The 57,671-nt window shown below is 59.5% G+C and carries 50 protein-coding genes (2 of these 50 cut by a window edge); 34 read left to right on the top strand and 16 right to left on the bottom strand.

Going from position 1 to position 57,671, the window contains the following annotated elements:
* A protein-coding gene (locus BFQ01_RS21670) for a SulP family inorganic anion transporter (protein WP_065926824.1) crosses the window boundary here: on the top strand, nt 1-637 show its final stretch. Its footprint begins 932 nt before the window's first position; the window shows 637 of its 1,569 coding nt (coding positions 933-1,569); its start codon lies off the left edge, out of view; it ends in the stop codon at nt 635-637.
* Here BFQ01_RS21670 and aroE read toward each other — a convergent pair whose 3' ends face one another.
* Together aroE and hemF are read right to left on the bottom strand one after the other, a co-directional pair.
* Nucleotides 638-1,459 carry a shikimate dehydrogenase gene (aroE, locus tag BFQ01_RS21665; RefSeq protein WP_065926823.1) on the bottom strand — a complete coding sequence of 274 codons (822 nt, stop codon included), beginning with the start codon at nt 1,457-1,459 and terminating at the stop codon, nt 638-640.
* Entirely contained in the window at nt 1,459-2,391 is a 933-nt protein-coding gene (gene hemF / locus BFQ01_RS21660) for an oxygen-dependent coproporphyrinogen oxidase (RefSeq protein WP_065926822.1), read from the bottom strand. The genes aroE and hemF overlap by 1 nt, the downstream gene beginning before the upstream one ends.
* A 188-nt stretch (nt 2,392-2,579) precedes the next feature.
* Here hemF and BFQ01_RS21655 point away from each other — a divergent pair, with 188 nt between their 5' ends.
* Nucleotides 2,580-3,557 (top strand): quinone oxidoreductase family protein, encoded by a 978-nt coding sequence (locus BFQ01_RS21655; RefSeq protein ID WP_065926821.1) that lies wholly within the window; start codon nt 2,580-2,582, stop codon nt 3,555-3,557.
* A gap of 58 nt (nt 3,558-3,615) precedes the next feature.
* Here BFQ01_RS21655 and BFQ01_RS21650 read toward each other — a convergent pair whose 3' ends face one another.
* Both BFQ01_RS21650 and dprA read right to left on the bottom strand, forming a co-directional pair.
* Nucleotides 3,616-4,173 (bottom strand): L-threonylcarbamoyladenylate synthase, encoded by a 558-nt coding sequence (locus tag BFQ01_RS21650; RefSeq protein ID WP_027608149.1) that lies wholly within the window; start codon nt 4,171-4,173, stop codon nt 3,616-3,618.
* Nucleotides 4,174-4,248: 75 nt separating this feature from the next.
* Complete coding sequence (dprA, locus tag BFQ01_RS21645) at nt 4,249-5,352, bottom strand: DNA-processing protein DprA (protein WP_065926820.1); 1,104 nt, start codon at nt 5,350-5,352, stop codon at nt 4,249-4,251.
* A gap of 254 nt (nt 5,353-5,606) precedes the next feature.
* On the opposite strand from dprA, the gene def reads away from it, so the two are divergent.
* From def to BFQ01_RS21620, 5 genes are all read left to right on the top strand, one after another.
* Nucleotides 5,607-6,113 (top strand): peptide deformylase, encoded by a 507-nt coding sequence (def, locus tag BFQ01_RS21640; protein ID WP_005783383.1) that lies wholly within the window; start codon nt 5,607-5,609, stop codon nt 6,111-6,113.
* Nucleotides 6,114-6,182: 69 nt separating this feature from the next.
* Nucleotides 6,183-7,136 carry a methionyl-tRNA formyltransferase gene (gene fmt, locus BFQ01_RS21635; protein WP_065926819.1) on the top strand — a complete coding sequence of 318 codons (954 nt, stop codon included), beginning with the start codon at nt 6,183-6,185 and terminating at the stop codon, nt 7,134-7,136.
* A complete protein-coding gene (rsmB, locus tag BFQ01_RS21630; RefSeq protein WP_065926818.1) occupies nt 7,133-8,443 on the top strand; it encodes a 16S rRNA (cytosine(967)-C(5))-methyltransferase RsmB in 1,311 nt (436 codons plus the stop codon). Before fmt ends, rsmB begins: the two co-directional genes overlap by 4 nt.
* Nucleotides 8,444-8,465: 22 nt before the next feature.
* A complete protein-coding gene (trkA, locus tag BFQ01_RS21625) occupies nt 8,466-9,839 on the top strand; it encodes a Trk system potassium transporter TrkA (RefSeq protein WP_027608153.1) in 1,374 nt (457 codons plus the stop codon).
* 18 nt (nt 9,840-9,857) lie between these two features.
* Complete coding sequence (locus tag BFQ01_RS21620; RefSeq protein ID WP_065926817.1) at nt 9,858-10,169, top strand: tetratricopeptide repeat protein; 312 nt, start codon at nt 9,858-9,860, stop codon at nt 10,167-10,169.
* Nucleotides 10,170-10,286: 117 nt separating this feature from the next.
* Here the strand turns inward: BFQ01_RS21620 and BFQ01_RS21615 are convergent, their stop codons facing one another.
* Complete coding sequence (locus tag BFQ01_RS21615) at nt 10,287-11,174, bottom strand: lysophospholipid acyltransferase (RefSeq protein ID WP_012721461.1); 888 nt, start codon at nt 11,172-11,174, stop codon at nt 10,287-10,289.
* Nucleotides 11,175-11,214: 40 nt separating this feature from the next.
* The gene (locus BFQ01_RS21610; RefSeq protein ID WP_065926816.1) at nt 11,215-11,772 is read right to left on the bottom strand and encodes a DNA-3-methyladenine glycosylase I; all 558 of its coding nucleotides are present in this window, start codon (nt 11,770-11,772) and stop codon (nt 11,215-11,217) included.
* Between the two features lie 81 nt (nt 11,773-11,853).
* On the opposite strand from BFQ01_RS21610, the gene glyQ reads away from it, so the two are divergent.
* From glyQ to BFQ01_RS21590, 4 genes are all read left to right on the top strand, one after another.
* On the top strand, nt 11,854-12,807 hold the full coding sequence (gene glyQ / locus BFQ01_RS21605; protein ID WP_003187265.1) for a glycine--tRNA ligase subunit alpha: 954 nt from the start codon (nt 11,854-11,856) through the stop codon (nt 12,805-12,807).
* Nucleotides 12,804-14,858 (top strand): glycine--tRNA ligase subunit beta, encoded by a 2,055-nt coding sequence (gene glyS / locus BFQ01_RS21600; protein ID WP_065926815.1) that lies wholly within the window; start codon nt 12,804-12,806, stop codon nt 14,856-14,858. Before glyQ ends, glyS begins: the two co-directional genes overlap by 4 nt.
* A 2-nt stretch (nt 14,859-14,860) precedes the next feature.
* Entirely contained in the window at nt 14,861-15,397 is a 537-nt protein-coding gene (gmhB, locus tag BFQ01_RS21595) for a D-glycero-beta-D-manno-heptose 1,7-bisphosphate 7-phosphatase (RefSeq protein WP_012721458.1), read from the top strand.
* An 82-nt stretch (nt 15,398-15,479) separates the two neighbouring features.
* Nucleotides 15,480-16,250 (top strand): lysophospholipid acyltransferase family protein, encoded by a 771-nt coding sequence (locus BFQ01_RS21590; RefSeq protein WP_065926814.1) that lies wholly within the window; start codon nt 15,480-15,482, stop codon nt 16,248-16,250.
* A 179-nt stretch (nt 16,251-16,429) separates the two neighbouring features.
* Here the strand turns inward: BFQ01_RS21590 and BFQ01_RS21585 are convergent, their stop codons facing one another.
* A complete protein-coding gene (locus BFQ01_RS21585) occupies nt 16,430-18,712 on the bottom strand; it encodes a CHASE2 domain-containing protein (protein WP_065926813.1) in 2,283 nt (760 codons plus the stop codon).
* A 448-nt stretch (nt 18,713-19,160) separates the two neighbouring features.
* On the opposite strand from BFQ01_RS21585, the gene BFQ01_RS21580 reads away from it, so the two are divergent.
* On the top strand, nt 19,161-19,886 hold the full coding sequence (locus tag BFQ01_RS21580; protein ID WP_065926812.1) for a response regulator transcription factor: 726 nt from the start codon (nt 19,161-19,163) through the stop codon (nt 19,884-19,886).
* Between the two features lie 106 nt (nt 19,887-19,992).
* On the opposite strand, the gene gyrB is transcribed toward BFQ01_RS21580, so the two are convergent.
* From gyrB to dnaA, 4 genes are read right to left on the bottom strand one after another with little or no spacing between them, the layout of a single operon-like run.
* Nucleotides 19,993-22,410, bottom strand: coding sequence for a DNA topoisomerase (ATP-hydrolyzing) subunit B (gene gyrB, locus BFQ01_RS21575; protein WP_065926811.1), 2,418 nt, complete (start codon nt 22,408-22,410; stop codon nt 19,993-19,995).
* 4 nt (nt 22,411-22,414) lie between these two features.
* Nucleotides 22,415-23,518 (bottom strand): DNA replication/repair protein RecF, encoded by a 1,104-nt coding sequence (gene recF / locus BFQ01_RS21570; protein ID WP_027608164.1) that lies wholly within the window; start codon nt 23,516-23,518, stop codon nt 22,415-22,417.
* Between the two features lie 20 nt (nt 23,519-23,538).
* On the bottom strand, nt 23,539-24,642 hold the full coding sequence (gene dnaN / locus BFQ01_RS21565) for a DNA polymerase III subunit beta (protein WP_065926810.1): 1,104 nt from the start codon (nt 24,640-24,642) through the stop codon (nt 23,539-23,541).
* Between the two features lie 38 nt (nt 24,643-24,680).
* Nucleotides 24,681-26,201, bottom strand: coding sequence for a chromosomal replication initiator protein DnaA (gene dnaA, locus BFQ01_RS21560; protein ID WP_065926809.1), 1,521 nt, complete (start codon nt 26,199-26,201; stop codon nt 24,681-24,683).
* 585 nt (nt 26,202-26,786) lie between these two features.
* Here dnaA and rpmH point away from each other — a divergent pair.
* The 5 genes from rpmH (at nt 26,787) to mnmE (ending at nt 30,736) form a co-directional block, all read left to right on the top strand.
* Complete coding sequence (gene rpmH / locus BFQ01_RS31820; RefSeq protein WP_003213577.1) at nt 26,787-26,921, top strand: 50S ribosomal protein L34; 135 nt, start codon at nt 26,787-26,789, stop codon at nt 26,919-26,921.
* Nucleotides 26,922-26,937: 16 nt separating this feature from the next.
* Nucleotides 26,938-27,342, top strand: coding sequence for a ribonuclease P protein component (gene rnpA / locus BFQ01_RS31815; RefSeq protein WP_053128141.1), 405 nt, complete (start codon nt 26,938-26,940; stop codon nt 27,340-27,342).
* On the top strand, nt 27,335-27,580 hold the full coding sequence (yidD, locus tag BFQ01_RS31810; protein ID WP_010207715.1) for a membrane protein insertion efficiency factor YidD: 246 nt from the start codon (nt 27,335-27,337) through the stop codon (nt 27,578-27,580). The genes rnpA and yidD overlap by 8 nt, the downstream gene beginning before the upstream one ends.
* A 2-nt stretch (nt 27,581-27,582) precedes the next feature.
* Nucleotides 27,583-29,286, top strand: a complete 1,704-nt coding sequence (gene yidC, locus BFQ01_RS21550) for a membrane protein insertase YidC (RefSeq protein WP_065926808.1) — start codon at nt 27,583-27,585, stop codon at nt 29,284-29,286.
* A gap of 79 nt (nt 29,287-29,365) precedes the next feature.
* Complete coding sequence (gene mnmE, locus BFQ01_RS21545) at nt 29,366-30,736, top strand: tRNA uridine-5-carboxymethylaminomethyl(34) synthesis GTPase MnmE (RefSeq protein ID WP_065926807.1); 1,371 nt, start codon at nt 29,366-29,368, stop codon at nt 30,734-30,736.
* Between the two features lie 60 nt (nt 30,737-30,796).
* Here mnmE and BFQ01_RS21540 read toward each other — a convergent pair whose 3' ends face one another.
* The 3 genes from BFQ01_RS21540 to BFQ01_RS21530 all read right to left on the bottom strand — a co-directional run bounded on the left by BFQ01_RS21540 (nt 30,797) and on the right by BFQ01_RS21530 (nt 34,778).
* Nucleotides 30,797-33,235, bottom strand: a complete 2,439-nt coding sequence (locus BFQ01_RS21540) for a TonB-dependent siderophore receptor (protein ID WP_065926806.1) — start codon at nt 33,233-33,235, stop codon at nt 30,797-30,799.
* A 92-nt stretch (nt 33,236-33,327) separates the two neighbouring features.
* Nucleotides 33,328-34,272: a FecR domain-containing protein gene (locus BFQ01_RS21535; protein WP_065926805.1), complete on the bottom strand. Its 945-nt coding sequence runs from the start codon at nt 34,270-34,272 to the stop codon at nt 33,328-33,330.
* Nucleotides 34,272-34,778 (bottom strand): sigma-70 family RNA polymerase sigma factor, encoded by a 507-nt coding sequence (locus BFQ01_RS21530; protein ID WP_065926804.1) that lies wholly within the window; start codon nt 34,776-34,778, stop codon nt 34,272-34,274. Before BFQ01_RS21530 ends, BFQ01_RS21535 begins: the two co-directional genes overlap by 1 nt.
* 564 nt (nt 34,779-35,342) lie before the next feature.
* Here BFQ01_RS21530 and mnmG point away from each other — a divergent pair.
* From mnmG to BFQ01_RS21445, 17 genes are all read left to right on the top strand, one after another.
* Nucleotides 35,343-37,235 carry a tRNA uridine-5-carboxymethylaminomethyl(34) synthesis enzyme MnmG gene (gene mnmG / locus BFQ01_RS21525; protein WP_027608172.1) on the top strand — a complete coding sequence of 631 codons (1,893 nt, stop codon included), beginning with the start codon at nt 35,343-35,345 and terminating at the stop codon, nt 37,233-37,235.
* On the top strand, nt 37,232-37,876 hold the full coding sequence (gene rsmG / locus BFQ01_RS21520; protein ID WP_065926803.1) for a 16S rRNA (guanine(527)-N(7))-methyltransferase RsmG: 645 nt from the start codon (nt 37,232-37,234) through the stop codon (nt 37,874-37,876). Before mnmG ends, rsmG begins: the two co-directional genes overlap by 4 nt.
* 18 nt (nt 37,877-37,894) lie before the next feature.
* Nucleotides 37,895-38,692 carry a ParA family protein gene (locus BFQ01_RS21515; RefSeq protein ID WP_016978715.1) on the top strand — a complete coding sequence of 266 codons (798 nt, stop codon included), beginning with the start codon at nt 37,895-37,897 and terminating at the stop codon, nt 38,690-38,692.
* Between the two features lie 9 nt (nt 38,693-38,701).
* Complete coding sequence (locus tag BFQ01_RS21510; RefSeq protein WP_027608174.1) at nt 38,702-39,574, top strand: ParB/RepB/Spo0J family partition protein; 873 nt, start codon at nt 38,702-38,704, stop codon at nt 39,572-39,574.
* Nucleotides 39,575-39,722: 148 nt separating this feature from the next.
* The gene (locus BFQ01_RS21505) at nt 39,723-40,130 is read left to right on the top strand and encodes a F0F1 ATP synthase subunit I (protein WP_010565865.1); all 408 of its coding nucleotides are present in this window, start codon (nt 39,723-39,725) and stop codon (nt 40,128-40,130) included.
* Between the two features lie 16 nt (nt 40,131-40,146).
* Nucleotides 40,147-41,016 carry a F0F1 ATP synthase subunit A gene (atpB, locus tag BFQ01_RS21500; protein WP_017736231.1) on the top strand — a complete coding sequence of 290 codons (870 nt, stop codon included), beginning with the start codon at nt 40,147-40,149 and terminating at the stop codon, nt 41,014-41,016.
* A gap of 133 nt (nt 41,017-41,149) precedes the next feature.
* Nucleotides 41,150-41,407 carry a F0F1 ATP synthase subunit C gene (gene atpE / locus BFQ01_RS31805; RefSeq protein ID WP_002555987.1) on the top strand — a complete coding sequence of 86 codons (258 nt, stop codon included), beginning with the start codon at nt 41,150-41,152 and terminating at the stop codon, nt 41,405-41,407.
* A gap of 55 nt (nt 41,408-41,462) precedes the next feature.
* A complete protein-coding gene (locus BFQ01_RS21490; protein WP_008439543.1) occupies nt 41,463-41,933 on the top strand; it encodes a F0F1 ATP synthase subunit B in 471 nt (156 codons plus the stop codon).
* A 12-nt stretch (nt 41,934-41,945) separates the two neighbouring features.
* Complete coding sequence (locus BFQ01_RS21485) at nt 41,946-42,482, top strand: F0F1 ATP synthase subunit delta (protein WP_065926802.1); 537 nt, start codon at nt 41,946-41,948, stop codon at nt 42,480-42,482.
* A gap of 21 nt (nt 42,483-42,503) precedes the next feature.
* Nucleotides 42,504-44,048 carry a F0F1 ATP synthase subunit alpha gene (gene atpA, locus BFQ01_RS21480; RefSeq protein ID WP_003177064.1) on the top strand — a complete coding sequence of 515 codons (1,545 nt, stop codon included), beginning with the start codon at nt 42,504-42,506 and terminating at the stop codon, nt 44,046-44,048.
* A 50-nt stretch (nt 44,049-44,098) separates the two neighbouring features.
* Nucleotides 44,099-44,959, top strand: coding sequence for a F0F1 ATP synthase subunit gamma (gene atpG / locus BFQ01_RS21475; protein ID WP_003195829.1), 861 nt, complete (start codon nt 44,099-44,101; stop codon nt 44,957-44,959).
* A 27-nt stretch (nt 44,960-44,986) separates the two neighbouring features.
* Nucleotides 44,987-46,363, top strand: coding sequence for a F0F1 ATP synthase subunit beta (gene atpD / locus BFQ01_RS21470; RefSeq protein ID WP_003177062.1), 1,377 nt, complete (start codon nt 44,987-44,989; stop codon nt 46,361-46,363).
* 44 nt (nt 46,364-46,407) lie between these two features.
* Entirely contained in the window at nt 46,408-46,824 is a 417-nt protein-coding gene (locus BFQ01_RS21465; protein ID WP_003177061.1) for a F0F1 ATP synthase subunit epsilon, read from the top strand.
* A gap of 122 nt (nt 46,825-46,946) precedes the next feature.
* On the top strand, nt 46,947-48,314 hold the full coding sequence (gene glmU, locus BFQ01_RS21460; protein WP_065926801.1) for a bifunctional UDP-N-acetylglucosamine diphosphorylase/glucosamine-1-phosphate N-acetyltransferase GlmU: 1,368 nt from the start codon (nt 46,947-46,949) through the stop codon (nt 48,312-48,314).
* A gap of 227 nt (nt 48,315-48,541) precedes the next feature.
* A complete protein-coding gene (locus BFQ01_RS21455) occupies nt 48,542-49,309 on the top strand; it encodes a DeoR/GlpR family DNA-binding transcription regulator (RefSeq protein ID WP_027608178.1) in 768 nt (255 codons plus the stop codon).
* Nucleotides 49,310-49,319: 10 nt separating this feature from the next.
* A complete protein-coding gene (gene glmS, locus BFQ01_RS21450) occupies nt 49,320-51,152 on the top strand; it encodes a glutamine--fructose-6-phosphate transaminase (isomerizing) (RefSeq protein ID WP_065926800.1) in 1,833 nt (610 codons plus the stop codon).
* Nucleotides 51,153-51,212: 60 nt separating this feature from the next.
* The gene (locus tag BFQ01_RS21445; RefSeq protein ID WP_065926799.1) at nt 51,213-51,590 is read left to right on the top strand and encodes a hypothetical protein; all 378 of its coding nucleotides are present in this window, start codon (nt 51,213-51,215) and stop codon (nt 51,588-51,590) included.
* On the opposite strand, the gene pbpC is transcribed toward BFQ01_RS21445, so the two are convergent.
* A complete protein-coding gene (gene pbpC / locus BFQ01_RS21440; protein WP_065926798.1) occupies nt 51,587-53,884 on the bottom strand; it encodes a penicillin-binding protein 1C in 2,298 nt (765 codons plus the stop codon). The two genes, BFQ01_RS21445 and pbpC, sit on opposite strands and share 4 nt — an antisense overlap.
* Nucleotides 53,865-57,671: the 3' portion of an alpha-2-macroglobulin gene (locus BFQ01_RS21435; RefSeq protein ID WP_065926797.1), read on the bottom strand. It continues 1,998 nt past the right edge of the window; only the last 3,807 of its 5,805 coding nucleotides appear in the window; the start codon falls outside the window, past its right edge — the gene reads right to left on this strand; the stop codon is at nt 53,865-53,867. Before BFQ01_RS21435 ends, pbpC begins: the two co-directional genes overlap by 20 nt.

The following is a 57,671-nucleotide window of genomic DNA, read 5'->3' as shown; positions in this document are numbered from 1 at the left end:
GGCAGGGTCGTTCACCCGCTCCGGCCTCAGCTATGAGTCGGGCGCCTGTTCGCCGTTGGCCGGGGTGTTTTCCGCAGTATGGGTGGCATTGTTTGCGCTGTTTGGCGCCGCATTGATCGCACATATTCCGATCCCGAGCATGGCCGCCAGCATCTTGCTGATTTCCTGGGGCCTGGTGGATCGTCGGGGTATTCGTGCGTTGTTCCGCGTGAGCCGCGCAGAGTTCGTAGTGATGAGCCTGACCTGTGTCGCCACCTTGTTGCTGGAGTTGCAAACGGCGATTTATGCGGGGGTGTTGGCGTCGTTGTTTTTCTACCTTAAGCGCACGTCGCAGCCACGGGTACAGCAATGGCGTGATGGGGAAGAGGATGTGTTGCGCGTCGGTGGGTCGATCTTCTTTGGCGCCAGCCATTACCTGCAAGTACGCCTGCAAAGCTTGCAGGGTGAACGGGTGGTGATCGAGGCGCAGCAGATCAACTTTATCGACTATTCCGGGGTGGAGATGCTGCACCAGGAGGCGCGTCGTTTAAGCGGGCTGGGCCGTAGCCTGACATTGCGCCGCGCCAGGCCGCAGGTGGTGGACGAGTTGAAAAAACTGGAGGGGGCCGATAAATGCCCCATCCAGTTTGAAGATTGATTACTGCGCCAACTGCCGGCGCAGTTCAGCCAACACCGGCGCCGAATCCGGACGAATACCACGCCACAGAAAGAACGCTTCGGCCGCCTGCTCCACCAACATGCCCAGGCCATCCATCGCCACGGCTGCGCCTTGCTCACTGGCCCAACGGCAGAACGCAGTCGGTTCCTTGGCGTACATCATGTCGTAGCAAAACGTCTTGCCCGGTTCGATCAGGCTGCCGGCAATCGGCGGTACATCGCCTGACAGGCTGGCGGACGTGGCATTGATGATCACGTCCACCGGCTCACGCAGCCAGTCGAAACCACTGGCGGACACCGGGCCCAGGTCGTCGAACAGCTCGGCGAGCAATTCGGCTTTTTCCACGGTGCGGTTGGCGATGATCAACGAAGCGGGCCGTTCAGCCAGCAACGGCTCCAACGCGCCCCTTACCGCGCCACCCGCGCCCAGCAACAGGATGCGTCTGCCTTGCAGATTCAAGCCGGCGTTTACCGCCAGGTCACGCACCAGGCCGGCGCCGTCGGTGTTGTCGCCGAGCAACGTACCGTCAGCGAGTTTGCTCAAGGTGTTCACCGCCCCGGCGCGCTGGGCGCGTTCGGTGAGGCTGTTGGCCAGGCGATAGGCGTCTTCCTTGAACGGCACGGTGACGTTGGCACCTCGGCCCTGTTGGAAAAACTCACGGGCACAGCCGGTGAAATCCTCCAGCGGCGCGAGCAAGGTGCTGTAGTCCAGTTGTTCGCCAGTCTGCTCGGCGAACATACGGTGAATCAGCGGCGACTTGCTGTGGCCGATGGGGTTGCCGAACACCACATAACGATCCATCAAACAGCCGCCTTAGGCGCGGCGATGCCCAGCCAATCGCGGTCTTGCAGGAAGTAGTCGGTTAGGCGTGCTTCTTCGCTGCCGGCCTCGGCTTTCCAGTCGTAGCTCCAGCGCACCTGGGGCGGCAGCGACATCAGGATCGACTCGGTACGCCCGCCCGATTGCAGGCCGAACAGGGTGCCACGGTCGTAGACCAGGTTGAATTCAACGTAGCGGCCGCGACGGAATTCCTGAAACTGGCGTTGCTGTTCGGTATACGCGCTGGCTTTGCGACGTTGCACGATCGGCAGGTAGGCGTCGATGTAGGCGTCGCCGATGGCGCGGATGAAGGCGAAGCAGGTGTCGAAGTCCCACTCGTTCAAGTCGTCGAAGAACAGGCCGCCGATACCACGGGGCTCGTTGCGGTGCTTGATGTGGAAGTAGGTATCGCACCAGGCCTTGTAGCGCGAGTAAACGTCCGGGCCAAACGGCGCGCAGGCCTGCTCGGCCACGCGGTGCCAGTGAATGCAGTCTTCTTCGTTGCCGTAGTAGGGCGTGAGGTCGAAGCCGCCACCGAACCACCACACCGGCTCTTCGCCTTCTTTTTCAGCGATGAAAAAACGCACGTTGGCGTGGGACGTCGGCACGTGTGGGTTGTGCGGATGAATCACCAGCGACACGCCCAGGGCTTCAAACCCGCGACCGGCCAGCTCGGGGCGATGCGCACTGGCTGACGGTGGGAGGCCGCTGCCGAACACGTGGGAAAAGTTAACGCCGCCCTTTTCGATGACCGAGCCGTTCTCGATCACACGGGTGCGACCGCCGCCGCCGGCAGGCCGGGTCCAGGCGTCTTCGATAAAGCGAGTGTCCGTCTCGAAGGTTTCCAGGGCGCTGCAAATGCGGTCTTGCAGGTCGAGCAGGTAGGCTTTGACAGCCTCGGTGCGAGTAGTCATGACATCACCTTGAATCGGGCAAAGCTACGCGAAGCCACAGGGCGTCGGCGGCAAATGGGCGCACAGGATACCACTGCGCTTAGATAGCACTGCACATAGCACTGCACTTAGGAGCGCCACAGTTGACGAAGATCAAGCTTAGGAGTCCGATAGGGGGCTACGCGAATTCGACCTCAGGAGAAGTGCAGATGGCCAAACGTATCCAGTTCAGCGCCCATGGCGGCCCCGACGTACTTGAATATGTGGACTACACACCGGCAGAGCCGGGCCCGCAGCAGGTTCGAGTGCGTAACGAGGCGATTGGCCTGAATTTCATCGATACCTATTTCCGCAGTGGCCTTTACGCGCCGCCGGCCCTGCCATCGGGGCTGGGCGCAGAAGGCGCCGGGGTGGTTGATGCGGTGGGCAGCGAAGTCACGCAATTTAAAGTCGGCGACCGCGTGGCCTACGGCAGCGGCCCACTCGGGGCCTACAGCGAATTGCACGTGCTGCCTGCCGCCAACCTGGTACACCTGCCGGACGACATCAGCTTCGAACAAGCCGCCGGCGCCATGCTCAAGGGCCTGACCGTGCAATACCTGCTGCGCCAGACCTATGAGCTCAAAGGTGGCGAGACCATCCTGTTCCACGCCGCCGCCGGTGGCGTGGGCTCCCTGGCCTGCCAATGGGCCAAGGCACTGGGCGTGAAGCTCATCGGTACCGTGAGCTCGCCAGAAAAAGCCGCCCTGGCCAAATCTCTCGGCGCGTGGGAAACCATCGACTACAGCAAGGAAAATGTCGCACAGCGCGTGCTGGAATTGACCGACGGCAAAAAGGTGCCTGTGGTCTACGACGGCGTCGGCAAAGACACCTGGCTGACCTCATTGGACAGCGTGGCGCCACGTGGCCTGGTGGTGAGCTTTGGCAACGCGTCGGGCGCGGTGGATGGGGTGAACCTGGGGATACTCGCGGCCAAAGGCTCGCTGTACGTGACACGGCCGACCCTGGCGACCTACGCCAACAATCCGGCGAACTTGCAGGTGATGGCGGATGATCTGTTTTCGATGATCAAGAGCGGCAAGGTGCGCATTGATATCAACCAGCGGTATTCGCTGGCGGACGCGGCGAAGGCACAGACGGAGTTGTCGGGGCGGCGTACCACTGGGTCGACCATTCTGTTGCCTTGAGGGCCTCTTCGGGGGCGGTGCAACGATTCCACTTGCCCCCGATAGGCGCGACGCGGTCTCAGGAAGGCCGCACCACCTCACCCGTTGCCAAATCGCGAATCAGGCTCGGGTTCTTGCGCCCACCCAGGGCACCACCCAGAACCAGATCCACCTGCCCGCGAAAGTACTGCTCCACACGAATCCGCGTGCGCGCCGCCGGGCGGCCCTGGGGGTTGGCTGAGGTGGAAATCAACGGTCCCACCAGCGCGCACAAGTCCCGTACCAGCGGATGATCGCTCACCCGTAGCGCCACCGTGTCGTGCACACCGGTGACCCATTCCGGCAACAAATCCTGATGCGGCACCAGCCACGTATTCGGTCCGGGCCAGGTGCTGGCCATGCGTTCGATCCAGGTATCCGGGAAGTCTTCGAACAGAAAGTCGAATTGGCGAATATTGTCTGCCACCAGGATCAGGCCCTTGTCCACCGAACGGTTCTTGATCGCCAGCAGCCGATCCACCGCCTCTTCGTTCCATGGATCGCAACCCAGGCCCCAGACCGCTTCGGTTGGATAGGCAATCACCGCGCCTGCGCGAATTTCTCGTGCGGCTTCCAGCACACGCCACCTGTTGACCATTGTTCACTCTCCGGACTAAAGCTCTGGGCAGTTTACCGATCTTCTTTACAAAACCTAGTTCCAAAAAGCTGGCCGCTACAAAAGCTGGCCACGCGCAAGCCAGCGCCCGCTTTCGCAGATCACCAGGCCTTCAAGTTCCAACTCCGTGAGGGTCGCCAACACCTGGGCCAACGGCCGCCCACTGACCAGCGCCAGGGCTTCGCTGGTATGGGGCGCCGCGTGCAACAGCGCCACCAACGGATGTATCACAGGCATCGGCGCCGGGCGCGACAATGCCTGCCAACCACGCAAGCCTTCGAGGATGTGTTCAATGGTTTCCACCAGCATCGCACCATCACGGATCAACTGGTGACACCCCTTGGCCCCGGGATGATGGATGGAGCCCGGGATTGCATACACCTCGCGCCCTTGCTCGGCCGCGAGCTTGGCAGTGATCAGCGAGCCGCTGGCCATGCTGGCCTCCACCACCAGCACGCCCAGGGACAGGCCGCTGATGATGCGGTTGCGCCGGGGGAAGTTACCGGCCTGGGGCGCGGCGTCCAGCGGAAACTCGGAAACCACTGCGCTGCCTTGGGCAATCATCGCCGCCGCAAGCCGTCGATGGCGCTGTGGATAAAGATTTTCCAGGCCCGTGCCGAGTACGCCGATTGTATGCCCCCCCACATCCAAAGCGGCTTGATGGGCCGCACCGTCGATACCCAGCGCAAGGCCACTGGTGATGACAAAACCGGCGCTCGCCAGGCTGCGGGAAAATGCAGCGGCTGTGTCCATGCCGGGGCGGGATGCACGGCGGCTGCCGACCATCGCCAGTTGCGGTTTTTCCAGGATCCCGGGGTCGCCGGCGACAAATAAAAGCGGCGGGGCGTCATCTATCTGGGCGAGCAGTGCCGGGTACTCAGGTTGGTCCCACATCAGCAAATGCTGGTCCGGACGTTCCAACCAGGCCAACGCCTGACTGGCACCGTCGCGGATCTCATGGCTACGGCGGGCATCGGCGCTGATGGGTGACAACCCCAAGGAGCGCCACGCGCTGGCCGGGGCACCGATGGCCTTTGAAGCGCTGCCGAACGCTTCGATCAACAACCGAAAACGCTTCGGGCCTACCTCCGGCAGCCTGTGCAGGCGTAGGCGGGCTTCCAGTTCTGAAGGGGAAATTTCATTGCAGTTTTTCGAAAGCATCTGATCATCCTTGACCGGAACAAGCTGTGGATAACTCTGTTGGTAACTTATTTAGGAGGCTATTTATTACGGTCGAGGGGCAGTCTCGAAACGGGGGGATAAGTAGCGATTTCCTCATGGGGTGAATCTCCTTTATTATGTGCGTTCGCGTGAAATGCCAGGGCCTTCGCGGCTTTCGGGCGTTTCACACCGGCCGTATGGGTCCATTCCCACCGCCGATTTGCCTTTACCTCACATGTGCAGCAATTACGCTTATGGCTATTTTGAACATCCTCGAATTCCCCGACTCGCGCCTGCGCACAATCGCCAAGCCGGTGGCCGTAGTGGACGACAAGGTTCGTCAGCTGGTCGATGACATGTTTGAAACAATGTATGAAGCGCCTGGTATCGGCCTCGCCGCCACCCAGGTCAACGTGCATCTGCGCGTCGTGGTCATGGACCTGTCGGAAGATCGCAGCGAACCACGGGTGTATATCAACCCCGAGTTCGAACCGTTGACCGACGAGATGGGCGAATACCAGGAAGGCTGCCTCTCGGTACCGGAGTTCTACGAGAACGTCGAGCGCCCGCTGCGCGTGAAGATCAAGGCCCTCGACCGCGATGGCAAGCCGTTCGAACTGATTGCCGAAGGCCTGCTGGCCGTGTGCATCCAGCACGAATGCGACCACCTCAACGGCAAGCTGTTTGTCGATTACCTGTCCACGCTCAAACGCGACCGGATCAAGAAGAAGCTGGAAAAAAAGCATCGCCAGCAAGCTTGATGCCCTCCTTCCAAAGGCTTGCTGCGGCAAGCCTTTTTCTTTTGTGACTGCTTTTAACCGAGACCTCCCATGACCGAGCCATTGCGCATTGTTTTTGCCGGCACGCCTGAATTTGCCGCCGAACACCTCAAGGCCCTGCTTGCCAGCCCTTATGACATCGTCGCGGTGTACACCCAGCCGGATCGCCCGGCCGGTCGGGGGCAAAAACTGATGCCAAGCCCGGTCAAGCAGTTGGCGCTTGAGCACAACATCCCCGTGCTGCAACCGCCGACCCTGCGCAACGCCGAGGCCCAGGCTGAACTGGCGGCGCTGCAACCGGACTTGCTGGTGGTGGTGGCCTACGGTTTGATCCTGCCCCAGGTCGTGCTGGATATTCCACGCCTAGGCTGTATCAACAGCCACGCCTCACTGCTGCCACGCTGGCGCGGTGCGGCGCCGATCCAACGTGCCGTGGAGGCAGGCGACAGCGAAAGCGGCGTGACGGTGATGCGCATGGAGGCGGGTTTGGACACCGGCCCGATGCTGCTCAAAGTCACCACCCCGATCACGGCCGCAGACACCGGTGGCAGCCTGCACGACCGCCTCGCCGAAATGGGCCCGCCCGCCGTGATCCAGGCCATTGCCGGTCTCGCCGCTGGCACCCTGCAAGGTGAGGTGCAGGACGACAGCCTGGCCACCTACGCCCACAAGCTGAACAAGGACGAAGCCCGCATCGACTGGAGCCGCCCGGCTGTGGAGCTGGAACGCCTGGTGCGTGCCTTCAACCCGTGGCCGATCTGCCACAGCACCCTCAATGGCGAGGCCTTGAAAGTGTTGGCCGCGACCTTGGCCGACAGCAAAGGCACACCCGGTGAAATCATCGGTGCCAGCAAGGAGGGGCTGCTGGTCGCTTGCGGCGAACAGGCGCTGTGCCTGACCCGTCTGCAATTGCCCGGTGGCAAGGCGCTTAATTTCAGCGATTTGTACAACAGTCGCCGTGAGAAATTTTCCCTGGGCACGATCCTCGGGGTGGCAACCCAATGAACCCACGTCTGGCCGCCGCCAAGGCCCTGGCCGCCGTACTCAACGGCAAGGCTTCGCTGAACAGTTCGCTGCCCACGCAGTTGGACAAGGTCGAAGACCGCGATCGTGGTTTCACCCAGGACCTGGCCTTCGGCACCGCCCGCTGGCAACCACGGTTGTCGGCGCTGGCAGCCAAGCTGCTGCAAAAACCGTTCAAGGCGGCCGATGCTGATGTCGAGGCGCTGCTGCTGGTCGGTCTCTATCAGCTGCTCTACACCCGCGTGCCGGCCCACGCCGCCATCGGTGAAACCGTCGGTTGCGCCGACAAGCTGAAAAAAACCTGGGCCAAGGCCCTGCTCAACGCGGTACTGCGCCGCGCCCAGCGCGAAAGCGAAGCGCTGCTGGCCGAGTTGGAACATGACCCGGTGGTGCGCACCGCTCACCCGCGCTGGCTGCAAAAATCCCTGAAGGCCTTCTGGCCCGAGCAATGGGAAGCCATTTGCGCGGCCAACAACGCGCACCCGCCGATGATCCTGCGGGTCAACCGCCGCCATCACCGCCGTGATGCGTATCTGCACTTGCTGACGAGCGCAGGTATTAACGCTACGCCCTGCGTGTACAGCAGCGACGGCATTGTGCTGGAAGCGGCCACCGACGTGCGCAGCCTGCCGGGCTTCGCCGAAGGCTGGATCAGTGTGCAGGACGAAGCCGCGCAACTGGCCGCCGACCTGCTCGACCTGGCTCCCGGTCAGCGTGTACTGGACGCCTGCTGTGCTCCAGGCGGTAAGACGTGTCACATCCTCGAAGTTGAAAAGGACCTGGCCGGTGTAGTGGCGGTCGATCTGGAAGCCAAGCGTCTGGTGCGTGTACGGGAGAATCTCGCACGCCTGGGCCTCAGCGCCGAGCTGATCGCTGCCGACGGCCGCGACACCGCCACCTGGTGGGACGGCAAATCGTTCCAACGCATCCTGCTTGACGCGCCGTGTTCCGCCACCGGTGTGATCCGCCGTCACCCGGACATCAAGCTCACCCGCCAACCCGACGACATCACCGCCCTGGCGGTGCTGCAAGGCGAACTGCTCGACGCACTGTGGCCGACCCTCGAAGTCGGCGGCATCCTGCTTTACGCCACCTGCTCCACCTTGCCCACCGAAAACACCGAGGTGATCGAAGCCTTTCTCGCCCGCACCAGCGGCGCGCGGGAACTGGACCTCGCCACGGCAGCTGGTATCAAGCAGCCCCATGGCCGCCAGTTACTCGCGCAGGAAGGCGGGCATGATGGTTTCTACTACGCCAAACTGATCAAGATCGCCGCCGCGCGCGGCTGAACGGGTTTAAGGGAGTGACCGGATGAAAATCATCATCCTTGGAGCAGGGCAGGTTGGCGGCACACTGGCCGAACATTTGGCCAGTGAAGCCAATGACATCACCGTGGTCGACACCGATGCCGAGCGCCTGCGCAACCTGGGCGACCGCCTGGATATCCGCACCGTACAAGGCCGGGCGTCGTTTCCCACCGTGCTGCGTCAGGCGGGTGCCGACGACGCCGACATGCTGGTCGCGGTCACCAACAGCGACGAGACCAATATGGTCGCCTGCCAGGTCGCCCACACCCTGTTCCACACCCCGACCAAGATCGCCCGGGTGCGTGAAGCCGCCTACCTGACCCGCGCCGGCCTGTTCGATAACGACGCCATCCCCGTGGACGTTCTGATCAGCCCGGAACAGGTCGTCACCCACTACATCAAGCGCCTGATCGAAATCCCGGGCGCCTTGCAGGTGATCGACTTCGCCGGCGGCAAGGCGCAACTGGTGGCGGTGAAGGCCTACTACGGTGGACCGCTGGTGGGTCAGCAATTGCGTCAACTGCGTGAACACATGCCGAATGTGGAAACCCGCGTAGCCGCGATTTTCCGACGTGACCGGCCGATCCTGCCCCAGGGCGATACGGTGATCGAGGCCGATGACGAAGTATTCTTCATCGCTGCCAAAGCGAATATTCGTGCCGTCATGAGTGAAATGCGTCGGCTCGATGAGAGCTACAAACGCATCGTCATCGCCGGCGGCGGGCAGATTGGCGAGCGCCTGGCCGAAGCGATCGAGAGTCGCTACCAGGTGAAAATCATCGAGATGAGCCCGGCACGCTGCCGGCATTTGTCCGACACCCTGGACAGCACGGTCGTACTGCAAGGCAGTGCCTCGGACCGCGACCTGCTGATGGAAGAAAACATCGCCGACGCGGATATCTTCCTGGCCCTGACCAACGATGACGAGGCCAACATCATGTCGTCCTTGCTGGCCAAGCGGCTGGGGGCCAAGAAGGTCATGACCATCATCAACAACCCGGCCTATGTCGACCTGATCCAGGGCGGCGATATCGACATCGCCATCAGCCCACAGTTGGCCACCATCGGCACTTTGCTCGCCCACGTGCGTCGTGGCGATATTGTCAGCGTGCACTCCCTGCGCCGGGGGGCGGCGGAGGCCATCGAGGCGATTGCCCACGGTGATTCGAAGTCGAGCAAAGTGATCGGCAAGGCCATCCGCGATATAGGCCTGCCGCCGGGCACCACCATTGGCGCAATCATTCGTGATGAGGAAGTGATCATCGCCCACGACGATACGGTGATCGCCACGGGTGACCACGTGATCCTGTTCCTGGTGGATAAAAAACATATCCGCGATGTGGAGAAGCTGTTCCACGTGGGATTGAGCTTTTTCTGATCAACGGGAGTGACCGACATGCTCGAATCCCTGGAAAAAATGCTCGCCAAGGGTGTGGATAATTCCCTGCTGCGCTTTGGGCTGGGCAAGGGTTATCTGGACCTGAAGGACAATGCCAAGGCGGCGGAGCATTTGCACAAATGCGTCGAGTTCGATCCGAAGTATTCGGCGGCGTGGAAGTTGTTGGGCAAGGCGCAGCTGGGGCAGGGTGATAACGCCGCGGCGCGACAGGCGTGGGAGAAGGGCATCGAAGCGGCCCAGGCCCATGGCGACAAGCAGGCCGAGAAAGAAATGACGGTGTTCCTGAAGAAACTCGACCGCCAAAGCTAAGCAGATCGAAAATGTGGGAGGGGGCTTGCTCCCGATAGCAGTGTGTCAGCCAATGCATAGTTGACTGAACCACCGCTATCGGGGCAAGCCCCCTCCCACATTTAGTCAGCAGTGGGGTCAGTACCACCGCTCTTCACCCGGCGGGCGTTTCTTGAAGCGCTTCATGCTCCACATGTACTGGCTCGGGTAGGCGCCGACATAACGCTCCACCACTTTGCTCATCGCCGCGCAGGAGGTGGCGGTGTCGGTGCTGTACATGTCTTCCGGCGCCGCTTCCAGGATCACTTTGTAGCCCGAACCGTCCGGCAGCCGCAGCGCATGCAGGAACACCCCCACGGCCTTGTGGCCGGCGAGCATGTTCGGCACGAACTTGCTGGTGAGCGCCTGGGTGGCGAAGAACGGCACGAAGATCCCTGCGGACTCGGCCGGCTCCGGGTCGGCCGGAATACCTACCTGGCCGCCCTTGCGCACTTCCTTGATCACACTGAGGATGCCTTCCTTGGTGGACGCCGCCACGCGGTTACCCAGTTGTACGCGCTGCTTGCGCAGCAACTCGTCCACCGCCTTGAGCTTGGGCGGGCGGTAAAAAATGATCGGTTTGCACTGGCTGCAATAGAAGTGGTTCAACACCTCCCAGTTGCCCAGGTGGCTGGTGATGCCGACCACACCTTTGCCCGAGGCCAGGGCTTCGTGCAGCACCTCAAGGCCTTCGACTTCACGCACCAGGTCGATGGAGCGCTGGGCCGGCCAGATCCAGGCGCAGGCGCTTTCGGTAAGGGACTTGCCGATGTCCTTCAGGCTCTGGCCAACCAGGCGCTCGCGCGCGGCGGGGTCCATGTCCGGGAAGCATTTAGAGAGGTTGATCCGCACCGTGTCACGGGAGCGGTTAGGGGTTTTCCACATGATCCAGCCGATGGCCGTGCCGACCGCTTGAACCGCGCGCCAGGGCAATAGGGCAAACAACCGAAGAGCGCCTACCAGCAAGGCGCCTTTAAACTTTTCCACAGGTCACTCCTGATCGTGTGTGGTGCGCAAAGCCGCCATTCTAACCGGCGTTGGCCAAGTCCGCGTAACGGTCGCAGTCCTGGGTGTGGTCCATGACCATGCCCGAGGCCTGCATGAACGCGTAACAGATGGTCGGGCCGACAAAGGTGAAGCCGGCTTTCTTGAGTGCTTTGCTCATGGCTTCAGCCTCCGGCGTAATCGCAGGCACTTCGCTGCGGTCCTTGAAATGGTTGACCTTGGGCACGCCGCCGACAAACGACCAGAGCCACCCCACCGGATCTTCAAGCGCCAGCCAGGCTGCGGCGTTGCGCCGGGTGGCGTTGAGCTTGAGGCGGTTACGCACAATGCCAGGGTCAAGCATCAGCGCTTCGATCTCGGCATCGGTCAGCTGTGCCAGACGCCGGGCATCAAAACCAAACAAGACCTTTCGATAATGCTCGCGTTTGCGTAAAACGGTGATCCAGGACAGGCCCGCCTGGAACCCTTCGAGCAAAAGCAACTCGAACAAACCCTGCGCATCGCGCAGCGGCGTTCCCCACTCCTGATCGTGATAAGCCATGTACAGCGGATCTTCAGAACACCAAAAGCAGCGTGGCATAAGGCTCCAGGGGATGGTGGCGCGGCCGAATCGGGTATACTCCCGCTCTTTAAATCGCAGCCCAAGTAACAGGTGAATTTCGTGAGCCAGCCTACGCCAGCCGTGCGTACCTTCCAAGACTTGATCCTCGCCCTCCAGCAATACTGGGCCGAGCAAGGTTGTGTGGTACTTCAGCCCTACGATATGGAAGTAGGCGCCGGCACTTTCCACACCGCTACATTCCTGCGGGCCATCGGCCCGGAAACCTGGAACGCCGCTTATGTGCAGCCCAGTCGTCGCCCGACTGACGGCCGCTACGGCGAAAACCCGAACCGTCTGCAGCACTACTATCAGTTCCAGGTAGTCCTGAAGCCGAACCCGGACAACTTCCAGGAACTGTACCTGGGCTCGCTCAAGCACGTGGGCCTCGACCCGCTGGTGCACGACATCCGTTTCGTCGAAGACAACTGGGAGTCGCCCACCCTCGGCGCCTGGGGCCTGGGCTGGGAAGTCTGGCTCAATGGCATGGAAGTCACCCAGTTCACCTACTTCCAACAGGCCGGTGGCATCGAGTGCTACCCGGTGACCGGCGAGATCACCTACGGCCTCGAGCGCCTGGCCATGTACCTGCAGGGCGTGGATTCGGTCTACGACCTGGTGTGGGCTGACGGCCCGTTCGGCAAAGTGACCTATGGCGATGTGTTCCACCAGAACGAAGTGGAGCAATCGACCTACAACTTCGAACACGCCAACGTCGACAAGCTGTTCGAACTGTTCGACTTCTATGAAAGCGAAGCCAAGCGCCTGATCGAACTCGACCAGCCGCTGCCGTTGCCGAGCTATGAAATGGTGTTGAAGGCCTCCCATACCTTCAACCTGCTGGACGCCCGCCGTGCCATCTCGGTAACCGCGCGCCAGCAATACATCCTGCGTGTACGCACCCTGGCGCGTTCCGTCGCCCAAGCCTACCTGCTGGCTCGCGCCAAGCTGGGCTTCCCGATGGCCACCCCGGACCTGCGTGATGAAGTGTTGGCTAAGCTGGAGGCTGCACAATGAGTGCTCAAGATTTCCTGGTTGAACTGGGCACCGAAGAGCTGCCACCCAAGGCACTCAATACCCTGGCCGATGCGTTCCTGGCCGGTATCGAAAAAGGCCTGCAGAGCGCCGGCCTGAAGTTTGAAGCGAAGAAAGTCTACGCCGCGCCGCGCCGCCTGGCCGTGTTGCTGACCGCGCTGGAAACCCAGCAGCCGGACCGCAGCATCAACCTCGACGGCCCGCCACGCCAGGCGGCTTTCGACGCCGAAGGCAACCCGACCCAAGCCGCACTGGGCTTCGCCAAGAAGTGCGGTGTGGAGCTGAGCGAGATCGACCAGAGCGGTCCGAAACTGCGTTTCAGCCAGGTCATCACAGGCAAGCCCACCGCCAGCCTGTTGCCGACCATCGTCGAAGACTCCCTGAACGACCTGCCGATTCCCAAGCGCATGCGCTGGGGCGCGCGCAAGGAAGAGTTCGTACGCCCGACCCAGTGGCTGGTGATGCTGCTCGGTGACCAGGTCATCGATTGCACCCTCCTCGCCCAGAAAGCTGGCCGTGATTCCCGTGGCCATCGCTTCCACCATCCACAAGCGGTGCGCATCACTTCGCCGGCTAACTATGCCGCCGATCTGCGTGCTGCCTACGTGCTGGCCGATGCCAACGAGCGTCGCGAGCTGATCAGCAAGCGCACCGAAGAACTCGCCCGCCTGCAGGAAGGCACCGCCATCGTGCCGCCAAGCCTGCTCGACGAAGTGACCGCGCTGGTTGAATGGCCGGTGCCGCTGGTGTGCTCGTTCGAAGAACGTTTCCTCGATGTGCCGCAGGAAGCGCTGATCACCACCATGCAGGACAACCAGAAGTATTTCTGCCTGCTGGACGTGGACGGCAAGTTGCTGCCGCGCTTTATCACCGTGGCCAACATCGAAAGCAAGGACCCGCAGCAGATCATCGCCGGTAACGAGAAAGTCGTGCGTCCGCGCCTGACTGACGCCGAGTTCTTCTTCAAGCAAGACAAGAAGCAGAAACTCGAAGACTTCAACCTGCGCCTGCAGAACGTGGTATTCCAGGAAAAACTCGGCAGCGTCTACGACAAGGCCGTGCGCGTTTCCAAGCTGGCGGCCTACATTGCCCCACGCATCGGCGGTGATGCCGCCTGGGCTGCGCGTGCAGGCTTGCTGTCCAAGTGCGACCTGGCCACCGAAATGGTCGGCGAGTTCCCGGAGATGCAGGGCGTTGCCGGTTACTACTACGCCCTCAACGATGGCGAGGCGGACGATGTCGCGCTGGCGCTGAACGAGCAGTACATGCCGCGTGGCGCCGGCGCCGAGCTGCCGACCACCCTGACCGGTGCGGCCGTGGCCATCGCCGACAAGCTGGATACCCTCGTCGGTATCTTCGGTATCGGCATGCTGCCTACCGGTAGCAAAGACCCGTATGCCCTGCGTCGCGCGGCCCTCGGCGTGCTGCGTATCCTGATCGACAAGAAGCTCGACCTCGACCTGACCCAGGCCGTGGTGTTCGCGGTCGGCCAGTTCGGTGGCAAGGTCAAGCAAGCCGGCCTGGCCGAGCAAGTGCTGGAGTTCGTGTTCGACCGCCTGCGTGCGCGTTATGAAGACGAAGGCGTGGACGTTTCCGTCTACCTGTCGGTACGTGCCCTGCAACCGGGTTCGGCACTGGACTTCGATCAGCGCGTACAAGCCGTACAGGCGTTCCGTAAGCTGCCGGAAGCCGACGCCCTGGCCGCTGTGAACAAGCGAGTGTCGAACCTGCTGGGCAAGGCCGAAGGCCTGGGCAACGCCGATGTCGACCCAGGCCTGTTTGCCGACGCCAAGGAGTTCTCGCTGAACTCAGCCATTGCCAAGGCAGAGAACGCGGTGAAGCCGCTGATCGCCGAACGCAATTACGCCGAAGCCCTGGCACGCCTGGCGACCTTGCGTGAGCCGGTGGATGCGTTCTTCGAAGCGGTGATGATCAATGCCGAAGATGCCGGCGTGCGGAAAAACCGCTACGCCATGCTGGCGCGTCTGCGTGGCCTGTTCGTCAACATCGCTGACATTTCGACGCTGAGCTGACCATGTTGAAACTGCTGATTCTCGATCGGGACGGGGTGATCAACTACGACTCCGACGCTTACATCAAGTCGGTGGCGGAATGGATTCCACTGCCCGGTTCGATCGAGGCCATCGCGCAGTTGAGCAAAGCCGGCTGGACGGTGGCCATCGCCACCAACCAGTCCGGCATCGCCCGCGGCTATTACGACATCGCCACCCTGGACGCCATGCACGCGCGCTTGCGCACACTGGTGGCGGAGCAGGGCGGGGAAGTGGGGCTGGTGGTGTACTGCCCTCACGGGCCGGATGAGGGATGCGATTGCCGCAAACCCAAGCCTGGCATGTTGAAAACCATTGCAGAACATTACAAGGTGCCCTTGGCTGGGATATGGTTCGTCGGGGACAGCCTCGGTGACCTGGAGGCGGCCAAAGCCGTCGACTCTCAGCCAGTTTTGGTAAAGACCGGGAAAGGCGAAAAGACCCAGGCGAAAAACCTGCCGGTAGGCACCTTGATTTTTGACGATCTGGCGGCGGTTGCCGCAGAACTTATCAACAACTAGCCGCCCTCGACTTCCTGGCCAAGGACTGTTCGGGAGTGCGCTTTTAACAGGCGGGCCATGTCCCGCAACGGTAAATGCCGCCATGTCGATTTTGCAGGCCATCAGAACCTTTTTCTTTTACCTGCTGCTGGGCACCAGTTCGTTTCTCTGGTGCACCCTGAGCTTTTTTATTGCGCCGTTCCTGCCGTTCAAGGCGCGCTATCGCTTTATCAACGTCTATTGGTGCCGCTGCGCGTTGTGGCTGACCAAGGTGTTCCTGAACATTCGCTTCGAGATCAAGGGCGCTGAAAACGTACCGGACCAGCCGTGTGTGATTCTGTCGAACCACCAGAGCACCTGGGAGACCTTCTTCCTCTCGGCTTACTTCTCGCCATTGAGCCAGGTGCTCAAGCGCGAGCTGTTGTACGTGCCGTTCTTCGGCTGGGCCATGGCCATGTTGCGCCCGATCGCCATCGACCGTGACAACCCCAAGGCGGCGCTCAAGCACGTCGCCAAGAAGGGCGATGAACTGCTCAAGGATGGCGTGTGGGTGCTGATCTTCCCGGAAGGTACGCGGGTACCCTTTGGGACAGTAGGCAAGTTCTCTCGCGGCGGTACCGCATTGGCAGTCAACGCCAACCTGCCGGTGCTGCCGATTGCGCATAACGCTGGCAAGTTCTGGCCGAAGGCGGGCTGGGCAAAACGCGCGGGCACCATCACTGTGGTGATAGGCGAGCCAATGTACGCAGAAGGGGAAGGCCCACGCGCCATTGCCGCGCTGAATGACCGTGCCCAGGCATGGAATGAAGCGCAGCAGCGGGCCATGGGTTCCCTGCCGCCGGAGCCGATTGTGGTGGAGACGCCGGTGGTATGAGCATCTGTGGATAACCTGTGTACGCTTTGTTGGCGAATTGGCTTTTTTTGGTCCTAATAAGTTGATTTAGTTAGATATTTCCAAATCCATCAAAACCGCAAAAAACGTGCATAAGTTTTTTCCGCATTAAAAAACCGGTCCTTGAGACCGGTTTTTTATGCACAGCACAAAGGTACGTTTTAGCCGTCGTCCAGCAAGGGCAGCTGCAGGCTGAAAGAGGTGCCTTTGCCCACGGTGCTTTCACACTCGATACGGCCCCCATGACGCTCCACCACCGCCTTGACCATGCTCAGTCCCAACCCCAGCCCTTCGCTGCCTTGGGCCGAGTCAAAGCGTTTGTACTGGCTGAACAGTTCAGGCAAATCCTCGGCGGCTATCCCTGGGCCCTGGTCGCTGATGCGGCATTCCAGCCAGCCTTGCGCGCTGCTGTGTCGCAGCCGGACAGTGGTACCGGACGGGGAATATTTGATCGCGTTCTCCAGCACATTGAACAATGCGCGGGTGAGCAGCGATTGATCGGCTGACACCATCCCTTCGTCGGCCTCGTCCAGATCGTGGACCAGGTGAATCCCCTTGAGCTGGGCGATCACGGCCACTTGATCAAACGCATCCATTACCAGCATGGCGAACAGCGTAGGCTCGAACTGGTAGCCATCGGCCTCAGCCCTCGCCAGTTGCACAAATGATTCGGTCAGGCTCAAGGCGCGGCGTACTTGTTGCTCTATCTGGGCAAATATCGGCGACTCACTGCCGTGCACATCCAACAGGGCGAGGATCGCCGAGTGGGGTGCACGCAAGTCGTGAGAGAGGAAACGCAGCATGGTTTCCCGATGCTGCTGGGCCTCGCGTTCCTTGCTCAGATCAGTAAGGCTCAACAGCCAGCCAAGCGCGACATCCCCTTCGGCCGGCAGCAAGGGGGCAAGTTCCATTCGCAGGCTGCGTTGATGGATATCACGAAACTCAACGAGTTCCAGTGTCGAGAGGGGGGGGCGTACGCCATTGTGCAGCGGTGGATAACCCAGGTCGGCCAGTTGCTCCAGAAGGTTATGGTTGATCAAGTCATTGCCGAACACTTCCCGGGCGATGCGGTTGGCCAACAGGACATTACCCTGGGTGTCTGTGATCAACGTCGCCACCGGCAGGCATTCCAATCCATCGGCCATAAACCGTCGGGTGTCCCGCGTACGACTGACGGCTTGCTCCAAGGCAAAGATACGGCCCTGCAATACGTCACCCTTATTGGCGGGTGCACGGCGGCGCTCGGGCAAGACTTTGGGTTCGTTATCCAGGCGCGTCAATTCCCAGCCGAAGTAGGCCAGGATCACGCTGAGACGCCGCCAGTTCCAGATCAGATAGCTGAGCAGCAAACCGATCAAGCAGGCCGCAGGCGACCACCAGTAGCCCAGGCGCAACAAGGCCGCTGAACCCACCAAGGCCATGCACATGCACCCCAGGGTCATCCACAGCGCATAGCGTGGGCGGTAGAGCAGCAGGCCCAGCAACATCGCCACCAGGGACGTTGCGATCAGTGCGGCCAGCCAGCCGGGCAAGTCCACAATACTTCGATCTTGCAGCAAGCCATTGAGCACATTGGCCTGGATCTCCACACCCGCTGTGGTGCCGGCCATAGGAGAGAGCGGTGTGACAAAGCGATCGCCCATACCCGACGCTGTCGCCCCCACCAGAATCAGACGGCCCCGCAACCGCTCGGGAGGGACCTCACCACGTAATACGCTGACATAAGACACGCTCGGGAAATGGGTGTCGGCAGCAATAAACGGGATACGGACCGCATGCTCCCGGTGCCAATCCTGGGTGATCGACGGCAGAGGTTCCCCGGGCATCTCGGCCGATTGCCCACTCATCGCGAAAGCCAGCCACGCTAACTGAAGCGCCGTGGCACCGGCTGGCCCCTCCCGCATATACAGCCTGCGGACCACGCCATCGCTATCCGCCTCCACATTGATATGCCCGACACCCTTGGCACATTTGAGCAGTGACAGCATTTGTGCCCCAGACTGGCTGTAGCTGGCCGAATCGTCACGAGCCAAGGGCAACAATACGTTGCCGGCGTTGCACACCGCGTCGACCAGGCGCTTGTCATTGACCGGGTTACCGGGCTCGCTGAAGATCACATCAAACAGGATACCGGCCGGCTGCGCCGCGCTCAGGCGATCGATCAGGTCGGCGTGCACACTACGCGGCCAGGGCCACTGGCCGAGTTTCTTCAGGCTAGGGTCATCGATGGTCACCAGCAGGATGCGCGGATCCACCGGCAGGGGCGCCAGACGTCGAAGGCTGTCGTATAGCGGGTTGTTCAAGGCCAGGCCAGGACTCATCGAGAGGTAGGCAGTGATTGGCAACAGCAGCAAACCGATCCATAACCACTCACGTACCAGACCGTGGAACAGGCGCTGGGCATGGGTGGGTTGGCGCTTTTCGGCCTTTCCCCAGAGCGTCATGGATCAACGCGCCTGAGTTGTTGGCGTGCGATAGAAGATGGCATAGACCCCCGATTCCTCCTCAGGCGTTGCACGGCTTAAGCCGACACACGTACGTGATAGAACGACGCGTTGAGCCTAGTGAAGCTCATTTTCGACGCGGTGGAAAAAAATTCCTGCTGGATGTTCATAACGGCGGGAACTCCAAAGGGCATCCACTATCGGGGCGCAGGAGTTTACGACAGCGCACGCGTCGGCTGATCCTTTTCCTTAACGCCTGGAGCCGGTATCTTTCCCACATAGGTATGGAGAGCTTTCAATGGCGTATTCGCTTATTGATCCCAGCGTACCGAGAGATCCAAGGGGTCGACGAACCTGAGCACAATTCTTCAGATTCATTGACCGGCATCTGCGCAGTACGTGCCCTTCAATACGACTGCCGTACTCTTCGAGAAGAAAGGACCCACCCATGCGTGTCGCAATACTGGATGACGAACCCGCTGAATTGCGACGGGTGGAACAGACACTGCGACAAATCCCCAGCACCGCCGAACAACCCTGGGCACTGCATTGCTTCGAGCGCGGCGAAGACCTGCTGCGTCAGTTGCGTCGGGAGACCTTCGACCTGCTGATACTCGACTGGCAACTGCCTGACATCACCGGTATTGCCTTACTGCGCTGGACCCGTGAACACATGGAGTCGCCACCGGCAGTCATCATGCTCACCAGCCGTGATGCCGAAAGCGATATCGTCAGCGCATTGAACAGCGGGGCCGACGACTACGTCAGCAAACCCTTTCGTCCTAACGAACTGAAGGCACGAGTGACAGCCGTTCTACGTCGGCATGGCCTGCAGAGATCGGCAACCCCTGAAGTGCAGAGTTTCAACGACCTGACCTTCGACGATGCAGAGTTGACCGTCACACGCGCAGGCAAACCGATCAACCTTACCGAGCGCGAATACCGCCTGGCGAGCTGCTTGTTCGCCAATCTGGCTCGGCCGCTGTCGCGTGAGTATCTTTATGAGCGGTTCTGGACCCATGAAGAAATGGTGTCCTCGCGGCCGCTGGATACGCATATCTATCGGCTACGCAACAAGCTCGGGCTTACCGCTGATAGAGGTTGGCAGTTGTTGACGATCTATGGGTATGGGTATCGGTTGGAGAGTGTGGCGGCGGCTTCTTCTCATGGATAAAAAACACGATGTTCCACGTGGAGCATTTTGCGGAAGATGATTTCCACGCAATAAAAAAGGCCAACGTTATGCGTTGGCCTTTTTTATTTTGGGCGTCGTACCTGGATCAGAAATCCAGGTTAGACACTGCCAGGGCATTGCTCTCGATGAAGTCACGGCGAGGTTCGACCGCATCACCCATCAGGGTGTTGAAGATCTGGTCTGCGCCAATGGCGTCCTCGATGGTTACGCGCAGCATACGGCGCTGGGCTGGGTCCATGGTGGTTTCCCACAGTTGATCCGGGTTCATTTCGCCCAGACCTTTGTATCGTTGGATCGTATGGCGCTTGGTGCTTTCCGCCATCAACCAGTCCAGGGCTTCCTTGAACTCCTTGACCGCTTTCTTACGCTCGCCACGCTGAATATAAGCACCATCGTCCAGCAGGGTGCTCAGTTGCGCGCCGAGGGTCACAACGGTCTTGTAGTCGTTGCTGCCGAAGAAGTCGCGGTTGAAGGTGACGTAGTTCGACAGGCCGTGGGAGATCAATTCGACCTCTGGCAGCCAAACGTTACGTTCACGGTCTTCACGCAGGCTGGCTTTGTACACCAGGCCGGATTTTTCGACAGTACGCAGGCGTACTTCATATTGGGCCAGCCATTCCTGCATGTGTGCGTGGTCGCCCAACTGCTCCAGGCTTACAGACGGCAGGTAGATGAAGTGCTCGGTTAATTCCTGTGGGTACAGGCGCGACAGGCGCTTGAGTGTCTTCATCACCATACGGAAGTCGTTAACCAGACGCTCCAGCGCCTCACCGGAGATCCCCGGGGCTTCGTCGTTCAAGTGCAGGCTGGCATCTTCCAGGGCCGACTGCGTCATGTACTCTTCCATGGCGTCGTCGTCTTTGATGTACTGTTCTTGCTTGCCTTTCTTCACTTTGTACAACGGCGGCTGGGCGATGTAGATGTAGCCACGCTCGATCAGCTCCGGCAACTGACGGAAGAAGAATGTCAGCAGCAGGGTACGGATGTGCGAACCGTCGACGTCAGCATCGGTCATGATGATGATGTTGTGATAGCGCAGCTTGTCGATGTTGTACTCGTCTCGGCCAATACCGCAGCCCAGTGCCGTGATCAAGGTGCCGACTTCCTGGGAGGAAATCATCTTGTCGAAACGAGCCTTCTCCACGTTGAGGATCTTACCCTTCAACGGCAGGATGGCCTGGGTGCGACGGTTACGACCCTGCTTGGCGGAACCGCCAGCAGAGTCACCTTCCACCAGGTACAGTTCGGAGAGGGCAGGGTCCTTCTCCTGGCAGTCAGCCAGTTTGCCTGGCAAGCCGGCAATATCCAGCGCACCTTTACGGCGGGTCATCTCACGGGCTTTACGCGCCGCTTCACGGGCACGCGCGGCATCGATCATCTTGCCGACAACCAGCTTGGCTTCGTTCGGGTTTTCCAGCAGGAAGTCGGAGAAGTACTTACCCATCTCTTGTTCAACCGCAGTTTTCACTTCGGAAGACACCAGCTTGTCTTTGGTCTGGGAGCTGAACTTAGGGTCCGGCACTTTCACCGAGATGATTGCGGTCAGGCCTTCACGGGCATCGTCACCGGTGGTGGCGACCTTATGCTTCTTCGCCAGGCCTTCGGCTTCGATATAGGTGTTCAGGTTACGTGTCAGCGCCGAACGGAAACCCACCAAGTGAGTACCACCGTCACGCTGTGGAATGTTGTTGGTGAAGCACAACAGGTTCTCGTTGAAGCTGTCGTTCCATTGCAGGGCGATTTCAACGCCGATGCCGTCTTCACGCTGGATGTTGAAGTGGAACACCTGGTTGACCGCAGTCTTGTTGGTGTTCAGGTATTCAACGAACGCACGCAAGCCGCCTTCGTATTTGAACAGCTCTTCCTTGCCGCTGCGCTCATCCTTGAGGACGATGCCGACACCGGAGTTGAGGAAGGACAATTCACGAATCCGCTTGGCCAGGATGTCCCAGCTGAAGTGGATGTTCTTGAAGGTATCAGCCGATGGCTTGAAATGGATCTGGGTACCGGTGCTTTCACTGTCACCAACGATTTTCATCGGCTCCTGTGGCACACCGTGGACGTAGGTCTGCTCCCAGATCTTGCCACTGCGGCGAACGGTCAGGATCAGCTCTTCGGACAGAGCATTCACCACCGACACGCCCACACCGTGCAGACCACCGGAGACTTTATAGGAGTTGTCGTCGAACTTACCGCCGGCGTGGAGCACGGTCATGATGACCTCTGCCGCCGAAACACCTTCTTCTTTGTGCACATCTACCGGGATGCCGCGACCGTTGTCGCGCACAGTAATGGATTCGTCCGGATGGATGATGATGCTGATGTCGTCGCAGTGACCGGCCAAAGCTTCGTCGATGGAGTTGTCGACCACCTCGAACACCATGTGGTGCAGACCGCTACCGTCATCAGTGTCGCCAATGTACATACCGGGACGTTTGCGTACGGCATCCAAACCTTTCAGCACTTTAATGCTGGTCGAGTCGTACGTGTTTTCTTCGCTCATGCCTTCACTCCCGATGGTCGTGGGTCTGGGTGATACGGCCTTGTTCCACGTGGAACAAAGCGACTGGCGTTTCCGTCTGCCAGCCTTCCCTCAATAATTCGTGGTCTACACAGGTGATAAACACCTGGCAGCGTAAGTCTTCCAACAAGCGGCATAACGCACGGCGGTGTTGCTCGTCGAGTTCAGACGGCAAGTCATCCACCAGATAAATACACTGACCACGTCGGGCTTGGCTAACCAGATGCCCCTGGGCGATCCGCAGTGCACACACCACCAACTTCTGCTGGCCGCGGGACAAGATATCCGCAGCATTATGTGCGCCTAATCTAAGACGCAAATCTGCCCGTTGGGGTCCGGCCTGGGTATGGCCAATTTGCTGATCCCGCTGCAGGGACGTCGCGAGCACTGCACTCAGCTCACGGTCTTTGTCCCAGCCACGGTAGTAACTCAGCGTCAGCCCCTCGAGATCCAACAACTCACTCAAGGTCTGCTCAAAGACTGGTTTCAAGGCTTTGATATAGGCGCGGCGGTATTCATCTATTTCATCGCTGGCCAGGCACAATTCCCGGTCCCAGGCCGCTTGCGAAGCGGCGTCAAGTGTACCATGCCGCAGCCATGAGTTCCGCTGCCGCAGGGCCTTCTGCAGGCGCTGCCAAGTGGCCATGAATCGCGGTTCCACGTGGAACACTCCCCAGTCGAGAAACTGCCTGCGGATCTTTGGCGCGCCTTCCAACAAGCGGAAGCTGTCAGGATTGATCAGCTGCAACGGCAGGATCTCTGCCAGTTGCGCAGCACTGCGAGCGTTTTGCCCGTCGATGCGAATCTGGAACTCACCGCCGCGATCACGAGAAATCCCCAGGCTGCTGTGCCCACCTTCTGCCAGTTCGACTTGGCCAAATACCGTGCAGGCCAGTTGTTCGTACTGAATCACCGGCAACAAGCGGGCACTGCGAAAGGAACGGGCAAGCCCTAGCAAGTGGATGGCTTCCAGCACGCTGGTTTTGCCACTGCCGTTGGCGCCGTGGAGGATATTGATGCGGGGGGAGGGGGAGAAGGTCACCGGGTGCAAATTGCGCACCGCGGTGACCGAGACGCGACTAAGGGACATCTAGCTTCTGCTGGGCATGATTACAGGCGCATCGGCATAACGACGTAAGCCGAGTCGTCATTATCGGATTCCTGCACCAGGGCGCTGCTGTTGGAGTCGGACAGGATGAGGCGAACCTGTTCGGTGGTCATCACACCCAGCACGTCCAGCAAGTAGCTCACGTTGAAGCCGATTTCCAAAGTGCCGCCGTTGTAATCGACGCCCACTTCCTCTTCCGCTTCTTCCTGCTCCGGGTTATTGGCCTGGATTTTCAACTGACCGTTGGCCAGTTGCAGACGAATGCCCCGGTACTTCTCGTTGGACAGGATCGCAGTACGGCTGAACGCTTCACGCAGGGCCTGGCGATCACCGATCACCAGCTTGTCGCCGCCTTTAGGCAGAACGCGCTCGTAATCCGGGAACTTGCCGTCGACCAGCTTGGAGGTGAAGGTGAACTCGCCGGTGGTCGCGCGGATATGGTGTTGACCCAGCACGATGCTGACATTGCCATCCGGCTCGGTGAGCAGGCGCGCCAGTTCGAGAATACCCTTACGCGGCACGATCACCTGGTGACGGTCAGGTTGACCGATATCGGCGCGCATCGAGCACATCGCCAGACGGTGACCGTCAGTGGCCACGGCGCGAATGATGCCTTCCGACACCTCCAGCAGCATGCCGTTGAGGTAGTAACGTACGTCCTGCTGGGCCATGGCGAAGCTGGTGCGCTCAATCAGACGGCGCAGTTTGCTTTGCTCCAGGCTGCAGGTCAGTGAGCCTGGGCCTTCTTCCACAGTCGGGAAATCATTGGCCGGCAAAGTAGACAGCGTGAAACGACTGCGACCCGCCTTGACCACCAACTTCTGCTCATCAACCTTGATGTCGATCAGCGCGTCGTTCGGCAGGCTTTTGCAGATGTCCATCAGCTTGCGCGCGGGTACTGTAATCTCGCCAGGTTCAGCGGGTTCTTCCAGTTGCACGCGACCGACCAGCTCGACTTCCAGGTCGGTACCGGTCAGGGACAATTGCTGGCCTTCGACCACCAGCAATACGTTGGAGAGCACCGGCAAGGTCTGTCGGCGCTCGACGACGCCTGCGACCAGTTGCAGGGGTTTCAACAGGGCTTCGCGTTGAATGGTGAAATGCATGGTCTAGTCCCTTGCCTTAATAAGCTGCGCTGGTGTCATCAAGTAGTCAGTGTACGCAGCAGGTTCTTGTAGTCCTCGCGAATATCCGCGTCGGATTCCTTAAGTTCGTTGATCTTGCGGCACGCGTGCAAGACCGTGGTGTGGTCGCGGCCGCCAAACACGTCTCCGATTTCCGGCAGGCTATGGTTGGTCAACTCCTTGGAGAGTGCCATGGCCACCTGACGAGGACGAGCCACCGAGCGCGAACGGCGCTTGGACAGCAAGTCGGAAATCTTGATCTTGTAGTACTCGGCCACCGTGCGCTGGATGTTATCCACACTCACCAGTTTGTCCTGCAATGCCAGCAAGTCTTTCAGGGATTCGCGAATCAGCTCGATGGTGATGTCCCGGCCCATGAAGTGAGAGTGCGCGATGACACGCTTGAGCGCACCTTCCAGCTCACGCACGTTGGAACGGATGCGTTGGGCGATGAAAAACGCGGCGTCGTGGGGCAGATCGACTTTCGCCTGATCGGCCTTTTTCATCAGGATCGCTACGCGGGTTTCCAGCTCCGGCGGCTCTACCGCAACGGTAAGGCCCCAACCAAAGCGCGACTTCAAGCGTTCTTCCAGGCCTTCGATTTCCTTCGGGTAACGGTCACTGGTCAGGATGACCTGTTGGCCGCCTTCGAGCAGGGCGTTGAAGGTGTGGAAAAACTCTTCCTGGGAACGCTCCTTGCGCGCGAAGAATTGAATGTCATCGATCAGCAATGCATCAACGGAGCGGTAGAACCGCTTGAACTCGTTGATCGCATTGAGCTGCAGGGCCTTGACCATATCTGCCACGAAACGCTCCGAGTGCAGGTACACAACCTTGGCATTCGGGTTCTTCTTTAATAGGTGGTTACCCACAGCGTGCATCAAGTGGGTCTTACCCAAGCCAACGCCGCCATAAAGGAAGAGCGGGTTGTAACCATGCTTGGGGTTATCGGCGACCTGCCAGGCGGCCGCGCGGGCCAGCTGGTTGGATTTACCTTCGACGAAGTTCTCAAAGGTGAACGTGCGGTTCAGGTAGCTGGTGTGCTTGAGCGCACCTTCGACCTGCACCGTGCGCTGCTCGGCGCGGACCGGAGCCTGCTGGGAACTGGCACCCGCCATCGGATCGAAGCTGTCGCGGGACGGCTCTTCATTGATAGGCGCGTTGTTCTGCGACGAGGATTTCGAAGGCGTCTGGGCAACCGGCGCTGGCGAGTTATTAACAGGCGCCACAGGGGCTTGAGCCTGCGAGGCACTGGCTGCGAGCGGAGCATTCGGTGCAGCACGAGGTGCCGAGCTGCGTTTGCTGCCTATTAATAAGGAGAGCACGGGCGCAAGGCCATTGCCGTGTTCATCGAGCAATTCGAGAACGCGGCTCAGGTACTTCTCGTTGACCCAGTCGAGAACAAAACGATTGGGCGCATAGATACGCAACTCGTCGCCTTCGGCTTCGACCTGTAGCGGGCGGATCCAGGTGTTGAATTGCTGGGCAGGCAGCTCATCGCGCAAAAGCTCCACGCACTGCTGCCAAAGTTCCACTGACACGGATATCCCCTAAGTTGAAAGCCGGTGAGGCAAAAACAGCCGCCATTGTAGCGGCCAGCAGCCCACTTATCCACATGTAGGTTGCTCACAGGCCAGCCAAAATCAATGCCTTAACTGCAAAAAATGCGACAGATGGTCTGTGCATAAGCTCTGTGGATAAGCGGGCCTAAGCTCGTTGTACAAGTGGGGTCGAAAGTCTGTGGGTAACTGACCTGTGGATAACATGCCATTCCACACACAGCTTATCCGACAGCGCAGCACAGGCAGAGCACCGCTTCTCCCCCATGTTGTCATTCTCTGTACAGCACGTGGAATATGGCCTTAAGGCAGTTATCCACAGAGGATGGCCTGCCTAGCTTTTATAAGCTTTACAGAAAAGCTTTAAATAACTTCCTTCTTTATTTTTATATCTATGGCATTGCTCATGGAAGCAGAACGGAAAGAAAAGGTCTGGAGGCCCGTAAAGATCTAATTGAAGGAAAAGCTGGTTGGAAATTGACCTAGAGGCTTGCTTTCTCTAGAATCGCCGGTCTCTTAAAACGGGGGCCATTCCGGCCCGTTGTGGACGAACCAGGTAACAACGCCATGAAACGTACTTTCCAACCAAGCACCATCAAACGCGCCCGTACCCACGGCTTCCGTGCTCGCATGGCTACCAAGAACGGCCGTGCTGTCCTGTCGCGTCGCCGCGCCAAAGGTCGTGCGCGTCTGGCAGTTTGATAATCCGGTACTGGTGGTGAGTCAGGACTTCAGTCGGGAAAAGCGTCTGCTAACTCCCCGGCACTTCAAGGCAGTCTTTGACTCCCCCACCGGCAAGGTTCCGGGGAAAAATCTCCTGCTCCTTGCGCGTAACAACGATCTTGATCACCCCCGTCTCGGGTTGGTGATCGGCAAGAAGAGCGTAAAGCTCTCCGTTGAGCGCAATCGCCTCAAGCGTCTGATGCGCGAATCGTTTCGCCTCCACCAGGACACTCTGGTTGGGTGGGATATTGTTATCGTCGCGCGCAAAGGCTTGGGGGATGTAGAAAACCCCGAATTGATTCAGCATTTCGGCAAGCTCTGGAAACGTCTGGCGCGTACCAACAAACCAGCACCAGCAGTCAGCACCGAAACTGTAGGGGTAGACAGCACCGATGCGTAAACTGGCACTCGTTCCGATCCAGTTTTATCGCTATGCCATTAGTCCTCTGATGGCCAGCCACTGTCGTTTCTACCCCAGTTGTTCCTGCTACGCGTTAGAGGCCATAGAAAATCATGGTCTTCTGCGCGGTGGCTGGCTGACCTTTCGTCGTTTAGGTCGCTGTCATCCGTGGAATCCCGGTGGTTATGACCCGGTTCCACCTATCCCTACCTCCCGTTCTTCTTCGATGGCCGAGTAATCATGGATATTAAACGCACGATCCTGATCGTCGCCCTGGCAATCGTGTCCTACGTCATGGTCCTTAAGTGGAACCAGGACTATGGCCAGGCTGCCCTGCCGACTCAGAATGTTGCTGCCAATGCTGTTCCAGCGGGGCTTCCCGATACAGTAAGTGGCACCAATACTGCCGCCAGTGATGACATTCCACGGGCAGCGGGCGAAACAAAAGCACCTGCCGAAGTTGCAGTTGCCGCAAGCACCGACCTCATCCAGATCAAGACGGATGTGTTGGACCTGGCTATCGACCCGCAAGGTGGCGATGTTGCCAAGCTGACACTTCCGCTGTATCCGCGTCGTCAGGATCACCCGGAAATCCCATTCCAGTTGTTCGATAACGGTGGCGAACGTGTTTACCAGGCACAAAGTGGCCTGATCGGTACCAACGGCCCTGATGCGAGTGCAACCGGTCGTCCGATTTTCTCTGCGGAGAAGAAGAGCTATCAACTGGCAGATGGCCAAGACCAACTGGTCGTGGACTTGAAGTTCAGCAAGGACGGCGTCAACTACATCAAGCGCTTCACACTCAAGCGCGGCCTGTACGACATCGTTGTCACCTATTTGATCGACAACCAGAGCGCCCAGCCTTGGACCGGCGCAATGTTTGCGCAGCTCAAGCGTGACGCCAGTTCCGATCCATCGTCCAGCACTGCGACGGGTACCGCGACTTACCTGGGCGCTGCCCTGTGGACAAGTTCGGAGCCGTACAAAAAAGTATCCATGAAAGACATGGATAAAGTGGCCGAAGACAAAACCAAGGCGCCGATCACCTATAACGTGAACGGTGGCTGGGTAGCCTGGCTGCAACACTACTTTGTGACCGCGTGGATTCCTCAGCCCGGCCAGAACAATGCAGTACTGGCGCGCAAGGACAGCAAAGGCAACTACATCATCGGCTACACCGGCCCGGCGTTGACCGTGGCTCCAGGTGCCAAGGCTGAAACCAGCGCTACCCTGTACGCCGGCCCGAAAAGCCAGGCGGTGCTGAAAGAGTTGTCCCCAGGTCTGGAACTGACTGTGGACTACGGCATCCTGTGGTTCATTGCCCAGCCGATCTTCTGGCTGCTGCAACATATCCACAGCATCGTCGGTAACTGGGGCTGGTCGATCATCTTCCTGACCATGCTGATCAAGGGGATCTTCTTCCCACTGTCGGCCGCCAGCTACAAGTCGATGGCGCGTATGCGTGCCGTGGCGCCTAAACTGGCCGCGCTGAAAGAACAACATGGCGATGACCGGCAGAAAATGTCGCAGGCCATGATGGAGCTGTACAAGAAAGAGAAGATCAACCCGCTGGGTGGATGCTTGCCGATTCTGGTACAGATGCCGGTATTCCTGTCGCTGTACTGGGTACTCCTGGAAAGCGTGGAAATGCGCCAGGCACCGTTCATGCTGTGGATAACTGACCTGTCGATCAAAGACCCGTTCTTTATCCTGCCGATCATCATGGGCGCGACCATGTTTATCCAGCAGCGCCTGAACCCGACGCCGCCGGATCCGATGCAGGCCAAGGTGATGAAAATGATGCCAATCATCTTCACCTTCTTCTTCCTATGGTTCCCGGCTGGCCTGGTTCTGTACTGGGTGGTCAACAACGTGTTGTCGATCTCTCAACAGTGGTACATCACACGTAAAATCGAAGCGGCTACCAAAAAAGCCGAGGCGTAATTTACTCTGTGGATAACCACTCAAGACGCCCCCTAGTGGGGCGTTTTGCTTTCCGTCACTTTTATTCTGGAACCTGCTGATGAGCGCTCCTCGTGAAACCATCGCTGCTGTCGCTACCGCTCAGGGTCGCGGCGGTGTCGGTATCGTTCGTATTTCCGGACCGCTCGCCGGGATTGCCGCGAAGGCCATCAGCGGGCGTGAGTTGAAGCCGCGCTATGCCCATTACGGCCCCTTCCTCGGCTCTGGTGAGGAAGTATTGGACGAAGGCCTGGCCCTGTATTTCCCGGGACCCAACTCTTTCACGGGTGAAGACGTACTGGAATTGCAGGGGCACGGCGGCCCGATCGTTCTGGATATGTTGCTGCAACGCTGCCTGCAGTTGGGTTGCCGCCTGGCTCGCCCGGGTGAGTTCAGTGAGCGGGCATTCCTCAACGACAAGCTCGACCTGGCACAGGCCGAGGCGATTGCCGATTTGATCGAGGCCAGTTCTGCGCAAGCTGCACGCAATGCGCTGCGCTCTCTGCAGGGCGCTTTTTCCCTGCGTGTGCATAACTTGACCGAACAGTTGATCAGCCTGCGCATCTACGTCGAGGCGGCGATTGATTTTCCTGAAGAGGAAATCGACTTCCTTGCCGATGGCCATGTATTGGCGATGCTGGATAAGGTCCGTGATGAGTTATCCACAGTCCTGCGGGAAGCCGGGCAAGGCGCGTTGCTGCGAGACGGGATGACCGTCGTGATCGCTGGGCGTCCCAATGCCGGCAAATCCAGCCTGCTCAATGCGCTGGCGGGGCGTGAAGCAGCCATTGTCACCGAGATCGCCGGCACCACCCGGGATATCCTGCGCGAACATATCCACATCGATGGCATGCCGTTGCACGTCGTCGACACCGCCGGTTTACGCGATACCGATGACCAGGTTGAAAAGATCGGCGTGGAACGCGCGCTCAAAGCCATCGGCGAAGCGGACCGGGTACTGCTGGTGGTGGACGCCACCGCGCCGGAGGCTGTGGATCCTTTTGCATTGTGGCCGGAATTCCTCGAGCAACGGCCGGACCCGGCCAAAGTCACCTTGATTCGTAACAAAGCCGACCTGACGGGTGAAGCCGTTGCGATGGAAACCAGCGCTGATGGCCACGTCACTATCAGCCTGAGCGCCAAGTCTGCGGGGGAGGGCCTGGAATTGCTGCGTGAGCATCTCAAGGCTTGCATGGGTTACGAGCAGACGTCGGAAAGCAGCTTCAGTGCGCGCCGCAGGCACCTGGAGGCGCTGCGCCATGCAAGCGCGGCATTGGAGCACGGCCGGGCGCAGTTGACCTTGGCGGGGGCGGGGGAGCTGCTGGCTGAGGATCTTCGCCAGGCGCAGCAGCTGTTGGGAGAAATCACCGGCGCATTCAGCTCCGATGATTTGTTGGGACGGATCTTCTCCAGCTTCTGTATCGGCAAGTAGCAGCAGGCTTGCCAGCGATAGCGGCCTGAAGAGCATTTTGATTCTTCAGGCCATCATCCATCACCAGTTGTACGAAACAGTCCCAAGCAGTGTACGACTGTCACCCCAGTAGCAGCGGCCCGCGTCGTTGCAGCCAGAAACATACTCCTTGTCGAACAGGTTCTTGGCGTTCACGTCCACTGACCAGTGCTTGTCGATCTGATAGCCGACGGCTGCGTCCACCAGAGTGACGCTCCCAGCATCCAGCTTTCCGTACAGGCTTGGCTGGGTGTAAGAAAACGTACTGTCGAAATAGCGCACACCGCCGCCCAGGGACAAGCCCTTGAGTTGGCCATCGAGGAAGCGGTACTTGCCCCACACCGAGGCCTGGTTGCGCGGAACCCCCGTCATCTGATGCCCCTCGACCAGCGAGGTAGCCGAGTCCTTGGTAATACGAGCGTCAGTGTAGGTGTAGGCTGCGGTCACATTCAGGTTGGGCGTGATGTTGCTGTTCACCTCGACCTCGGCCCCTTTGGCCCGGCTTTCGCCCACCTGGCGGTAGCTGTTGGTGGTGGCGTCGAGGTAGGTGTCATCTTCCTTGCGCAAGTCATACACCGACAGGGTCATCGCTGTATCCCAGCCGACCGGTTCGTACTTCACACCCACTTCGTACTGACTGCTGGTGATCGGCTTCAACGGTGAACCGGCGTTGGAGATCTGCTGTACAGGCACAAATGCGGTGGAGTAGCTGACGTACGGCGTCAGGCCGTTGTCGAACTGGTACATCACCCCGCCCTGGTAGGTAAACTTGCGGTCTTCGGAGCCGGTATTGCTGGCCTTGTTGACCTTGTCGCGGAAATCACTGTCGACCCAGTCCTGGCGGCCACCCAGCAGGAACAACCAGTGGTCATACTTGCTCTGGATTTGTGCATAAACACCCTTCATCTGCTGCTCGAGCAAGGTGTTTTGCACAGCCACCGGGGTAAGCGGCTCACGCAGGTACACGGGGTTATACACATTGATGGTGCCGGCGAAGCCTGCGTCCCAATCCTGGTTGAACGAGGTGCGGTCATAACTGGCGCCGAACAGCACCGTATTTTCCAGGTCCCCGACCTGGAATTTGCCTTCCAACTGGTTATCCAGGGAGTAGACCATCGATTTGTTGTAGCGGTCGTAGGCCGTCATGTTCAGTTGGGTGCCGAAACCGCCATTGTTCAATGTGCCCGGCCAGGTTTCATGACGGTTGATGCGCGATTGCATGTACCGCGAGTTCTGGCGGAACTGCCACTCATCATTGAAGCTGTGGCTGAATTCGTAGCCGCTGCTCCAGGCTTCACGTTCGAACGTATTCCAGTCCGGGTCGCCGAGCATGGTGTGCTTGGACAGCTTTCCGTTCGGATTTGTAAGCAAGGTCCCCGCGGCGGGTAGGCCGAGTTCGAGATTGGTGTGGTCCTTTTGGTAATTGGCCAACAGAGTGAGCGTGTTGAAGTCGTCGAAATTCAGGGTCAATGAAGGCGCGATGTACAGGCGATCATCAGGAACATGGTCAGTCTGCGTATCAGACTTGCGGCCGAGCATCACCACCCGGCCAAGGATATTGCCGCTATCGTTGAGTGGACCAGAGATATCCACACCCAACTGACGCCGATTATTCGAGCCATAACCGAGCTGCACTTCACCCTGCGGCGTGGCAGTCGGATGTTTGCTCACCAGGTTCACTAAGCCGCCAGGCGCGTTTTCACCGTATAGCAGGGAAGAGGGCCCACGGAAGATTTCGACCCGCTCCAGGCCATAAGGCTCACTGGTGGTGTCGTACCGATTGCCTTGTACGCGCAGGCCATCTCGCAGCAGGCCGTAGCCGTAATCCGTGGCATTGAAACCGCGGATGAAGAACAAGTCACCCGCGAGACCGTCGCCAGCAGCAAAGGGTGGCGCGAAGATACCTGGCACGTAGCCCAATACTTCAGTCAGGGTCTGCGACTTCTGGTCCTTGATGCGCTGGCCGGTGACGACCGATACCGAACGCGGTGTTTCCGACAGAGGTGTGCTGGTCTTGGTACCGATACGGCTGTTTTGCGCTTTGTAGCCCACATCCCCGGCAATCTCCTGAGTGAACCCAGCCTGTTGATAAGTGCTGACCGTGGTGGGCGCGAGCGTGAGTTGCCCTGTAGGAATGGCCTGCAGGACATAGCTGCCAGGCGCCTGGACTACCGCTTGTAACCCCGAGTTCTGCAGCAACAATGCAAAGCCTTGCTCAACCGAATAGTCACCTTCCAGCCCGGTTGTATTCAAGCGCGCGGTTTGCTGGGGCGAGAAAGACAGAATCACATTCGCCCTGGCGGCAAATTGGCTCAAGGCATTGTCCAGGGGACCGGCCGCAATGACGTAATGCTGCACCGCGCTGGCGGCCATGGCGTCACTGGATAGCAAAACACCGGCTGTGGCTGCCGTGCCGAGCAGTAGGCTGCACGTCATACCGTGGTAGGAAAGTCGCTGGCGGAGCTTGGTGCGAAGGCGCATAGGTGGGTAAGCCCTGAAGGTGGCGTCGTTATTACCTTTAGGGCCGTGCCAGGTAAAAAAAAGATAACCCCTTGTGAGGATATTTTTTGCGATCAGGCGATTCGCTCCACCGAAACCCAATAGCGAGTGAAGTATTTCACCTGAATGGGCAAGGTTGCCTGCAGATTCGCCAGTACCGCATCGGTGGAATCCAGGCGGAAAGTCCCGGAAACACGTAGGCGTGCACAAGCCAAGTCGCATTTCAGGACACCGGCACGGTAGCGGGAAAGGTCTTCGATCACATCCCCGAGGCGAGCATCCAATACGATCAGCTGCCCATCGACCCAGGCTGCCTGGGATCCGCTATACGTGTGGTCAAGCCCTATGTTTTGACGATCAAAGTCAGCGCTTTCACCGGCACCGAGCAGTCGAGCATGGTTGGGCCGGTCACCAGGGGACACACTCACGCGATCCTTCAGAACACCGACACGCGTGGAATCTGGCAGCTGGCGCACTGTAAACCGAGTACCCCGTGCCTGGACTCGGCCTTGGCGGGTTTCGACATAAAAGGGCGTGTGCCCGCCCAACTTGCCGGTGTGGATAAGTACTTCACCTTCACGCAGCCGGATCAAACGTTGGCGCCCGTCGAATATCACGTCAATAGCGGTGCTGGTATTCAGATCAATCCGCGTGCCGTCAGCCAATGCGATACGCCGGCGTTCACCCACAGACGTCCGGTAGTCGGCCCATACATTGCCCAGGGAGGTGTGTTGCTGGACATTCCAGCCCAGGCACCCGGTACCGCCCATTACCAGCATCCACTTCAATACCTGACGACGTTGTTGCGTGGCCGACAATGCCCGGCGGGTGAAATCCTGGGGCAGGGCGCCGAGACTGCGCTGCAATTGCTCCATCTGGTTCCACGCCGCCTGATGGGACGGATCGCCGCTGAGCCATTGTTGCCAGGCAAGGCGTTCAGCAGCCGTAGGCGTTTGGGATTGAAACTGTACATACCAGTGAGCAGCGGCCTCGAAGGTCTTGCGATCGGGGGCGGCCATTACAGGCTGGCCATGATCAGCGAGCATTCAGTCAATGCACGGATCATGTGCTTCTTCACCGTGGTCAGCGACACCTGCAGTTCATCGGCGATCTGTTGATAAGTCAGCCCCTCGATCTGCGACAACAGGAAGATCCGTCGCGCTCGCTCACCGAGTCCGGACAGGGCTTTATCCACAGCCACCAGCGTCTCGATGATGATGGCTTTGTCTTCTTCATTGATGGCCGTGGCTTCAGGCCGTTCGGCCAAGGTTTGCTTGTAGGCCTGTTCGATGGCATGCCGGCGATAACGGTCAATCACCAGGCCCCTGGCGATGGTCGCCAGGTAGTCACGCGGTTCAACGATCTGCGCCGCATGCCGCCCACCCAGAATGCGCACGAACGTATCGTGCGCCACATCGGCTGCATCGCAGGCGTTATGCAACTTACCTTTGAGCCACCCGTGCAACCAGGAGTGGTGCTGCTCGTAGATGTTCTGAACCGCAGCCGTGTGTGAAGAAGGGGACATAGGGCATGACAAGCTAAGTTAATGATAATCGCTATTATTAACTGCCTGGCTGTTTTCTCACAATAGATCTCTTTTTGACGTGCTCACCCCCGAATAGAAAGATTCGGTTGGCTTCGTCGTGGGCGAAATTCACACGATTGCACGGATTTCTGTGGATTAAGCCCTGTGAATAACCGCCCGTGTGCCCAGTTGATAACAGGGCTCGAAACCTGAGTAAAAACCCATCTGTGGATAACCACCTGTTTAATCCACAGGCTTAAGGCACTTATCCAAGGGCCTCATTGGCACATGACCACAGACTTTTGAATCGCTGTACACATTGTAAATAAAGGCCTGTAGAGATCTATCCACAGAAACGGTGCCCAGTAGAAATAAACATAAAAACAAAGATTTAATAAATTTCTCTCTTTTAATTTCTATTGTCTGTGATTCATCCACAGCTGGTTAAATTTTGTGCAAAGGGTTCTTTAGGAAGGGCGAAGTCCCTATACTTGCCGCCAAAGCTCCAAAACCCTTTCAACAAACAATTCCTGATTACCTACATAAGCAGGCACGAGGTGCGTGGTGGATTTCCCTTCCCGTTTTGAAGTGATCGTCATCGGCGGCGGTCATGCCGGTACCGAGGCAGCACTGGCGTCAGCACGCATGGGCGTAAAAACCCTGTTGCTGACGCATAACGTGGAAACCCTCGGCGCCATGAGTTGCAACCCCGCCATTGGTGGGATCGGCAAAAGCCACCTGGTCAAGGAAATCGACGCCCTTGGTGGCGTGATGGCCGAGGCTACCGACAAGGGTGGTATTCAATTTCGCGTGCTCAACAGCCGCAAAGGCCCGGCCGTGCGTGCCACTCGGGCCCAGGCAGACCGCATCCTGTACAAAGCCGCGGTCCGCGAAACCCTGGAAAACCAGCCCAACTTGTGGATATTTCAACAAGCCGCCGATGACTTGATCGTCGAACAGGACGTGGTTCGCGGTGTTGTCACCCAAATGGGCCTGCGTTTCTTCGCAGAATCCGTGGTGTTGACCACCGGTACGTTCCTCGGCGGACTTATCCACATCGGCATGCAGAACTATTCGGGTGGCCGCGCCGGTGATCCGCCGTCGATTGCCCTGGCAAAACGCCTGCGCGAATTGCCGCTGCGCGTGGGTCGCCTGAAAACCGGGACCCCACCGCGTATCGACGGGCGTTCCGTGGATTTCTCGGTGATGACTGAACAAGCTGGCGATACACCGATTCCGGTAATGTCGTTCATGGGTTCCAAGGAGCAACACCCCAAACAGGTGAGCTGCTGGATTACCCATACCAATGCGCGCACTCACGAAATCATTGCCGCGAACCTCGACCGTTCGCCGATGTACTCCGGGGTGATCGAAGGTATTGGCCCACGTTACTGCCCGTCGATCGAAGACAAGATCCACCGCTTTGCCGACAAGGAAAGCCATCAGGTGTTCATCGAGCCCGAAGGCCTGACTACCCATGAGCTGTACCCGAACGGGATTTCCACTTCCCTGCCGTTCGATGTGCAAATCCAGATCGTGCAATCGATTCGCGGCATGGAAAACGCACACATCGTGCGTCCGGGCTACGCCATCGAATACGACTACTTCGACCCGCGTGATTTGAAGTACAGCCTGGAAACCAAGGTTATCGGCGGTCTGTTCTTCGCTGGGCAAATCAACGGCACCACCGGCTACGAAGAAGCCGGCGCCCAGGGTTTGCTGGCCGGGACCAACGCCGCATTGCGTGCACAAGGCAAAGACAGCTGGTGCCCGCGTCGCGATGAAGCGTATATCGGCGTGTTGGTCGACGACCTGATTACCCTGGGAACCCAGGAACCGTATCGGATGTTCACTTCCCGAGCGGAATACCGCCTGATCCTGCGGGAAGACAACGCCGACCTGCGCTTGACCGAAAAAGGCCGTGAACTGGGGCTGGTCGACGATGCGCGCTGGGCGGCCTTCTGCAAAAAACGCGAAAGCATCGAGCTTGAAGAGCAGCGCCTGAAAAGTACCTGGGTTCGCCCCGGGACCGAGCAGGGCGACGCGATTGCGGAAAAATTCGGCACGCCGCTGACTCATGAATACAACCTGCTGAACCTGCTGTCCCGTCCGGAAATCGACTACGCCGGTCTGGTCGAAGTGACCGGCGGCGGCGCCGATGATCCACAGGTTGCCGAGCAGGTCGAAATCAAGACCAAGTACGCCGGTTACATTGACCGCCAGCAGGACGAGATCGCTCGTCTGCGCGCCAGTGAAGACACCAGGCTGCCTGTGGATATCGACTACACCGGTATTTCCGGATTGTCGAAAGAAATCCAAAGCAAGCTGGGGATAACTCGCCCCGAGACCCTCGGCCAGGCTTCACGTATCCCGGGCGTCACCCCTGCAGCTATTTCGCTGTTGATGATTCATTTGAAAAAACGCGGCGCGGGCCGTCAGTTGGAGCAAAGCGCTTGAGTTCGTTGGTCACCTCGCAACACGCCGAAGAGTTATCCACAGGTGCGCGCCAATTGGGCGTGGACTTGACCGAGGCCCAGCACGATTTGCTGCTGGGTTACCTGGCCCTGTTGATCAAATGGAACAAGGCTTACAACCTGACGGCTGTGCGTGATCCCGACGAAATGGTTTCCCGTCACTTGCTCGACAGTCTGAGCGTGATGCCGTTTATCGAAAACGGTCGTTGGCTCGATGTCGGCAGTGGTGGCGGTATGCCTGGCATCCCACTGGCTATCCTGTTTCCTGAATCGCAAGTGACCTGCCTGGACAGCAACGGCAAGAAAACCCGCTTCCTGACCCAGGTCAAGCTCGAACTCAAGCTGGATAACCTGCAAGTTATCCACAGTCGCGTCGAAGCCTTCACGCCTGAACTGCCGTTCAACGGAATTGTTTCCCGGGCGTTCAGCAGCATGGAGAACTTCAGCAACTGGACCCGTCACCTGGGCGACCGCGACACCCGCTGGCTGGCAATGAAGGGCGTCCATCCAAGCGATGAGCTGTTAGCATTGCCGGCAGACTTCCACCTCGATAGCGAACATGCCTTGGCCGTACCCGGTTGCCAAGGCCAACGCCATCTGCTGATACTGCGCCGCACGGCATGATTGGGAACACAAGCAAGAATGGCTAAGGTATTCGCGATAGCGAACCAGAAAGGTGGCGTGGGCAAAACCACCACCTGCATCAACCTCGCAGCATCCCTGGTCGCCACCAAGCGCCGGGTGCTGTTGATCGATCTCGATCCACAGGGCAACGCCACCATGGGTAGCGGTGTGGATAAACACGGCTTGGAAAACTCGGTCTACGACTTGCTGATTGGCGAGTGCGACCTGGCCCAGGCCATGCACTACTCCGAGCATGGCGGTTATCAACTGCTGCCGGCCAACCGCGATTTGACTGCGGCGGAAGTGGTGCTGCTGGAAATGCAGATGAAGGAAAGCCGTCTGCGCAGCGCGTTGGCACCGATCCGCGAGAATTACGACTACATTTTGATCGACTGCCCACCGTCGCTGTCGATGCTCACGCTTAACGCATTGGTGGCTGCCGATGGGGTGATTATCCCCATGCAGTGCGAGTACTACGCGCTGGAAGGGTTGAGCGACCTTGTGGATAACATCAAGCGTATCGCCGAGCTGCTCAACCCGAACCTGCAGATCGAAGGCCTGCTGCGGACCATGTTCGATCCGCGCCTGAGCCTGATGAACGATGTGTCGGCGCAGCTCAAGGAACACTTTGGCGACCAGCTGTACGACACCGTGATTCCACGCAACATCCGCCTGGCCGAAGCGCCAAGCTATGGCATGCCCGCGCTGGCGTACGACAAATCATCCCGTGGTGCCATTGCCTACCTGGCATTGGCCGGCGAGATGGTTCGTCGTCAACGCCGCAACTCACGCACCGCTGCAGCCCAGCCAACTTAAGGAATCCCCATGGCCGTCAAGAAACGAGGTCTCGGACGTGGACTGGATGCACTGCTGAGTGGTCCGACCGTCACATCGCTTGAAGAACAAGCGGTGCAGGCTGACGAACGCGAGCTGCAGCACCTGCCCCTGGACCTGATCCAGCGCGGCAAATACCAGCCACGCCGGGACATGGACCCCCAGGCGCTGGAGGAACTGGCCAATTCGATCAAGGCCCAGGGCGTGATGCAGCCGATTGTGGTGCGCCCGATCGGCGGCGGCCGCTTTGAAATCATTGCCGGTGAACGCCGCTGGCGCGCCAGCCAGCAGGCAGGCAAGGACACCATCCCGGCGATGGTGCGCGATGTAACGGATGAAACCGCCATTGCCATGGCGTTGATCGAGAATATCCAGCGTGAAGACCTCAATCCGATCGAGGAAGCGATCGCCTTGCAGCGTTTGCAGCAGGAATTCCAGCTGACCCAGCAACAGGTCGCCGAGGCCGTGGGTAAATCCCGTGTCACCGTGTCCAACTTGCTGCGCCTGATCGCGCTGCCGGAAGTCATCAAGACCATGTTGTCCCATGGCGACCTCGAGATGGGCCACGCCCGTGCTTTGCTCGGTTTGCCGGAAAATCAACAGGTTGAAGGGGCGCGACACGTTGTCGCACGAGGGCTCACCGTTCGTCAGACCGAGGCCCTGGTTCGCCAGTGGCTCAGCGGCAAACCTGCACCGGTCGAAACGGCCAAACCTGATCCGGATATCGCGCGTCTCGAGCAGCGCCTGGCCGAGCGCCTGGGCTCTGCGGTACAAATTCGCCACGGCAAGAAAGGCAAAGGGCAATTGGTCATCGGATATAACTCCCTTGATGAGCTTCAGGGCGTCCTTGCCCACATCCGCTGAAACATTTGCTTATGTAGCGCGTGATCGGAAATCACTACCCGGCAGTTGAATAGGGGCAGAACCGCCCCTATACTCTGCGCGCATTTTGTCGGCACAAATTATGCCAAGTTATTGATTTCCGGCAGCCGACTATTGAGGAGCAAGAGTGATGGAAACCCGCACGCCAAACACGTTGCCCTTCCATCGCTTGGCTGTTTTTCCGGTTTTATTGGCTCAATTTGTCATCTTGCTGATCGCCGCATTGGCGCTTTGGTACTGGCATGGAGTCGTAGCCGGATATTCAGGACTTTGCGGAGGCCTGATAGCCTTGCTGCCCAATATGTATTTTGCTCACAGGGCCTTTCGGTTTTCCGGCGCCCGAGCAGCCCAGGCTATCGTCCGGTCTTTTTATGCCGGCGAGGCGGGGAAACTGATTTTGACGGCAGTGCTGTTTGCACTGACCTTTGCAGGTGTGAAGCCATTGGCGCCGCTGGCTGTATTCGGCGTCTTCGTGTTGACCCAACTGGTCAGCTGGTTCGCTCCCCTGCTGATGAAAACAAGACTTTCGAAACCTTAGGGCGTTTGAGGCAACCATGGCAGAAACAACCGCTTCGGGCTATATCCAGCACCACTTGCAGAACCTGACCTTCGGTCAGCTTCCCAACGGCGGCTGGGGCTTTGCCCACTCCGCAGCAGAAGCCAAAGAAATGGGCTTCTGGGCTTTCCACCTGGATACTCTGGGCTGGTCGGTCGCTTTGGGTCTGATCTTCGTCCTGATTTTCCGCATGGCGGCAAAGAAGGCGACTTCCGGTCAGCCAGGTGCTTTGCAGAACTTCGTTGAAGTACTGGTCGAATTCGTCGATGGCAGCGTGAAAGACAGCTTCCATGGCCGTAGCCCGGTGATTGCACCGTTGGCACTGACCATCTTCGTCTGGGTGTTCCTGATGAACGCCGTCGACCTGATCCCGGTTGACTGGATCCCTCAGTTGGCCATGGCGATTTCCGGCGACCCGCACATTCCATTCCGTGCCGTATCGACCACTGACCCGAACGCTACCCTGGGCATGGCCCTGTCGGTATTTGCGTTGATCATTTTCTACAGCATCAAGATCAAGGGCATCGGCGGCTTCATCGGCGAACTGACCCTGCACCCGTTCGGCAGCAAGAACATCTTCGTTCAAGCCCTGCTGATCCCGGTGAACTTCCTGCTGGAATTCGTCACCCTGATCGCCAAGCCGATCTCCCTGGCCCTGCGACTGTTCGGCAACATGTATGCCGGCGAGCTGGTGTTCATTCTGATCGCTGTGATGTTCGGCAGCGGCCTGCTCTGGCTTAGCGGCCTGGGCATTGTTCTGCAGTGGGCGTGGGCTGTGTTCCACATCCTGATCATCACCCTGCAGGCCTTCATCTTCATGATGCTGACCATCGTCTACCTGTCGATGGCGCACGAAGAGAACCATTAAGGCCAGTCTCGACTAGTCTGATGTCCTTCCCGGTGAAACGGGAAGGTGGCCCACCAGGGCTATGAAACGATTTGTTTTACCGCTTTAAAATCTAAAAAACCTAAACCATACGACGTAAAAGTCGGGAGGAAAGATGGAAACTGTAGTTGGTCTAACCGCTATCGCTGTTGCACTGTTGATCGGCCTGGGCGCCCTGGGTACTGCCATTGGTTTCGGCCTGCTGGGCGGCAAGTTCCTGGAAGGCGCAGCGCGTCAGCCAGAAATGGTTCCAATGCTGCAAGTTAAAATGTTCATCGTTGCCGGCCTGCTCGACGCCGTGACCATGATCGGCGTTGGTATCGCTCTGTTCTTCACCTTCGCGAACCCCTTCGTTGGTCAACTCGCCGGTTAATCACTCGTTTTTCGAGTGATTGGTGTGTTGTGCAACGAATGAGCGAGGTATTGGCGTGAACATTAATGCAACCATTATTGGTCAGTCCTTAGCGTTCTTGATTTTTGTCGTTTTCTGCATGAAGTTCGTATGGCCTCCGGTCATCGCGGCTTTGCACGAACGTCAAAAGAAGATCGCGGATGGACTGGACGCTGCCGCACGAGCAGCTCGCGACCTGGAGTTGGCCCAAGATAAAGCGGGTCAGCAACTGCGCGAAGCGAAAGCTCAAGCAGCCGAAATCATTGAGCAAGCCAAGAAACGCGGTAACCAGATTGTTGAAGAGGCTGTTGAAAAAGCCCGTATCGACGCTGACCGTGTGAAGGTTCAGGCTCAAGCCGAGATCGAGCAGGAACTGAACGGTGTCAAAGATGCGCTGCGTGCCCAACTGGGTGCTCTGGCCGTCGGCGGTGCTGAGAAGATCCTGGGTGCCACAATCGATCAAAACGCGCACGCGGAGCTGGTTAACAAACTGGCTGCTGAAATTTAAGCGAGGGCGATCATGGCAGAATTGACCACGTTGGCCCGACCTTACGCTAAGGCAGCCTTCGAGCACGCCCAGGCCCACCAGCAGCTGGCCTCTTGGTCAGCCATGCTCGGCCTGGCTGCAGCAGTGTCGCAAGACGGCACCATGCAGCGCGTGCTCAAGGCCCCGCGACTGACGAGCGCAGACAAGGCCGCCACTTTTATTGAAGTGTGCGGCGACAAGTTTGATGTGAAAGTGCAGAACTTCATCAATGTCATCGCCGAAAACGACCGTCTCCTGCTTTTGCCGGAGATTGCCGCTCTGTTCGACCTGTACAAGGCCGAGCAAGAGAAATCGATAGACGTTGAAGTGACCAGTGCTTTTGCATTGAACCAAGAACAGCAAGACAAACTCGCCAAGGTTCTCAGTGCACGACTCGACCGGGAAGTGCGCCTGCAAGTTGCGGAAGACCCATCCCTTATTGGGGGTGTTGTCATTCGCGCCGGCGACCTGGTTATCGATGGCTCGATTCGCGGCAAACTCGCGAATCTTGCCGAAGCATTGAAATCTTGAGTTTGAAGGGGCAGCAGAGCAATGCAGCAACTCAATCCTTCCGAAATAAGTGAAATTATCAAGGGCCGCATCGACAAGCTCGATGTGACCTCCCAAGCCCGTAACGAAGGCACTGTCGTCAGCGTATCTGACGGCATCGTGCGGATTCACGGTCTGGCCGACGTTATGTACGGCGAGATGATCGAGTTTCCGGGCGGCGTCTACGGTATGGCCCTCAACCTGGAGCAAGACTCCGTAGGTGCCGTTGTATTGGGCGCGTACACCAGTCTGGCTGAAGGCATGAGCGCCAAGTGCACTGGCCGCATCCTGGAGGTTCCGGTTGGTAAGGAATTGCTGGGTCGCGTAGTCGACGCACTGGGTAACCCTGTTGACGGTAAAGGTCCACTGGGCAACACCGAGACCGACGCGGTCGAGAAAGTTGCTCCAGGCGTGATCTGGCGTAAGTCGGTAGACCAGCCTGTACAGACTGGCTACAAGGCTGTCGATGCCATGATCCCAGTCGGCCGTGGCCAGCGTGAGCTGATCATCGGTGACCGTCAGATCGGTAAAACCGCTCTGGCGATCGACGCGATCATCAACCAGAAGAACAGCGGCATTTTCTGCGTCTACGTAGCGATCGGTCAGAAGCAATCGACCATCGCCAACGTCGTTCGCAAGCTGGAAGAAAACGGCGCCCTGGCCAACACGATCATCGTGGCTGCCAGTGCTTCGGAATCTCCTGCGCTGCAATTCCTGGCACCGTACTCCGGTTGCACCATGGGTGAATTCTTCCGCGACCGCGGTGAAGACGCGCTGATCGTTTATGACGATCTGTCCAAGCAAGCAGTGGCTTACCGCCAGATTTCCCTGCTGCTGCGTCGTCCACCAGGCCGTGAAGCCTACCCAGGCGACGTGTTCTATCTCCACTCCCGTCTGCTGGAGCGCGCATCCCGCGTTTCGGAAGAGTACGTAGAGAAGTTCACCAACGGCGCAGTGACCGGCAAAACCGGTTCCCTGACCGCACTGCCGATCATCGAAACCCAGGCTGGCGACGTTTCCGCGTTCGTTCCGACCAACGTGATTTCCATCACCGACGGTCAGATCTTCCTGGAATCGGCCATGTTCAACTCGGGCATCCGCCCTGCAGTGAACGCCGGTGTTTCGGTATCCCGTGTGGGTGGTGCCGCTCAGACCAAGATCATCAAGAAGCTCTCCGGTGGTATCCGTACCGCTCTGGCTCAGTACCGTGAACTGGCCGCATTCGCCCAGTTCGCTTCTGACCTGGACGAAGCGACCCGTAAGCAACTTGAGCATGGTCAGCGCGTTACCGAGCTGATGAAGCAGAAGCAATACGCCCCAATGTCGATCGCTGACATGGCGTTGTCGCTGTATGCCGCTGAGCGTGGGTTCCTGACCGACGTTGAAATCGCCAAGGTCGGCAGCTTTGAACAAGCGCTGATTGCTTACTTCAACCGCGATCACGCCGAATTGATGGCGAAGATCAACGTGAAGGGTGACTTCAATGACGATATCGACGCTGGCATGAAAGCCGGTATCGAGAAGTTCAAGGCCACCCAAACCTGGTAAGCCGCAGCGGGAGCCGCAAGGCTCCCGCTTGCTAACCTGATAGGTGTTACATGGCAGGCGCAAAAGAGATTCGCAGTAAGATTGCGAGCATCAAAAGCACGCAAAAAATTACCAGCGCCATGGAAAAAGTGGCGGTCAGCAAAATGCGCAAGGCACAAATGCGCATGGCTGCTAGCCGTCCTTATGCGGAGCGTATCCGCCAGGTAATTGGGCATCTGGCCAACGCCAACCCGGAATACCGCCACCCTTTCATGATCGAACGCGCCGTCAAGCGTGTGGGTTATGTGGTAGTGAGCAGTGACCGTGGTTTGTGCGGTGGTTTGAATACCAACCTGTTCAAGGCCCTGGTCAAGGACATGGCGGTAAACCGCGAAAACGGCGTCGAGATCGATCTGTGTGTTGTTGGTAGCAAGGGTGCGGCCTTTTTCCGCAACTTCGGCGGTAACGTCGTTGCAGCTATCAGCCACCTGGGTGAAGAGCCGTCGATCAATGATTTGATCGGCAGTGTGAAGGTGATGCTGGATGCGTACCTGGAAGGCCGGATTGACCGCCTCTCCGTGGTATCCAACAAGTTCATCAACACCATGACCCAGCAGCCAACCGTGGAGCAATTGATTCCACTGGTGGCGACTCCGGATCAGGAACTCAAGCACCACTGGGACTACCTCTACGAACCAGACGCCAAAGAGCTGCTTGACGGCTTGATGGTGCGCTACGTGGAGTCGCAGGTGTACCAGGCGGTGGTCGAGAACAACGCAGCTGAACAAGCGGCGCGGATGATCGCGATGAAAAACGCTACCGATAACGCCGGTGATCTGATCAGCGATTTGCAGCTGATCTACAACAAGGCGCGTCAGGCTGCGATCACCCAAGAGATCTCGGAAATCGTCGGCGGCGCTGCCGCGGTTTAACGGTTCAAATATTCAGAGGATCCAGCTATGAGTAGCGGACGTATCGTTCAAATCATCGGCGCCGTTATCGACGTGGAATTTCCACGCGACAGCGTACCGAGCATCTACAACGCGCTGAAAGTACAAGGCGCGGAAACTACTCTGGAAGTTCAGCAGCAGCTGGGCGACGGCGTAGTTCGTACCATTGCGATGGGTTCCACCGAAGGCTTGAAGCGCGGTCTGGACGTTATCGACTCCGGCGCTGCCATCTCCGTACCGGTCGGTAAAGCGACCCTGGGCCGGATCATGGACGTACTGGGCAACCCGATTGACGAAGCTGGCCCGATCGACACTGAAGAGCGCTGGGGCATTCACCGTCCAGCACCTTCGTTCGCGGAACAAGCTGGCGGCAACGACCTGCTGGAAACCGGCATCAAGGTTATCGACCTGGTTTGCCCGTTCGCCAAGGGCGGTAAAGTCGGTCTGTTCGGTGGTGCCGGTGTAGGCAAGACCGTAAACATGATGGAACTGATCCGTAACATCGCCATCGAGCACAGCGGTTATTCCGTGTTCGCCGGTGTGGGTGAGCGTACTCGTGAGGGTAACGACTTCTACCACGAGATGAAGGACTCCAACGTTCTGGACAAAGTGGCACTGGTCTACGGTCAGATGAACGAGCCGCCGGGAAACCGTCTGCGCGTGGCACTGACTGGCCTGACCATGGCCGAGAAGTTCCGTGACGAAGGTAACGACGTTCTGCTGTTCGTCGACAACATCTACCGTTACACCCTGGCCGGTACTGAAGTATCCGCACTGCTGGGCCGTATGCCTTCCGCAGTAGGTTACCAGCCGACCCTGGCTGAAGAGATGGGCGTTCTGCAGGAACGTATCACTTCGACCAAGGAAGGTTCGATCACTTCGATCCAAGCGGTATACGTACCTGCGGATGACTTGACCGACCCATCGCCTGCGACCACCTTCGCCCACTTGGACGCCACCGTCGTTCTGTCCCGTGACATCGCTTCCCTGGGTATCTACCCAGCGGTCGATCCACTCGACTCGACTTCGCGCCAGCTGGACCCGAACGTGATCGGCCAGGAGCACTACGACACCGCTCGCGGCGTTCAGTACGTGCTGCAGCGTTACAAAGAACTGAAGGACATCATTGCGATCCTGGGTATGGACGAGCTGTCGGAAGCCGACAAGCAGTTGGTAAACCGTGCTCGTAAGATCCAGCGCTTCTTGTCGCAGCCGTTCTTCGTGGCTGAAGTCTTCACCGGTGCTTCGGGTAAATACGTTTCCCTGAAAGACACCATTGCTGGCTTCAAAGGCATCCTCAACGGTGACTACGACCACCTGCCAGAACAAGCGTTCTACATGGTCGGCGGCATCGAAGAAGCGATCGAGAAAGCCAAGAAACTGTAATCCAGGCGCCCGGAAACGGGCGCTCATCAGGTTGAGGCAATCAGATGGCTATGACAGTCCATTGCGATATCGTCAGCGCGGAAGGGGAAATCTTCTCCGGTCTGGTAGAAATGGTGATTGCACACGGCGAACTCGGTGACCTGGGTATTGCCATGGGCCACGCGCCATTGATCACCAGCTTGAAGCCAGGTCCGATCACTCTGACCAAGCAAGGCGGGGAAAAGGAGGTGTTTTACATCTCCGGTGGTTTCCTTGAGGTTCAGCCGAACATGGTCAAGGTACTTGCCGACACCGTGCAACGTGCTGGCGACCTGGATGAAGCCTCCGCTCAGGAAGCCGTCAAGGCTGCCGAGAAGGCCCTGAACGAAAAGGGTGCGGACTTCGACTACAGTGCTGCTGCTGTACGTCTGGCCGAGGCTGCAGCTCAGCTGCGCACGCTCCAGCAGATCCGCAAGAAGTAAGCGGCGAAGCCGTGACGCTTATGCGCGATTGATTAAAAAGGGTAGCCTCGGCTACCCTTTTTCTTTTTTAGCAAAACACATCTTTGGTCTGAAGCCGGACCGCCCAGGATTGGTAGCCATTCATGTCTCTTGAAATCGTCATTCTCGCCGCAGGCCAGGGCACCCGCATGCGTTCGGCCTTGCCCAAGGTGCTGCACCCGGTCGCGGGCAATTCCATGCTTGGGCATGTTATCCACAGCGCTCGTCAATTGGACCCACAACGTATCCACGTGGTGATCGGCCACGGTGCTGATGTGGTGCGCGAGCGCCTGGCGGCGGATGACCTGAATTTCGTATTACAGGACAAACAACTGGGCACCGGCCACGCCACCGCGCAAGCTGTGCCGTTCATTACCGCTGACACCGTGCTGATCCTCTACGGTGACGTGCCGCTGATCGAAGTGGAAACCCTGCAACGCCTGCTCAAGCATGTGGCGCCCGGCCAGATGGGCCTGCTCACCGTTGAGCTGGATGACCCCACCGGTTACGGGCGCATCGTGCGCGGTGCCGACGGCAAGGTCGCGGCGATCGTCGAGCACAAGGACGCCAGTGAAGCCCAGCGGGCTATCACCGAAGGCAACACCGGCATCCTTGCGGTGCCTGCCAATAAGCTCGCCGACTGGATGAGCCGCCTGTCCAACAACAACGCCCAGGGCGAGTACTACCTCACCGACGTGATCGAGATGGCCGTGAGTGATGGCCTGCTGGTCGCCACCGAACAGCCCCACGACCCCATGGAAGTGCAGGGCGCCAATGATCGCAAGCAGCTTGCAGAGCTCGAGCGTCACTACCAACTGCGTGAAGGCCGCCGCCTGATGGCCCAGGGCGTGACCCTGCGCGACCCTGCGCGTTTTGACGTCCGCGGTGAGGTCACCGTGGGCCGCGATGTGCTGATCGACATCAACGTGATCCTTGAAGGCCGCGTGATCATCGAAGACGACGTGGTCATTGGCCCGAACTGCGTGATCAAGGACAGCACCCTGCGCAAGGGCGTGGTGATCAAGGCCAACAGCCATATCGACGGCGCCGTAATGGGCGAGGGCAGCGATGCCGGTCCGTTTGCGCGGTTGCGTCCGGGCACTGTGATGGGCGCCAGGGCGCACGTCGGCAATTTCGTCGAACTGAAAAACGCGCAAATGGGCGACGACGCCAAGGCCGGTCACCTGGCTTACCTGGGGGATGCGGTGATCGGTGCGCGCAGCAACATCGGCGCTGGCGCGATCACCTGCAACTACGACGGTGCCAACAAGTACCAGACCACCATTGGCGAGGACGTATTCATCGGCTCGAATAATTCGCTGATTGCACCTGTAACGATCGGCGATGGTTCGAACACTGCCGCGGGCTCAACCATCAACCAGGATGTGGATAAGTCCCAACTGGCCGTGGCCCGTGCACGCCAACGTAACATCGATGGCTGGAAACGCCCGGTCAAAATCAAAAAGACCTGAGTTATCCACAGCCTCATCAGCAGCGCTATCCAAATGTGGGAGGGGCTTGCCCCCGATGGCGGATTTTCAGTCAATGTTTTAGTCGACTGATCTCCTGCAATCGGGGGCAAGCCCCTTCCCACATTTGTCGTGCGTTGCTTGAAAAATCTGTTTCCGACGCTTGACGATATCTTCTCAATAGGTTTTGATTGCCTTCGTTATCTTTCGAAACGAAACTTATCATCGCCATGTCGAAACGAAATACACCCCAACGACGCCACAACATCCTGACCTTGCTCAACGAACAGGGCGAAGTCAGCGTGGACGAACTGGCCAAGCGTTTCGAAACCTCGGAAGTCACTATCCGCAAGGACTTGGCCGCGCTCGAAAGTAACGGCCTGTTGCTGCGTCGTTATGGTGGCGCGATCACCATGCCTCAGGAACTGGTCGGCGACCCCGCCCAACCGGTCTCGGCCTACAAACGTGCGATCGCCCGTGCTGCGGTGATGCGTTTGCGTGAACACGCCCGCATCATCATCGACAGCGGCAGCACCACCGCCGCCATGATCCCGGAACTGGGCCACCAGCCCGGCCTGGTGGTCATGACCAACTCCCTGCACGTGGCCAGCGCCTTGAGCGAACTGGAACACGAACCGGTGCTGTTGATGACCGGCGGCACCTGGGACCCGCATTCGGACTCGTTCCAGGGCCAGGTCGCCGAGCAGGTGTTGCGTTCCTACGACTTTGATCAACTGTTCATCGGCGCCGACGGTATCGATCTGCAGCGTGGCACCACCACCTTCAACGAATTACTGGGCCTGAGCCGTGTGATGGCCGAGGTCGCCCGTGAAGTGGTGGTGATGGTCGAATCCGACAAGATCGGCCGCAAGATTCCCAACCTGGAACTGCCCTGGAGCAGCGTCCATACCCTTATTACCGATGATCGCCTGCCGCTTGAGGCCCGCGACCAGATCCAAGCCCGCGGCATTACGCTGATATGCGCGGCAATCATCTAGGAGAAGCACCATGTGTGGAATTGTTGGCGCAGTCGCCGAACGTAACGTAACGGCCATCCTGCTTGAAGGCCTCAAGCGCCTGGAATACCGCGGCTACGACAGCGCGGGCGTGGCCGTCTTCACCAACGCGGGCAAGCTTGAGCGCATGCGCCGCCCAGGCAAGGTCAGCGAGTTGGAGCAGGCGTTGGCCGGCGAGCCGCTGGTAGGTCGCCTGGGGATTGCCCACACCCGCTGGGCTACCCACGGCGCACCGTGCGAGCGTAATGCCCACCCGCACTTCTCCGGTGACTTGGCGGTGGTGCACAACGGCATCATCGAAAACCACGAAGTGCTGCGCGAACAGCTCAAGAGCATGGGCTACGTGTTCACCTCGGACACCGACACCGAAGTCATCGCCCACCTGCTCAACCACAAGCTCAAGGACCACAGCGACCTGACCGCCGCCCTCAAGGCCACGGTCAAGGAACTGCACGGCGCCTATGGTCTGGCCGTGGTCAGCGCCAGCCAACCGGACCGTGTGGTCGCCGCCCGCAGTGGCAGCCCGCTGGTGATCGGCCTGGGCCTGGGTGAGAACTTCCTCGCCTCCGACCAACTGGCCCTGCGCCAGGTGACCGACCGCTTCATGTACCTGGAGGAGGGCGATATTGCTGACATTCGCCGTGAAAGCGTGGCGATCTGGGACGTGAACGGTAATTCCGTCGAACGCGAAGCCGTGCAATATCGCGACGGTGCCGAGGCCGCCGACAAAGGCGAGTTCCGCCACTTCATGCTCAAGGAAATCCACGAACAGCCATCCGTGGTGCAACGCACCCTGGAAGGCCGCCTTGGCGACAAGCAAGTGCTGGTCAACGCCTTCGGCCCCCAGGCCGCCGAGCTGTTCGCCAAAGTGCGCAATGTGCAGATCGTGGCCTGTGGCACCAGCTACCACGCCGGTATGGTTGCCCGTTACTGGCTGGAAGAACTGGCCGGCATCCCGTGCCAGGTCGAAGTCGCCAGTGAGTTCCGCTACCGCAAGGTGGTGGTGCAGCCCGATACCCTGTTCGTGACCATCTCCCAGTCCGGCGAAACCGCCGACACCCTGGCCGCGCTGCGCAATGCCAAGGAACTGGGTTTCCTCGCCAGCCTGGCGATCTGCAACGTCAGCATCAGCTCCCTGGTGCGTGAGTCCGACCTGACCCTGCTGACCCAGGCCGGTCGCGAAATCGGTGTGGCCTCCACCAAAGCGTTCACCACCCAGTTGGTTGGCCTGTTGCTGCTGACCCTGTCCCTGGGCCAGGTTCGCGGCACCTTGGCTGCTGGCGTCGAAGCCACCCTGGTGGAAGAACTGCGCCGCCTGCCGACCCGCCTGGGCGAAGCCTTGGCCATGGACAGCACCGTGGAAAAAGTCGCCGAGCTGTTCGCCGACAAGAACCACACTCTGTTCCTCGGCCGTGGCGCGCAGTACCCGGTGGCGATGGAAGGCTCGCTGAAGCTCAAGGAAATTTCGTACATCCACGCCGAAGCCTACCCGGCCGGTGAGCTCAAACACGGCCCGTTGGCCCTGGTGGACGACGACATGCCGGTGGTCACCGTAGCGCCGAACAACGAACTGCTGGAGAAGCTCAAGTCCAACCTGCAGGAAGTCCGCGCCCGTGGCGGCCAACTGATCGTGTTCGCCGACGAAAAAGCCGGCATGACCAACGGCGAAGGCACCCACGTCATCAACATGCCGCACATCCACGACACCCTGTCGCCGATCCTCTACACCATCCCGCTGCAACTGCTGTCGTACTACGTCGCCGTGCTCAAAGGCACCGACGTTGACCAGCCGCGTAACCTGGCGAAGTCGGTGACGGTGGAGTAACCCGCTCCACCCTGGAGGCCCGCCCGGGTCTCCAGGTACCCGCGAAAGGACGCGCCTTCGATGAACCCCCCCTCGCAAATCCACGAGCGTTTGCACAACCGCCGATTCACCGTCGCCAATAACACCCACGGGCTATCCGGCGCGGGTACGGTGTTTCATTACCTTGTCGAGGGCGATGCCATTTCCGGTACCTACCAAGGCGGCCGAATTCGCCTGGGTACGCAGGTCGGCCGCGTCACAGGCCCGGACGCTATCGAGCTGCTGTATCAGTGCCTGACGCTGGAAGGTGAGCTGCTGGCCGGCTGGTCGCGGGGCATCATCGGTGTCGATGCTGCCGGGCGTACTACGCTGAGTTTCGTGTGGGGTTGGTTGTCGGGGGCGACGGGAGGTGGGGAGTCGAACTACGTGGAGCTTGCAGAGTGTGATGGCCACTCCTAAGGCACAAACTCCACCCTCAACCCCCGACTCGCACTGCGTCCCTGATCATCACTGACCCGCAGCCGATACTCCCCCGACTTGCCCGGCCGCCAGTTCAATGTGGCTTGCGGCGGGCCCTGCCCGATCAAGGTTTGATCAGCAAACCAGTACAGCGTCGCCGCATCGCTGGCCGCATTCGCGTTCAGCGGGATGCTTTCCTGGGGGGCGGACAGGCGCAACTGATAACTCACTTGAGTCAGCGGCGAACGGATCTGCGGGGCTTCGCTCTGGTCGCTGATGCGGCTGGGCTGGCAGTTTTTCAGCACGTTGGGTGGCGTGCGGCGGGGCAGGCCGGCGGCGCGGTACAGGCGTTGTATGTCGCTGGGCCAGAATTCGAAGACTTCCTCGCGGGTGTATTGCGCCTCGAACGGCGGGCACGCGGCTTTGCCGGTACGGGTGTCGATCAGTACCGGGCGGTGCAGGTTGGACACGCGAATCGGTGAAACACCGGGGATGTACCAGGTCTTGCGGGTTTGCGGGCACCAGCGGTTGGGCAACTCGCCCGAGGCGGCGCAGACGTCGATGCGCACCAGGCCGGCGGGTGGTTTGTCGGCCTTGATCACGACGTTGGGCAAGGCCAGGGGCAGGGCGTCGGCGATACGGAAGAACAGCGGCGCGGCGGTCTTGACACCGATAAACGCCGGGTTGGGGCGACCATCGAAGTTGCCCACCCACACCACCAGCACGTAAGGGCCGACCAGGCCCGCGCTCCACGCATCATGGAACCCCCAGGACGTGCCGGTTTTCCAGGCGGTGCGCCAGTGCCGCGCGGGCAGGCCATCCGGTCGCGGGTTGCGGCGCAGCATGTCGCGCACCATGAAGGCCGCCTGCGGGGTGAGGAGTTGCGGGCCGGTGGCCTGGGGCTGCTCCTGCAGATAGCGCAACGGCCGCAGATGGCCGTCGCCCGCCAGCATCACGTACAGCCGCGCCAGTTCCTCGGGTGTCATCTCACCGCCACCGAGGGCCAGGGCCAGGCCGTAATGGCTTTCACCGCGCAGGCCCTTGATCCCCGCGCGTTGCAACAAACCATACAACGACGGCGACTTCACCTGGCTGGCCAACCACACCGCCGGGATATTGCGGCTACGGATCAATGCATCCCGTGCGGTCAGAGGCCCGACAAAACTGCCGTCGAAATTTTCCGGCTGGAAGTAGCCGAAGTTACTGGGCAAATCCTTGAGGATACTCATGGGGTGGATCACCCCTTGATCCAGCGCCAGCCCGTAGAGAAACGGCTTGAGGGTCGACCCTGGAGAACGGCGTGACAATACGCCGTTGACCTGGCCGTGGATGCCTGTGGATAAGTAATCCGCCGAGCCCACCAGCGCCTTGACGCTTTGGTCGTGGCTGTCGATCAGGATGGCCGTGGCATTTTCCACACCGGTGCTGCGCCGCTCGGCTATAAAGCCGCTGATCAGGCGTTCGAGCAGTTGCTGCAGGGGCAGGTTGAGGGTGCTGTTGAGTTCGTTGCCGGGCTGGGAGGCCAACAGCTGCTCGCTCAGATGCGGCGCCAGAAACGGGATCTGCTGGCGGTTGCGGGCTTCCAGGGGCAGCTCGAGCAAACTGGCGTTACGCGGGTCTTGTGGATACGTTTCGCGCCAGTCATTCATCAAGCGCAGTCGCGCATTTTGCAGCGACGGTCCGAAGCGCGCGCGCCGCCCCGGCTGCTGAGGAATCACCGCCAGCGCCAAGGCTTCGGACAACGACAACTGCGCTGCCGCCTTGCCGAAGTAGATGCGACTGGCCGCTTCGGCGCCTTCGATATTGCCGCCCATGGGCGCCAGGTTCAGGTACGCCTCGAGGATGTCGTGCTTGCTGTAGCGCGCTTCCAGCCACAAGGCCAACGCCATCTGCTGCAATTTGCCGGGTACCTGGCGGGTGTTGAGATCCCACAGGCGCCGTGCCAGTTGCATGCTCAAGGTCGAGCCGCCCTGGCGTTGGCCGCCGCTGTAGGTGGCCAGGGCCGCGCGCAGCAACGCCGGGGGATTGATCCCCGGGTGCCAATGGAAATTGCGGTCTTCCTTGAGCAGCAAGGCCTCCACCAGTGACGGCGAGATGCGCTCCAGCGGCAGCCATAAGCGGTATTGGCCGTCATCCGCCAGGGTCATGCGCAGCAGCGAACCGTCATCGGCCAGCACCACCCGTGACGACGTAACAGCCTGTTCCAGCGGAGCGTGGGGCCACAGCCGCAGCCCCGCCAGCACCAGCGCCGCTGCCAGCAGCGGCGCCAGGCGTTTAAGGCTTGGTAATTTCAAGCTGGCCTACTTTGCCGCGCCCTTGCAGGGTGGGTTCGTACATGCCTTCGGCGTAGGCCGGTGGCGTATTGAACGTGCCGGCGTTGGTGGCGCGCACGCGATAGACGAAGGTGCCTACGTCGCGCAGTGCCGTGCCGTACAACACCACCCGATCATCACGCACATCCACATAGTCAGGCTGCCAGTTGCTCAGCTCGGTTTCGCCGATGGGCGCTTGCCAGGCATCGGCTTCTTGTTCGCTTTCTTCTACGTATTCGGACGCTTCGCCTTCACTTTCCTCGCTGCTGGCGGCTTCCGGCTCCGGCGGCAAGTTATACACAGGCTCGACGCCACCGGGCAGCAGGTCGACCACCGCCACTTGCTGCACCTGGTCACGGTCGGTGGCCCGCAGGCGCAAGCGCACCAGGAACTCATCGCCCACCGCCACTGTGCTCACCGGCTCGCCTTTGAGGTCGAGGTATTCGTGGATGATCTCCAGCCCGTTGTTGATCGGCTTGAGCTTGGCACCCTTATCGAAACCGGCTTCGCTGAGCATGTAGAACGCCGCCGGGCCGTCGGATTTTTCCATCAGCAGTTTTTGCGTGGCGCCCGGTACCGCCGCGCGGGGTGGCTGGCCGGCCATTTCCAGCAATTGTTGCTGCTTGTCGCCCAGCCAGGCAGTGGCCTTGAGGGTCATATCGCTTTGCGCGCGCTGGCCGTAGTTGTCCAAGGCCCGCAGTAACAGCGCCGCCGACAGCGAGTTGTAGCGCTGTTCGTTGAGGCGCTTGCCGAGTTTATCCAGCAGGGCGGTAGGAACATTGTCCAGCAACTCGGGGAAATGGCGAGCGAGCAGATGCAGGTGCTCGGCATCGTGGACCAGCGGGTCGTAATACAGGCCGTCGCTGTCCCACTTATCCACAAGCGAACGCCAAGGGATCTTGCGGAACAAGGTGTCGGCCTGGCGATCCTGCTTGAGCAGTTTGTAGCTGGCCGCCAAGTAGGCGGCGCCCAAGTCGTTCTGCCAGCTGTCCTTGAAGTAGCTTTCGTAGCGTTCGCGGATATCGCTCAAGGCGCCGCTCACCAGAATCCCCTGACGACTCAACAAGTAACTGGCGTAGGCGCGGTTGCGCAATTCAGACAGGCCTTCGCTCGGGCCGTTGGCCAGGTCCGTCAGATAGCTGTTGGCGCGCACCAGCAGGTCTTCCGGCACCGGTAGCCCGCGTTCCTTGGCTTCGATCAGGAAATCGGTGGCATATAGGCTGGCGTAGGGCGCTACGTCCGGGTTGGCGGCCCACAAACCGAAACCACCTGCCTGGTTCTGGCGCTGGCGCAACATGCGCACCGCGCTGCTGAAGGCCTGTTCTGCCTCGGGTGCGGTACCGCCCCAGATCAACGCCGGCATGGCCTTGGACACCAGTTGCTCGGTGCAGGCATAGCCGTAGTCATCCAGGTAATGCTTGAGGCCGTTGGCCCATACCAGCGGCGAGGCCGCCACACCCAGTTGCACATCGCGCAACTGGCTGAACAGTTCACGGGTGGGCTTGAGCTCTTTGCTGGCGCTGTCGAAACGACCCAGGCTCAGGGCCACGCGATGCTCGCTCAGAGGGCGAATCGAAGTGGTTTCCGCCACCTGGATCCGCTTGCCATCCGGCAACACGGCGACAAAGCGCAAATCCGCCGAACCGAGGGTTTCGCCGACCTTGATCTTGAACTCGGCGGTGCCCTCCTTGCGCGGTTGCAGGGACAAGGTGCTGGCTTTGTCGCCCTGCACCACCAGGCCGGCGCTGGTCTGCACTTCAAACTTCACGTTCGCCGCCGCCTCGAGGTTGCTGAATACCCCGGCGCTGACGTTGAACACATCACCCGGCGCCACGAAAGCCGGCACGTTCGGCGTGATGACAATCGGGCCACGGACCTCGGTATTGGCCTCGCTGACGCCCACGCTGTCGGCGTCCACAGCCACCGCGAACAGGTGCAGCTTGCCGTTGAAGCTGTCCGGCACCTGGTAATGCAGCACGGTTTCACCGGCGGGCAAGTCCACCAGCCCGGACCACCAGGCCACTGGCGGCTGATGTTTACGCTTGAACGGGTTGAGGTGATTAGCCAGGGCGCCTTCCGTATCGCCACCGGGCGCCGCCCCACTGAGCAGGCGGCTGAATTCCGGCAGGATCAGGTCAAGGATCTGACTGGTGCCGACTTCCAGCGCACGTTTCTGGAAGAAGAAACCCAGCGGGTCCGGCGTCTGGTAGCGCGCTACCTGCAAGATGCCTTCGTCCACTGCATACACCACAGCACGGCCGGGGCGGTCGGCGTTGACCTTGATGTCGAGGGTCTGTCCCGGCTCTATTTTCGCCGGGCCCTCGACCTTCAACGCCATGCGCCGCGCATCCAGGTTGATGCTGAACGGCACCACCCCGTAGGACAGCGGGCTCATGTAGACCTCGGACGAGCCGATGTCGCGCACAAACTGCACGTTGACGTAGGCATTGCCCTCAAGCCCCGCAGGCACGCGGATATGTTGCACGCTGTTGGTACTGTCGGCCTTGAACCACTGCTGGGTGTAGACCTTGTCCCGCTCGATGGTGATCAGCCCCGCACCGGTGTAAGGCGCGCGGATGCTGATCGCGATCTCATCGCCGGTGGCGTAGCTGCGTTTATCCAGGCGCAGTTGCAGCTCGGCATTGCGCTCCAGGGAGCGCGAGGTGTTGCCGCGTCCGGCCACGCTGTAGTCGATCTGGTTGAGCAGGTTGCCGTTGGCGTCCTTCACTTGGAGGGTGAAATCGCCAGGGGTGGCGGTGTTCAGGGCCTGCCTGGCGCCGTCCTTGGTCATCACCAGCGGAGAGGCCGGTTGGCTGATGTTCTTGATGCGCGACTCGTACTTGTAGGTGCCGTTGGACTGTTTCACCAGTACCGACACGTAGCGGTGCTCGACCACTTCGCTGGTCAGGCCATCCACCGCCAGCGGGGTGAGGTCTGGCGCGACGGCCAGCCATTGCACCTGGCGCGGGGCGTCCTTGGCGACGTACGACAGCGAGTCCTGACTTTTCACACCCACAAGGTAGGGCGCGGACGACACCAGCAAGGCACTTTGCGCCGCCACGTTACGGCCCCCTTCGGCCTCGAAGACCTGGGTCATCACTTGCAAGCGATAGGTGCTGTTGGCGAAGCGTTGCAGGTTGAGGTCGAGTACGGCCTGGCCGTTGTCGTCGACGGTGGTTTCGGCCAGGTCTTCGGTGCTGGCCTCTTCCAGGGAATCGTTGAGGCGGAAACGGTAGTCGGGGTAACGCTCGAATGCCGCGAGCGTCGGGCTCAGGGACATCTTCGCAGTGACGCGACGGCCGGCCGCCGGGGCGCCGAACAGGTGCATCGCGGTGACCTTGGCCACCACCTGGTCCGGTGGAATCCAGCCCTGTACCGGGGTGTCGTGCAGGCTCAGGCTGACCTTCATGCGGTCCGGTTCGAAATCGCGGACCTTGAAGCTGACACTGCCGAGGTCGGTGCGGGTCTGTTTCTGGCCAATCAACTGCAAGGTCGCGGTGTAGTCACCGGCGGGGGCGACTTCGCTGCTGGGGAAATCAAAGGTTTCAAAACCGCTGGCGGACAGCTTCAGCGGCTGGCGAATCACTTCAAGGCCGCGCGGGTCGGTGATCTGCAGCTCCACGGGCAGGCCTTGCAGGGCACCTTTCCAGTTGCCGCTGCGCACGATCATGCCCAGGTGCGCGGTCTCGCCAGGGCGGTAGAGGCCACGGTCGGTGAACAGGTAGGCGCTGAGGCGATCAATCGCGCCGTCTTCTTCCAAACCGCCTAC

It is taken from the genome of Pseudomonas sp. 8 R 14, assembly GCF_900005955.1.
Taxonomy (GTDB): Bacteria; Pseudomonadota; Gammaproteobacteria; order Pseudomonadales; family Pseudomonadaceae; genus Aquipseudomonas; species Aquipseudomonas marginalis.
This window is presented reverse-complemented; position numbering and strand designations above follow the sequence as displayed.

Excerpts from the sequence above, each read along its gene's own strand:
- BFQ01_RS21540 (WP_065926806.1), bottom strand. The coding sequence starts at position 33,235 with ATGCGCCTTCGCACCAAGCTCCGCCAGCGACTTTCCTACCACGGTATG.
- atpD (WP_003177062.1), top strand. The coding sequence starts at position 44,987 with ATGAGTAGCGGACGTATCGTTCAAATCATCGGCGCCGTTATCGACGTG.
- atpG (WP_003195829.1), top strand. The coding sequence starts at position 44,099 with ATGGCAGGCGCAAAAGAGATTCGCAGTAAGATTGCGAGCATCAAAAGC.
- atpB (WP_017736231.1), top strand. The coding sequence starts at position 40,147 with ATGGCAGAAACAACCGCTTCGGGCTATATCCAGCACCACTTGCAGAAC.
- BFQ01_RS21585 (WP_065926813.1), bottom strand. The coding sequence starts at position 18,712 with ATGACGCTCTGGGGAAAGGCCGAAAAGCGCCAACCCACCCATGCCCAG.
- fmt (WP_065926819.1), top strand. The coding sequence starts at position 6,183 with ATGACCGAGCCATTGCGCATTGTTTTTGCCGGCACGCCTGAATTTGCC.
- BFQ01_RS21510 (WP_027608174.1), top strand. The coding sequence starts at position 38,702 with ATGGCCGTCAAGAAACGAGGTCTCGGACGTGGACTGGATGCACTGCTG.
- gmhB (WP_012721458.1), top strand. The coding sequence starts at position 14,861 with ATGTTGAAACTGCTGATTCTCGATCGGGACGGGGTGATCAACTACGAC.
- BFQ01_RS21535 (WP_065926805.1), bottom strand. The coding sequence starts at position 34,272 with ATGGCCGCCCCCGATCGCAAGACCTTCGAGGCCGCTGCTCACTGGTAT.
- dprA (WP_065926820.1), bottom strand. The coding sequence starts at position 5,352 with ATGCTTTCGAAAAACTGCAATGAAATTTCCCCTTCAGAACTGGAAGCC.
- BFQ01_RS21530 (WP_065926804.1), bottom strand. The coding sequence starts at position 34,778 with ATGTCCCCTTCTTCACACACGGCTGCGGTTCAGAACATCTACGAGCAG.
- glmU (WP_065926801.1), top strand. The coding sequence starts at position 46,947 with ATGTCTCTTGAAATCGTCATTCTCGCCGCAGGCCAGGGCACCCGCATG.
- trkA (WP_027608153.1), top strand. The coding sequence starts at position 8,466 with ATGAAAATCATCATCCTTGGAGCAGGGCAGGTTGGCGGCACACTGGCC.
- rpmH (WP_003213577.1), top strand. The coding sequence starts at position 26,787 with ATGAAACGTACTTTCCAACCAAGCACCATCAAACGCGCCCGTACCCAC.
- dnaN (WP_065926810.1), bottom strand. The coding sequence starts at position 24,642 with ATGCATTTCACCATTCAACGCGAAGCCCTGTTGAAACCCCTGCAACTG.
- mnmE (WP_065926807.1), top strand. The coding sequence starts at position 29,366 with ATGAGCGCTCCTCGTGAAACCATCGCTGCTGTCGCTACCGCTCAGGGT.
- atpE (WP_002555987.1), top strand. The coding sequence starts at position 41,150 with ATGGAAACTGTAGTTGGTCTAACCGCTATCGCTGTTGCACTGTTGATC.
- yidC (WP_065926808.1), top strand. The coding sequence starts at position 27,583 with ATGGATATTAAACGCACGATCCTGATCGTCGCCCTGGCAATCGTGTCC.
- BFQ01_RS21620 (WP_065926817.1), top strand. The coding sequence starts at position 9,858 with ATGCTCGAATCCCTGGAAAAAATGCTCGCCAAGGGTGTGGATAATTCC.
- BFQ01_RS21515 (WP_016978715.1), top strand. The coding sequence starts at position 37,895 with ATGGCTAAGGTATTCGCGATAGCGAACCAGAAAGGTGGCGTGGGCAAA.
- def (WP_005783383.1), top strand. The coding sequence starts at position 5,607 with ATGGCTATTTTGAACATCCTCGAATTCCCCGACTCGCGCCTGCGCACA.
- rsmB (WP_065926818.1), top strand. The coding sequence starts at position 7,133 with ATGAACCCACGTCTGGCCGCCGCCAAGGCCCTGGCCGCCGTACTCAAC.
- BFQ01_RS21455 (WP_027608178.1), top strand. The coding sequence starts at position 48,542 with ATGTCGAAACGAAATACACCCCAACGACGCCACAACATCCTGACCTTG.
- BFQ01_RS21655 (WP_065926821.1), top strand. The coding sequence starts at position 2,580 with ATGGCCAAACGTATCCAGTTCAGCGCCCATGGCGGCCCCGACGTACTT.
- glmS (WP_065926800.1), top strand. The coding sequence starts at position 49,320 with ATGTGTGGAATTGTTGGCGCAGTCGCCGAACGTAACGTAACGGCCATC.
- BFQ01_RS21445 (WP_065926799.1), top strand. The coding sequence starts at position 51,213 with ATGAACCCCCCCTCGCAAATCCACGAGCGTTTGCACAACCGCCGATTC.
- aroE (WP_065926823.1), bottom strand. The coding sequence starts at position 1,459 with ATGGATCGTTATGTGGTGTTCGGCAACCCCATCGGCCACAGCAAGTCG.
- BFQ01_RS21590 (WP_065926814.1), top strand. The coding sequence starts at position 15,480 with ATGTCGATTTTGCAGGCCATCAGAACCTTTTTCTTTTACCTGCTGCTG.
- BFQ01_RS21650 (WP_027608149.1), bottom strand. The coding sequence starts at position 4,173 with ATGGTCAACAGGTGGCGTGTGCTGGAAGCCGCACGAGAAATTCGCGCA.
- recF (WP_027608164.1), bottom strand. The coding sequence starts at position 23,518 with ATGTCCCTTAGTCGCGTCTCGGTCACCGCGGTGCGCAATTTGCACCCG.
- BFQ01_RS21505 (WP_010565865.1), top strand. The coding sequence starts at position 39,723 with ATGGAAACCCGCACGCCAAACACGTTGCCCTTCCATCGCTTGGCTGTT.
- yidD (WP_010207715.1), top strand. The coding sequence starts at position 27,335 with ATGCGTAAACTGGCACTCGTTCCGATCCAGTTTTATCGCTATGCCATT.
- BFQ01_RS21610 (WP_065926816.1), bottom strand. The coding sequence starts at position 11,772 with ATGCCACGCTGCTTTTGGTGTTCTGAAGATCCGCTGTACATGGCTTAT.
- glyS (WP_065926815.1), top strand. The coding sequence starts at position 12,804 with ATGAGTGCTCAAGATTTCCTGGTTGAACTGGGCACCGAAGAGCTGCCA.
- gyrB (WP_065926811.1), bottom strand. The coding sequence starts at position 22,410 with ATGAGCGAAGAAAACACGTACGACTCGACCAGCATTAAAGTGCTGAAA.
- BFQ01_RS21465 (WP_003177061.1), top strand. The coding sequence starts at position 46,408 with ATGGCTATGACAGTCCATTGCGATATCGTCAGCGCGGAAGGGGAAATC.
- BFQ01_RS21580 (WP_065926812.1), top strand. The coding sequence starts at position 19,161 with ATGCGTGTCGCAATACTGGATGACGAACCCGCTGAATTGCGACGGGTG.
- BFQ01_RS21485 (WP_065926802.1), top strand. The coding sequence starts at position 41,946 with ATGGCAGAATTGACCACGTTGGCCCGACCTTACGCTAAGGCAGCCTTC.
- atpA (WP_003177064.1), top strand. The coding sequence starts at position 42,504 with ATGCAGCAACTCAATCCTTCCGAAATAAGTGAAATTATCAAGGGCCGC.
- hemF (WP_065926822.1), bottom strand. The coding sequence starts at position 2,391 with ATGACTACTCGCACCGAGGCTGTCAAAGCCTACCTGCTCGACCTGCAA.